Annotated in this window: 43 protein-coding genes, 4 pseudogenes and 1 riboswitch (1 of these 48 running past the window's edge); of the genes and pseudogenes, 37 read left to right on the top strand and 10 right to left on the bottom strand. The window is 35.7% G+C overall.

Features of this window, described 5'->3' with window-relative positions; all coding sequences use genetic code 11:
• The 5 genes and pseudogenes from DET63_RS03225 to ppsA all read left to right on the top strand — a co-directional run.
• Window positions 1-994 carry the 3' portion of an exosporium glycoprotein BclB-related protein gene (locus DET63_RS03225; protein ID WP_113936092.1) on the top strand. The gene continues 512 nt to the left of window position 1, outside the view, so only the last 994 of its 1,506 coding nucleotides appear in the window; the start codon falls outside the window, past its left edge; the stop codon is at window positions 992-994.
• Between the two features lie 537 nt (window positions 995-1,531).
• Window positions 1,532-1,816 (top strand): annotated as a pseudogene (locus DET63_RS03215) (DUF6262 family protein); the annotation flags it as partial.
• A 191-nt stretch (window positions 1,817-2,007) separates the two neighbouring features.
• Window positions 2,008-2,568, top strand: coding sequence for a GNAT family N-acetyltransferase (locus tag DET63_RS03210; RefSeq protein WP_113935828.1), 561 nt, complete (start codon window positions 2,008-2,010; stop codon window positions 2,566-2,568).
• Window positions 2,569-2,676: 108 nt separating this feature from the next.
• Window positions 2,677-2,975: pseudogene (locus DET63_RS03205) on the top strand (YolD-like family protein).
• Between the two features lie 120 nt (window positions 2,976-3,095).
• The gene (gene ppsA / locus DET63_RS03200; protein ID WP_113935827.1) at window positions 3,096-5,702 is read left to right on the top strand and encodes a phosphoenolpyruvate synthase; all 2,607 of its coding nucleotides are present in this window, start codon (window positions 3,096-3,098) and stop codon (window positions 5,700-5,702) included.
• Between the two features lie 55 nt (window positions 5,703-5,757).
• Here ppsA and DET63_RS03195 read toward each other — a convergent pair whose 3' ends face one another.
• Window positions 5,758-6,375: a TetR/AcrR family transcriptional regulator gene (locus tag DET63_RS03195; protein ID WP_002084688.1), complete on the bottom strand. Its 618-nt coding sequence runs from the start codon at window positions 6,373-6,375 to the stop codon at window positions 5,758-5,760.
• A 170-nt stretch (window positions 6,376-6,545) separates the two neighbouring features.
• Between DET63_RS03195 and DET63_RS03190 the strand changes: the two genes are divergently transcribed.
• The 5 genes from DET63_RS03190 to DET63_RS03170 all read left to right on the top strand — a co-directional run bounded on the left by DET63_RS03190 (window position 6,546) and on the right by DET63_RS03170 (window position 11,406).
• Window positions 6,546-7,727 (top strand): YhgE/Pip domain-containing protein, encoded by a 1,182-nt coding sequence (locus DET63_RS03190; protein WP_113935826.1) that lies wholly within the window; start codon window positions 6,546-6,548, stop codon window positions 7,725-7,727.
• 194 nt (window positions 7,728-7,921) lie between these two features.
• Window positions 7,922-8,356, top strand: a complete 435-nt coding sequence (locus DET63_RS03185) for a ferritin-like domain-containing protein (protein WP_002084692.1) — start codon at window positions 7,922-7,924, stop codon at window positions 8,354-8,356.
• Window positions 8,357-8,588: 232 nt separating this feature from the next.
• Window positions 8,589-9,050: a DUF2691 family protein gene (locus tag DET63_RS03180; protein WP_113935825.1), complete on the top strand. Its 462-nt coding sequence runs from the start codon at window positions 8,589-8,591 to the stop codon at window positions 9,048-9,050.
• Between the two features lie 23 nt (window positions 9,051-9,073).
• A complete protein-coding gene (locus DET63_RS03175) occupies window positions 9,074-9,952 on the top strand; it encodes an aminoglycoside phosphotransferase family protein (RefSeq protein WP_113935824.1) in 879 nt (292 codons plus the stop codon).
• 125 nt (window positions 9,953-10,077) lie between these two features.
• Entirely contained in the window at window positions 10,078-11,406 is a 1,329-nt protein-coding gene (locus DET63_RS03170) for a YjiH family protein (RefSeq protein ID WP_113935823.1), read from the top strand.
• Between the two features lie 185 nt (window positions 11,407-11,591).
• Here DET63_RS03170 and DET63_RS03165 read toward each other — a convergent pair whose 3' ends face one another.
• Window positions 11,592-12,467: a hypothetical protein gene (locus DET63_RS03165; RefSeq protein WP_113935822.1), complete on the bottom strand. Its 876-nt coding sequence runs from the start codon at window positions 12,465-12,467 to the stop codon at window positions 11,592-11,594.
• Between the two features lie 439 nt (window positions 12,468-12,906).
• On the opposite strand from DET63_RS03165, the gene DET63_RS03155 reads away from it, so the two are divergent.
• From DET63_RS03155 to DET63_RS03130, 6 genes are all read left to right on the top strand, one after another.
• Window positions 12,907-13,251 (top strand): ArsR/SmtB family transcription factor, encoded by a 345-nt coding sequence (locus DET63_RS03155; RefSeq protein ID WP_012261209.1) that lies wholly within the window; start codon window positions 12,907-12,909, stop codon window positions 13,249-13,251.
• Between the two features lie 29 nt (window positions 13,252-13,280).
• On the top strand, window positions 13,281-13,796 hold the full coding sequence (locus DET63_RS03150; protein ID WP_113935821.1) for an SRPBCC family protein: 516 nt from the start codon (window positions 13,281-13,283) through the stop codon (window positions 13,794-13,796).
• A gap of 90 nt (window positions 13,797-13,886) precedes the next feature.
• The gene (locus tag DET63_RS03145; RefSeq protein ID WP_002033018.1) at window positions 13,887-14,267 is read left to right on the top strand and encodes a VOC family protein; all 381 of its coding nucleotides are present in this window, start codon (window positions 13,887-13,889) and stop codon (window positions 14,265-14,267) included.
• A 158-nt stretch (window positions 14,268-14,425) separates the two neighbouring features.
• Window positions 14,426-15,013, top strand: coding sequence for a GNAT family N-acetyltransferase (locus DET63_RS03140; RefSeq protein WP_113935820.1), 588 nt, complete (start codon window positions 14,426-14,428; stop codon window positions 15,011-15,013).
• A gap of 332 nt (window positions 15,014-15,345) precedes the next feature.
• Window positions 15,346-15,978 carry a YdcF family protein gene (locus DET63_RS03135; RefSeq protein WP_113935819.1) on the top strand — a complete coding sequence of 211 codons (633 nt, stop codon included), beginning with the start codon at window positions 15,346-15,348 and terminating at the stop codon, window positions 15,976-15,978.
• 154 nt (window positions 15,979-16,132) lie between these two features.
• The gene (locus DET63_RS03130) at window positions 16,133-17,281 is read left to right on the top strand and encodes an acyl-CoA dehydrogenase family protein (RefSeq protein ID WP_113935818.1); all 1,149 of its coding nucleotides are present in this window, start codon (window positions 16,133-16,135) and stop codon (window positions 17,279-17,281) included.
• A gap of 182 nt (window positions 17,282-17,463) precedes the next feature.
• Here DET63_RS03130 and DET63_RS03125 read toward each other — a convergent pair whose 3' ends face one another.
• The gene (locus DET63_RS03125; RefSeq protein ID WP_113935817.1) at window positions 17,464-17,934 is read right to left on the bottom strand and encodes a hypothetical protein; all 471 of its coding nucleotides are present in this window, start codon (window positions 17,932-17,934) and stop codon (window positions 17,464-17,466) included.
• 187 nt (window positions 17,935-18,121) lie between these two features.
• On the opposite strand from DET63_RS03125, the gene DET63_RS03120 reads away from it, so the two are divergent.
• From DET63_RS03120 to pcp, 9 genes are all read left to right on the top strand, one after another.
• A complete protein-coding gene (locus DET63_RS03120) occupies window positions 18,122-18,799 on the top strand; it encodes a copper homeostasis protein CutC (protein ID WP_113935816.1) in 678 nt (225 codons plus the stop codon).
• 23 nt (window positions 18,800-18,822) lie between these two features.
• Window positions 18,823-19,374, top strand: coding sequence for a signal peptidase I (lepB, locus tag DET63_RS03115; RefSeq protein WP_002084707.1), 552 nt, complete (start codon window positions 18,823-18,825; stop codon window positions 19,372-19,374).
• Between the two features lie 157 nt (window positions 19,375-19,531).
• Window positions 19,532-20,284: an IclR family transcriptional regulator gene (locus tag DET63_RS03110; protein WP_113935815.1), complete on the top strand. Its 753-nt coding sequence runs from the start codon at window positions 19,532-19,534 to the stop codon at window positions 20,282-20,284.
• 14 nt (window positions 20,285-20,298) lie between these two features.
• Window positions 20,299-21,012 carry a 5-oxoprolinase subunit PxpB gene (pxpB, locus tag DET63_RS03105; RefSeq protein WP_113935814.1) on the top strand — a complete coding sequence of 238 codons (714 nt, stop codon included), beginning with the start codon at window positions 20,299-20,301 and terminating at the stop codon, window positions 21,010-21,012.
• Window positions 21,003-21,992, top strand: a complete 990-nt coding sequence (locus DET63_RS03100) for a 5-oxoprolinase subunit C family protein (protein WP_113935813.1) — start codon at window positions 21,003-21,005, stop codon at window positions 21,990-21,992. Before pxpB ends, DET63_RS03100 begins: the two co-directional genes overlap by 10 nt.
• A 17-nt stretch (window positions 21,993-22,009) precedes the next feature.
• Window positions 22,010-22,771, top strand: coding sequence for a 5-oxoprolinase subunit PxpA (gene pxpA / locus DET63_RS03095; protein ID WP_113935812.1), 762 nt, complete (start codon window positions 22,010-22,012; stop codon window positions 22,769-22,771).
• A 47-nt stretch (window positions 22,772-22,818) separates the two neighbouring features.
• Complete coding sequence (locus DET63_RS03090) at window positions 22,819-23,514, top strand: DUF969 domain-containing protein (RefSeq protein WP_113935811.1); 696 nt, start codon at window positions 22,819-22,821, stop codon at window positions 23,512-23,514.
• A gap of 1 nt (window position 23,515) precedes the next feature.
• Window positions 23,516-24,478 carry a DUF979 domain-containing protein gene (locus DET63_RS03085; RefSeq protein ID WP_113935810.1) on the top strand — a complete coding sequence of 321 codons (963 nt, stop codon included), beginning with the start codon at window positions 23,516-23,518 and terminating at the stop codon, window positions 24,476-24,478.
• Between the two features lie 16 nt (window positions 24,479-24,494).
• A complete protein-coding gene (gene pcp / locus DET63_RS03080; RefSeq protein ID WP_113935809.1) occupies window positions 24,495-25,142 on the top strand; it encodes a pyroglutamyl-peptidase I in 648 nt (215 codons plus the stop codon).
• A gap of 486 nt (window positions 25,143-25,628) precedes the next feature.
• Here the strand turns inward: pcp and DET63_RS03075 are convergent, their stop codons facing one another.
• Entirely contained in the window at window positions 25,629-27,116 is a 1,488-nt protein-coding gene (locus DET63_RS03075) for a peptide MFS transporter (protein WP_113935808.1), read from the bottom strand.
• A gap of 393 nt (window positions 27,117-27,509) precedes the next feature.
• Between DET63_RS03075 and DET63_RS03070 the strand changes: the two genes are divergently transcribed.
• From DET63_RS03070 to lepB (DET63_RS03060), 3 genes are all read left to right on the top strand, one after another.
• Window positions 27,510-28,235: an NAD-dependent protein deacylase gene (locus tag DET63_RS03070; protein WP_113935807.1), complete on the top strand. Its 726-nt coding sequence runs from the start codon at window positions 27,510-27,512 to the stop codon at window positions 28,233-28,235.
• A gap of 226 nt (window positions 28,236-28,461) precedes the next feature.
• On the top strand, window positions 28,462-30,618 hold the full coding sequence (locus DET63_RS03065) for a peptidoglycan D,D-transpeptidase FtsI family protein (RefSeq protein ID WP_181777886.1): 2,157 nt from the start codon (window positions 28,462-28,464) through the stop codon (window positions 30,616-30,618).
• A 110-nt stretch (window positions 30,619-30,728) separates the two neighbouring features.
• Window positions 30,729-31,250, top strand: a complete 522-nt coding sequence (gene lepB, locus DET63_RS03060; protein ID WP_113935805.1) for a signal peptidase I — start codon at window positions 30,729-30,731, stop codon at window positions 31,248-31,250.
• A 10-nt stretch (window positions 31,251-31,260) separates the two neighbouring features.
• Here lepB (DET63_RS03060) and DET63_RS03055 read toward each other — a convergent pair whose 3' ends face one another.
• Window positions 31,261-31,893 (bottom strand): CmcI family methyltransferase, encoded by a 633-nt coding sequence (locus DET63_RS03055; RefSeq protein ID WP_113935804.1) that lies wholly within the window; start codon window positions 31,891-31,893, stop codon window positions 31,261-31,263.
• A 185-nt stretch (window positions 31,894-32,078) separates the two neighbouring features.
• On the opposite strand from DET63_RS03055, the pseudogene DET63_RS03045 reads away from it, so the two are divergent.
• From DET63_RS03045 to DET63_RS31115, 3 genes and pseudogenes are all read left to right on the top strand, one after another.
• A pseudogene (locus DET63_RS03045) lies at window positions 32,079-32,174 on the top strand (NUDIX hydrolase); the annotation flags it as partial.
• A 334-nt stretch (window positions 32,175-32,508) separates the two neighbouring features.
• Window positions 32,509-32,967, top strand: coding sequence for a VOC family protein (locus DET63_RS03040; RefSeq protein ID WP_113935802.1), 459 nt, complete (start codon window positions 32,509-32,511; stop codon window positions 32,965-32,967).
• 11 nt (window positions 32,968-32,978) lie between these two features.
• Window positions 32,979-33,065, top strand: a pseudogene (locus DET63_RS31115) (NUDIX hydrolase); the annotation flags it as partial.
• 82 nt (window positions 33,066-33,147) lie between these two features.
• On the opposite strand, the gene DET63_RS03030 reads toward DET63_RS31115, so the two are convergent.
• Window positions 33,148-33,912 carry a class I SAM-dependent methyltransferase gene (locus DET63_RS03030; protein WP_113935801.1) on the bottom strand — a complete coding sequence of 255 codons (765 nt, stop codon included), beginning with the start codon at window positions 33,910-33,912 and terminating at the stop codon, window positions 33,148-33,150.
• 194 nt (window positions 33,913-34,106) lie between these two features.
• On the opposite strand from DET63_RS03030, the gene DET63_RS03025 reads away from it, so the two are divergent.
• Window positions 34,107-34,598, top strand: a complete 492-nt coding sequence (locus DET63_RS03025) for a DUF2716 domain-containing protein (protein WP_113935800.1) — start codon at window positions 34,107-34,109, stop codon at window positions 34,596-34,598.
• Window positions 34,599-34,662: 64 nt separating this feature from the next.
• Here the strand turns inward: DET63_RS03025 and DET63_RS03020 are convergent, their stop codons facing one another.
• The 3 genes from DET63_RS03020 to DET63_RS03010 all read right to left on the bottom strand — a co-directional run bounded on the left by DET63_RS03020 (window position 34,663) and on the right by DET63_RS03010 (window position 37,358).
• Window positions 34,663-35,433 carry a DNA alkylation repair protein gene (locus DET63_RS03020; protein WP_113935799.1) on the bottom strand — a complete coding sequence of 257 codons (771 nt, stop codon included), beginning with the start codon at window positions 35,431-35,433 and terminating at the stop codon, window positions 34,663-34,665.
• A 33-nt stretch (window positions 35,434-35,466) separates the two neighbouring features.
• A complete protein-coding gene (locus DET63_RS03015; RefSeq protein WP_113935798.1) occupies window positions 35,467-35,772 on the bottom strand; it encodes an iron-sulfur cluster biosynthesis family protein in 306 nt (101 codons plus the stop codon).
• Between the two features lie 119 nt (window positions 35,773-35,891).
• Window positions 35,892-37,358, bottom strand: coding sequence for an amino acid permease (locus DET63_RS03010; RefSeq protein ID WP_113935797.1), 1,467 nt, complete (start codon window positions 37,356-37,358; stop codon window positions 35,892-35,894).
• A 112-nt stretch (window positions 37,359-37,470) separates the two neighbouring features.
• Window positions 37,471-37,663, bottom strand: a riboswitch (Lysine riboswitch).
• A gap of 384 nt (window positions 37,664-38,047) precedes the next feature.
• Between DET63_RS03010 and DET63_RS03005 the strand changes: the two genes are divergently transcribed.
• Window positions 38,048-38,497, top strand: coding sequence for a GNAT family N-acetyltransferase (locus DET63_RS03005; protein WP_113935796.1), 450 nt, complete (start codon window positions 38,048-38,050; stop codon window positions 38,495-38,497).
• A 40-nt stretch (window positions 38,498-38,537) separates the two neighbouring features.
• Here the strand turns inward: DET63_RS03005 and DET63_RS03000 are convergent, their stop codons facing one another.
• The gene (locus DET63_RS03000) at window positions 38,538-39,431 is read right to left on the bottom strand and encodes a sulfite exporter TauE/SafE family protein (RefSeq protein WP_113935795.1); all 894 of its coding nucleotides are present in this window, start codon (window positions 39,429-39,431) and stop codon (window positions 38,538-38,540) included.
• Window positions 39,432-39,638: 207 nt separating this feature from the next.
• Here DET63_RS03000 and DET63_RS02995 point away from each other — a divergent pair, with 207 nt between their 5' ends.
• From DET63_RS02995 to DET63_RS02975, 4 genes are all read left to right on the top strand, one after another.
• On the top strand, window positions 39,639-40,436 hold the full coding sequence (locus DET63_RS02995) for a VOC family protein (protein ID WP_113935794.1): 798 nt from the start codon (window positions 39,639-39,641) through the stop codon (window positions 40,434-40,436).
• The gene (locus DET63_RS02990) at window positions 40,432-41,388 is read left to right on the top strand and encodes an aminoglycoside phosphotransferase family protein (protein WP_113935793.1); all 957 of its coding nucleotides are present in this window, start codon (window positions 40,432-40,434) and stop codon (window positions 41,386-41,388) included. The genes DET63_RS02995 and DET63_RS02990 overlap by 5 nt, the downstream gene beginning before the upstream one ends.
• A 13-nt stretch (window positions 41,389-41,401) precedes the next feature.
• Complete coding sequence (locus DET63_RS02985; protein WP_113935792.1) at window positions 41,402-42,145, top strand: metallophosphoesterase family protein; 744 nt, start codon at window positions 41,402-41,404, stop codon at window positions 42,143-42,145.
• 164 nt (window positions 42,146-42,309) lie between these two features.
• Window positions 42,310-42,981 carry a nucleoside/nucleotide kinase family protein gene (locus DET63_RS02975; RefSeq protein ID WP_113935791.1) on the top strand — a complete coding sequence of 224 codons (672 nt, stop codon included), beginning with the start codon at window positions 42,310-42,312 and terminating at the stop codon, window positions 42,979-42,981.
• Window positions 42,982-43,382 lie beyond the last annotated feature (401 nt).

The following is a 43,382-nucleotide window of genomic DNA, read 5'->3' as shown; positions in this document are numbered from 1 at the left end:
GGGAAGTACGGGAGCAACAGGAGATACGGGAGCAACGGGAAGTACGGGTCCAACAGGAGCGGGAGCAACGGGAAGTACGGGAGCAACAGGAGATACGGGAGCAACGGGAAGTACGGGTCCAACAGGAGCGGGAGCAACCGGAAATACAGGACCGACAGGAGATACGGGAGCAACCGGAAGTACAGGACCAACGGGAGCGGGAGCAACCGGAAATACAGGACCGACAGGAGATACGGGAGCAACCGGAAGTACAGGACCAACGGGAGATACGGGAAGTACGGGTTCAACAGGAGGAACGGGAGCAATCGGAAGTACGGGTTCAACAGGAGGAACGGGAGCAATCGGAAGTACGGGTTCAACAGGAGGAACGGGAACAACCGGAAGTACAGGACCAACGGGAGCAACGGGAACAACCGGAAGTACAGGACCAACGGGAGGAACGGGAGCAACCGGAAGTACCGGTTCAACAGGAAGCGGAGCGATTATACCATTTGCTTCTGGTGGTCCGGTAATTCTGACTACAATTGTGGGTGGACTGATAGGGACAACAAGTTTAGTTGGATTTGGGAATTCAGCAACAGGTATATCGCTTGTTGGTGGGAATATTGATTTGACTGGTACGGCATTAGGACCCATTATAAATTTTGCATTTTCAATGCCGCGTAGTGGTACCATTACTTCGTTAGCAGCATATTTTAGTATTACTGTCGCATTAAGCTTGGTTGGTACGACAGTGGCATTAACTGCGCAATTGTATCAGTCAACTACCCCAGATAATACTTTTAGCCCGATTCCAGGGGCAATAGTTACTTTAGCCCCCCCTTTAACGGGTGCATTATCTCTAGGAACTATATCATCTGGGATAATAACAGGATTGAATATTCCGGTAACCCCAGCAACAAGGCTTTTATTAGTTTTTTCTGCCACAGCTTCTGGTATTTCACTTGTTAATACTATTACGGGTTATGCAAGTGCAGGATTAGGCATTAATTAAATGCATTTTAGGTTACTATTTTGATCTTTATACAAGTCTCAAATGAGGTTTTAATATTTATAAATCAAATTAACCAATGTAATAACTCATTTAAAAGCGATAGAAATGAAAAAATACACCTTCATTTATTGAAGGTGTATTTTTATTTTAATACTGCATGGGTTTATATACCCATATCGTATATCAAATCTTTTTTATAAGTACATAACATAAATTGAATTTTGAATCATTCTTTTTTAGTAAGTAAAAAGAATATCGTTAATAGTTAGTCTACTTCCTAAAAATATCGACGTCAATCAGTTGTTATTACTCCGCTCTTTAAAGAGTTTAAGTGATCTGCACATAGAACGTGACATTTTTTGCAAAGTGTACGTAAATTTCGAATGCTATTACTGCTCTTTAAACACCGGACCTTTTAAAATGAAGTTATACTTAAAAATTCAAATAGTGTATTTAAGTGAGAAATAATATTGACAACGGAATAGATGAGTTTTTCATGGATATGACCGCAAGTATCCATTTGTTTGCGAGTAACCCGTGCGAGCTAATCAGAACATCAATTTTAATAGCGTAGCAAGTGAGGCAGGTGTTGCTAAAGCAACGTTCTACAAGAATACCGGAATGCGTGAACGGATTGAATCCTTACGTCAGCAACAAGCCCAAGTTTCTACCAAAAAGCAAATTAAACGGGAAACGGATGAAAACAATAAGGACGCCATTATTGCTTCATTAAAACGTAAAATTAAGAAATTAGATGAGGAAAATAAAGAACTACGTGAGCAGTTAAAATTTGCTTATGCAGAAGTCTATAAAAAAACCTGAGGGCAATCCGTTTCCTACTTGTTCAACAAACGGGTCATATAATGGAATAAAATCTTGTTAAAATTAAAAATATTTGAAATAATTGTTATTAAGTTAAAGGAGAGCAATTGCAGAAAAAGGTGACACGACTTTCCCTTACTTAAGAATTGTGGAATAGTTAAAAAATCCGATTAATTATATTCCGAAAGGGTGTGTGTAATATATTATCAACTAATGTTTTTACTTATAAATCTAAGGATGGAAAAACAGTAATAATTAGAGAAGCTAAAGAACAGGATGCAGAAAGAATGCTAAATTCTGCTTCAAAGGCTTTAACAAACGCTCCATACATGTTAAGTACGGTTGAGGATGTAAAAAAGATGAGTGTTGATGCTATTCAAAAAACGTTAAAAGCTTATCATAAAAATCCAAATTATGTACAGTTTATTGCTGAAGTTGATGGTAAGTTAGTCGGTACAATCGATTTTAAGAACGGAAACAAAGAAAAAATTAGTCATCAAGGGGCTTTTGCGATGACCATACTACCTGAATATCGAAATTATGGTATTGGAAGAGCTCTTCTAGAAACGTTAATCAATTGGGCTAAAAATAACAGTAAGATTGAAAAGGTTTGCCTTGAGGTAATGGAAGATAATTTAGGTGCAATCCAGTTATATAAGAATCTAGGATTTTTTGAAGAGGGTAGAAAAGCAAAGGGTGTAAAATTGGATGATGGCTATCAAGATTTAATATTAATGGCTTTATTCGTTTGAAATTGAACATGAAGTAAAAGGGCGATACATATTAGTCATGACTAATATGTATCGCCCTTTATTTTTTATGACTTTTTACAATGTAGGTCTTGATAACGAACGGCCAGTATGCCAGAACAGTTCGCAGTTATTAAAGAAATTATAAGTGAACAAACGAAAGTCCCACGTCCAATCGTAACGCAAGATGCAAAAGAAAAGATTGAAAATAAGCTGTTAATTTCATATTTAGGTGAAGAAGAGATTTTACTTACATATTATAAGGATTGCTATCTATATAAAAATTACATAACAGTAGTTGATATTAATCCAATAAATGAGACGATTACTTGTACGGATCGGATCGGATTACGGATGTTTTTCATAATAAAAGAATGTTTAAGCTTGGTGATGTAATTGAGGTGAATTAGAGGGGGAAATATCTCTTCCTAACTTAATTATATCATGTAAATCACGTTCGAAATAGACTGTTTATTCTCATTTACTACTGCTACAATCAAGAACACATGCACAGTAAGGAGAGATGTTAAATGAGTTTTTTCGTTCTCGATTTTCAGGAAATAGAAAAAACGCAGCTTTCGCTTGTCGGTGGAAAAGGATTGAATTTAGGAGAGTTATCCAACATTCAAGGGATACAAGTGCCAGAAGGTTTTTGTGTTACAACGGTAGGCTATGAAAAGGCTATCGAGCAAAATGAAGAGCTTCAAACTTTGTTGCAGCAGCTAACAAAGTTAAAAATGGAAGAGCGGGCTCAAATTGGTGAAATCAGTAAGAAGATTAGAGAAACGATTATGAAAGTAGAAATTCCTTCTGATGTAGTGGAAGCTGCGGCTTATTATCTCTCACGTTTTGGAAATGAACATGCGTATGCCGTGCGTTCTAGTGCTACTGCTGAAGATTTACCATATGCCTCGTTTGCTGGTCAACAAGATACGTATTTAAATATAATCGGAAAAGAAGCGATTTTGCAGCATGTAAGAAAGTGCTGGGCGTCTTTATTTACAGAGCGAGCAGTCATTTACCGGATGCAAAATGATTTTGAACATAATCAAGTTTCTATATGTGTTGTCGTTCAAAGAATGGTTTTCCCGCAGGCTTCAGGCATTTTATTTACTGCTGATCCAATTACTTCTAACCGAAAGGTGCTATCAATTGATGCCAGTTTTGGGCTTGGTGAGGCTTTAGTCTCTGGCTTAGTATGTGCTGATAATTATAAAGTAAAAGAAGGCGAAATCACCGGAAAGATGATTGCAACTAAAAAATTAGCTATTTATGCTTTAAAAGAGGGCGCAACAGAGACAGGGCAGATTGAGCCGGCTCAGCAAAAGATTCAAACACTTACGGAACAACAAATAATACAACTAGCACGCATCGGAAGGCAGATTGAAGCTTATTTTGGTTGTCCGCAAGATATTGAATGGTGTTTAGTGGATGATGCATTTTATATTGTCCAAAGCAGGCCGATTACGACTTTGTATCCAATTCCAGAAGCAAATGATCAGGGAAATCATGTGTATATATCGGTTGGTCATCAGCAAATGATGACCGATGCGATGAAACCACTAGGATTATCTTTTTTCCTGTTAACGACTAGTGCTCCTATGCGTAAAGCGGGAGGCAGGCTATTTGTTGATGCTACACAAAGATTAGCTTCACCTGCTAGCAGAGATTTCTTAATAAACACTTTAGGAAAATCTGATCCGCTCATACGAGATGCATTAACAACTGTAGTCGAGCGAGATGATTTTATTAAATTGTTACCAGATGATGAAAAAGAAAAGAGTGTTGGTAAAAGTGGACCACCTGCAAGCTCGCAACCACAAATCGAAAACGATCCGGCAATCGTTATGGATGTAATAAAGACTAGTCAAGCATCACTTGAAGAGTTAAAACGAAACATGCAAACAAAATCAGGGGTGGATGTATTTGATTTTATTTTGGAAGACATCCAGCAATTAAGAACAGTATTATTCAACCCACAAAGTATAGCCGTCATTATGGCAGGTATGGATGCTTCAACATGGATCAATGAAAAGATGGAGCAATGGCTAGGTGAAAAAAATGCAGCAGACACGCTTTCTCAATCCGTACAAAATAATATTACGTCAGAAATGGGTTTAGCATTACTGGACGTTGCAGATGCGATTAGGCCATATCCAAAAGTCATTGCGTATTTACAGCATGTAGAAGATGATGGCTTTTTAGATGAGCTAGTTAAGTTTGAAGGCGGGGATAAAGCACGAGATGCAATCTATGCTTTTCTAAATAAATACGGAATGAGATGTAGCGGAGAAATTGACATTACGAAAACGCGCTGGAGTGAAAAGCCAACTACAATTATCCCGATGATTTTAAATAATATAAGAGACTTTGAAGCGGGGGCGAGTAAGCGGAAGTTTGAAGAAGGACTGCAAGAAGCTTTGAAAAAAGAAGAGGAGTTAGTAGATCGATTGCAGCATTTGCCGGATGGTAAACAAAAAGTAGAAGAGACGAAGCGAATGATTCGTAACATCCGAAATTTTATCGGTTATCGTGAATATCCAAAATACGGTATGATTAATCGCTATTTCATATATAAGCAGGCAATATTGAAAGAAGCCGAGCAACTCGTGCAAAATAGCGTTATTCATGAAATAGAAGATATATACTATCTAACTTTTGAAGAACTTCACGAAGTTGTCCGCGCGAATAAACTGGATTACGAGGTTATTAATAAACGGAAAAATGAGTACAAATTATATGAAAAACTAACGCCTCCTCGTGTTATCACGTCTGATGGAGAAATCATTACAGGTAAGTACAAACGAGAAAATCTCCCGGCCGAAGCGATAGTAGGTCTGCCTGTTTCTTCTGGAGTGATTGAGGGGAGAGCGCGCGTTATTTTAAACATGGAAGATGCGAATTTAGAAGATGGAGATATATTAGTTACTGCTTTTACTGACCCTGGCTGGACACCATTGTTTGTGTCTATAAAAGGGTTAGTCACTGAAGTTGGTGGACTCATGACGCATGGAGCAGTTATTGCACGTGAATATGGATTACCAGCAGTCGTCGGAGTAGAGAATGCTACGAAATTAATAAAAGACGGACAACGAATCCGGGTACATGGAACAGAAGGGTATATTGAAGTGTTGTAATGAAATAAAAGATCATCCGCTATTATAGTGGATGATCTTTTATTATATAGCGGACTTATTTCTTTAAACCAGCCGCATAAAAAGGTCCATGAACTGCGATTGTTGATAAAATACGAGCAATCTCCTCAGGTGTTTCTTTTTGTCCATTATTTAACCATTGTTGGATGACACCTATATGAGCAGATGCCATATAAGAAGCTAAGTATTGGCTTGGGACAAGTAAATTCTCCTTATTAATGAGAGGACCATTCGTATCTTCAAATAGTGTTTTCCACATAAAGTCTTTCAGTTTCGTTTGGAAAGATAAATCTCCTTTTGGGCTTAGTACAGCTTTCATAAAATCACTATTTTCATTTAGAAATTCAAGAATAGAAGCGATAAGTATAAACGGCATTGTTGGGGAAGGGCTTGATCCAAGATCAGCAATAACTTCCGGTAATCTCTGTTTAGCAATGCTAGAAAATTCATACATAATTTCTTCTTGGCATTTTGTCATTAAATCAAATTTATCTTGGTAATGTGTATAAAATGTACCACGATTTATGTTTGCTTTCGTAGTAATATCTTTCACTGTAATGGCGTCAAAACCTTTTTCCTCAATTAATTCCACTAATGCATTTCGTATGGCAGTTTTCGTACGAATAACACGTAAATCTAAATTACTATCGCGCAAAGTATGTCCCTCCTTAATTTTAGCCAACACATTTCAAGGATGTGTCTTATAACCGACACATTCACGATTTTTGATTATTGTATAAGGTTCAACTCGAACATATAATTCAAATATAAATAAACAACACGTTGTTGGTTATTATAAATCAAATTAAAGGAGGAGAAAAGAAAATGTTTAAAAACAAACTTTTATTGTTATCTCCAGTTATTGCACTACTTGTTGTTTTTATTTTTTCATTAACATTATTTCCAACCGTTCAACCTAAGCCGAAAAACTTACCAATTGCAATTGTAAATGAGGATCAAGGAGTAGAAATTCCGAATCAACCGAAGATGAATATGGGGCAAACGATTGTTGATAATATGAAAAAGACATCAAAATCAGAGGAAGAACCTGCGGTAAAGTGGGTAGAAGTACAAAATAAAGAAGCAGTTCAAAAAGGCTTAAATAATCAAGAATATTATGCAGCATTGGTTATTCCGAAAGAATTTAGCACAAAACAAGCATCATTACGAACACCACAGCCATCTTCGCCAGAGGTAGAAATATTCATCAATCAAGGAATGAATACAGCAGCATCAACTATGGCAGGACAAATGTTAAATGCGATCGTTGATAATATGAACAATACTGTTCGTACACAACTATTAGAAGGATTAAAAGCAAAAGGAGCTACATTAACAGCAGACCAAGTTTCAAATGTAGTAACACCTATTACGAAGAAAGTGACAAATGTGAATGAAATCGGCAAAAATAGTGCGAACGGTAACTCGCCAATGTCTTTATTCCAGCCGTTATGGATTGCAAGTTTAGCGAGCGCAGCAATTATCTTTATTGCGATAAGTAAAATGCAAGTGGGTACAAGAAAAGAAAACTTTGTATTAAAACTAAAACAAATAGTAACAGGAGCAATTACTACACTTGTAATTGGATTTGGTCTTACATGGATTGCGGATGGAATGGTAGGATTAAATATCCCGAATTTCACGGATACGGCTTTGTTCTTATCCATTACTTCTTTTTGTTTCTTCTTAATGATTTCTGCGGTGCTTTCATTAGTTGGTTTAAAGGGAATCGGGTTATTTGCACTGTTACTTTTCTTTGGTGCACCGCTATTGGCGCTAGCGCCTGAAATGATGTCTCCATTTTATCAAGACTGGATTTACTCCTGGTTACCGATGCGATTTATGATAGAAGGTCTCAGGGAGATATTCTTCTTTGGGAAAGGGTTAACTTGGAATACTCCTACTACAGTGCTCGTTTGGATTGGAGTAGTAAGTATGTTTATCATACTAGGAAGTGCTTTAAAACGTAGTGCGGTAAAGGGGCATAAAACGGAATTAAATGCTTAAAAATAAAAACCGTTTCACTCGTAGTGAAACGGTTTTTTGTGATGAAATCGATAGGGAAATAATTCAATGATAGATAGGCTTTTTCGATGTTTTAAAGGTGAGTGAAGAACTAGTATTTGCTGTCCCTTTATGTATACATGCTCCTACTATTTCGAAATGCATAAAATGTTATGTGAAATAACGGAGGGGATACGATGTATAATTCGAATTATGATGATTGGTATAGACAGAATGATAAGCTAATTAGTGATATTGAAAAAGCTATAAACGGAGAGTATAGCGCTATAAGCTGCTATGCAAAATTAGCTAACATGGCTCCAAATCAAGTAGAACAAAAACAAATTCTTGAAATCCGTAATGATGAAATAAGGCATTTTCATCATTTTGTACAAATCTATACGAATTTAACTGGCAGACAGCCGAAACCACAGATTACGGAAAATTGCCCTAATACGTACTTACAGGGATTAGAGTTCGCTATACAAGATGAGCAAAAGACCGTAGATTTTTACTTAGAAATTTCAGATGAGGCAGCAGATGCATCTATGAAAGAGTTATTGCGCAGAATAGCTGCAGATGAACAAAATCATGCGGTGTGGTTTTTATATTATTTTGTGAAAACGAAGTGAGTGTTAAAAATGAATGGCTGATGTGCTGAACATATTAGAAATTATTTTAAAACGCAGTGCAATAATTGAATGGAAAACTTGAATATAAATAGAAAGAAACCGTTTCATAAGTAGTGGGACGGTTTTTTCGCGGTGAAATACAAGTTACATAGGTATCGACAAAATATAGTAGTTGAATTAGGTATATAATGTATGAAATGAAAACGAAAATAAATAAGCGAGGAGCAAACAAATGAAAAGAGGAATTACAGTAGATATTCCAAATGAATATGATAATTTACTTTGGAAAGTGTTAAAGTCGATTGATATTTCTTCATTTAATTGGTGGATGGGGAGTGAGGAGTCATACTTAGTAGCACGTGGTGGATTGGATGAGGCATTATTTCCAGAAGAACCAAGTATAGTGGAAGGATCAGATTTGAAAAGATTATTTAAAGACAATATATATTATGTTATTTTTGCAGATTTAAAAGCGTATCCAAAAGGAGAGGAAGTAGTAGATATTGAAACATATGAAGAATTTAAAGAGAGTAAGTGTGAATTAGTTTTACTAGTTGCGGATTGTACATACGTCACAGTTTACGCTAAAGACCAAGAAGCGATTGAATTGATGTATGAAAACGCAATTGATCAAGGGTTTTATGTTGAATATGTTACAGACGAAAATGACGGTAGAACGCGTTTATCCGTGTGATAGGTATATAAAGGGGGAAGGAAATGAATCATATTAATGCTGATTTAGTTAAAAGGTTAGTAGGGGCACAATTTCCAGAATGGGCCCATTTAGAAGTGAAGCCTGTAAAGTTTAGTGGGCATGATAATAGAACGTTTCATCTAGGGGATGAGATGAGTGTAAGATTGCCAAGTGACGCGGCATATGTACCACAAGTAGAGAAAGAAAATAAGTGGTTACCTCTATTAAGTAAGAATCTTTCTTTACCGATTTCTACACCAGTTGCGAAAGGAAATCCATCTGAAGAGTATCCGTGGCCTTGGTCTATTAATAAGTGGATAGAAGGAGATACTGTTACGAAACAAAATGTCCGTGACCTAAATGAATTTGCGGCGGACTTAGGAGCATTTTTAATAGAATTGCAATCCATTGATGCGAGTAACGGACCGATAGCTGGAGCACATAATTTTTACCGAGGTGGGCTTATATCTGTATATGATGAAGAGGCGAGAGGTGCTATCGAAAATAATAAGGATGTTTTTGATGAGACATTATTACAGCATCTTTGGGATTTAGCACTTAGGTCAACGTGGGAGCGTAAACCAGTTTGGGTTCATGGAGATGTTGCACCAGGAAATTTACTCGTTAAGGACGGAAAGCTTTGCGCCGTAATTGATTTTGGTATTTTAGGAGTAGGCGATCCGGCTTGTGATGCAGCGATGGCATGGACATTTTTGGATAAGAGTAGTAGAAAGGTATTTAAGGAAGTATTGCGCATGGATGAAGAAACGTGGAATAGAGCGAGAGGATGGGCGCTTTGGAAGGCGTTAATTACATATGATGCGAATAGGGATAGTAATGAGAAAGTAGCAGAAGAATCTTATCGTGTAATTCAAGTAATTGTGGATGATTATAAGAGGTAATAGAAAAAGCTTATTTTGATTGTATATTTCAAAATAGGCTTTTTTGCATGATTAAATATTCGGAATTAAAAGAAGGGATTTAATGTAATTATACAGAATATTTAGATAATAGGAGGTGTCGAATTTTGAGTGAAATTGAATTAAAAAGGAATGTAATTAAGACAGGGCGAGAGAAGGGGATTATACTTCGGTTTATACTTGCTAGTCTAGTTGGTGTGTTTATGTTTTTTGTTCCTGTTACGATAAACGGTGCTTCGTCTATTATGATTGATCATATCGTATCGTGGATAAGAGCTACGGTTCCTTCGGTAGTACCTTATTACGCACTACTTGTTATGGCAATGGGTGCGATTTATCCATTTTATACGAAGAAATGGAATGCATCTATTGTAGACATTTGTTTTTCTATTTTAAAAGTAGTAGGTGTTGTTTTTGGCGTATTATATTGTTTGAAAGTAGGACCAGCTTGGTTCTTTGCGCCAGATGTTGGACCGTTTTTGTATGAGAAGTTAGTTATATCAGTAAGTTTACTCGTTCCAATCGGCTCGGCTTTTTTAGCGTTATTAGTCGGGTACGGATTGCTTGAGTTTATTGGCACGTTTTGTCGTCCAATTATGAGACCGTTATGGAAAACACCTGGGCGATCAGCAATCGATGCGGTGGCTTCCTTTGTGGGAAGTTATTCGCTTGCACTTCTTATTACGAATCGAGTGTATAAAGAAGGAAAGTATACGACGAAAGAAGCAGCAATTATCGCTACAGGTTTTTCTACAGTATCCGCTACATTTATGATCATCATCGCAAAAACATTAGACATTATGCATTTATGGAATGTTTACTTTTGGACTACTCTTGTTGTAACATTCATCGTGACCGCTATCACCGTAAGAATCCCACCTCTTAGTAGAAAACCAGATACATATATTACGAAAGAAGGGTTCCCAGAGCCCGTTTATAAAGAGAAAATGTTAGAGCGAGCTTGGGAAGATGCATTAGAAGTATCGAAGTCTGCGCCAAGTATTATGAAAAATATCGCAGTGAATTTAAAAGACGGATTTATAATGACGATGGGGATTTTACCATCAATTATGTCAGTAGGATTAATTGGTATCGTCTTAGCAAAGTTTACGCCAATATTTGATTGGATTAGTTATATTTTTTATCCATTTACATGGGCTTTACAACTTCCAGAAGCAGACCTAGCTGCTAAAGCAGTATCAGTTGGTATTGCAGAAATGTTTTTACCTTCTCTTTTAGTTGTAAGTGCACCGCTTGTGACAAAGTTTGTTATTGCGGTTGTTTCGGTATCATCTATTTTGTTTTTCTCCGCTTCAATTCCTTGTATATTATCAACAGATATTCCGTTAAAAGTATCTGAGCTTATTATTCTATATGTGCAAAGAACGATTTTAACGTTGCTTATTATTACGCCGATTGCTTATTTGTTGCTTTAAAAAGGAAAGATATTATCAAAAGGGGAAAGTTGGAAACATATAAAAAGTAGATTTGAAAATCAATATTTGTGATAAAAATATTAGTAATATACATGTGTTATATAAATGCGGGAACAGTTATTTCTGAGTTTTAAAGAGATAAATCTATAATAAAGAAGGACCCTTCTATAAAGGGTCCTTCTTTATTATAAAGCGTTCGCTTGGATAAGTAACTTAGAAATGTTATTTACAGATCCTTGTTCAAATGCATTGATATGAGCATTGATAGCCCTTTTAAATTGTTCTATTTGACTATTACTACCTATATCAGATTCTAAATCTTGAACATGCTCAAGAACAAATTTCAAATCACTATTAATAGCTACTACATCATGTGTATTTAACTTTCCACCATTCATAGTTTTCCAAGAATTAATATTATCATTTAAACGATTAAGGGTGGTTTTAATCGCATCTTTCGAATAAGAGCCACCATTTACATCTGCTTTAGTGCCATTCGGAGTAGCTGGTGTTTTGGGTTGTTCTTTTTCTTTCTCTATTTGAGCAAGTTTTTGTTGTTCTTCAGCCTCTTTTTTAACTTTAGCCTCAGCTTCTTCTTGAGCTTTCTTCTCTTGTTGCTCTTGCTTTTTCTTTTCTAATTCAGCTTGTTTTTGTTGTTCTTCAGCCTCTTTTTTAACTTTAACCTCAGCTTCTTCTTGGGCCTTTTTTTCTTTAGCTTCCTTTTGTTTACGCTCATTTTCTTCTTTTTCTTTCTTTTCGTTTTCTTGCTGGATTTTTTTCTCTTCAGCTTTTTTCTTTTTTTCTTGCTCTTTAGCTATTTGTTGTTCTTCTCTTTTTTTATCCATAGCTAATTTTTCTTCCGGTGTAATAGATTTAGAAGCGAAATAACTAGCGAATATAAACGAAACAAGAATAGTAGGTACTGTAATTAATAATACCCGGCGGCGAGTACGAGTAGCACCCCAACGGATCACTCTTCCCGGCTTAATAAGACCTACCACTAAAGCTACTATCGCACTAATAGAAAGTAGCAAAAATAAAAACATAAATACAGTTAACAAATAAAAACAACTCCTTAAATATATTCCAATATTCAGTATAACAATTATACCGATATAATTTAAGGGATAATTTGCGAAAAGTAGAAAGAACATACCAATAAAAGACCTAAACTATCAAATAAAAAGATGACAAAAAATACTGTAGCGTTAAATAGTATTAAAAGTGTTAAAGCTTTCTTGGACCAAATAAAAACAAAGCCTTCGCGAAAATCGTTCCAAAACCCACTGACTAAAGCACCACTTTATCGTAAAACATAGGTTTGTGAAATGTTTTTAATCCATTCGTATTATTAAGTAACGATGTGGTATTACTTTAGTTTTAGAATATTCCTTGACGGGAATATTCCTCTTTGGTTATAATCGATTCAACAGGAAAATAATATTAGTGATGATATTGATGTGTTATAACCGGAGACCATCACTTAACGAGGTGAGTGATATGTCGGGGAAAATTCCGGGCGTGAATATGACGACGTTGAGCGCTTTATCTGAACCGAATCGTATGAATATCGTTGAACTCTTGCGTGACGGTCCCTTAACCGTTGGGGAAATCGCCGAACATTTGGGATTAAGGCAACCACAAACTTCGAAACATTTAAAAGTGTTAAGCGATACAGGGATTGTGGAAGTGCAGGCTGAAGCTAATCGCCGGATTTACAAGCTCCGACCTGAGCCTTTCCAAGCACTTGATTGTTGGGTGCAGTCATTTAAGCGTGTGATGGAAGAGAGATTCGATAATTTAGATGAGTATTTGAAGGAATTGCAAAAAAAGGAAAAGTTATAAAATCAGTTCATATTTAAGGAGGAATTAACATGTCAAACAATACAATGGTATCAAGAGTAGAGAACGATCGAGTATTAGTACTGGAGCGTGTTTTCGATGCACCACGTGATCTTGTATTCAGTATGTTTAAAGAAGCAGAGCATTTGAAACACTGGTGGGGACCAAGGGGCTGGGAAATTCCAGCATGCACTGTCGACTTCCGTCCGGGAGGCGTTTGGCATTACTGTATGAAGTGTGTCGATCAGAACCTGGGGCAATTTTTTGGTATGGAATCATGGGGGAAAGCAGTTTATAAAGAAATTATTGAGCCAGAGAAAATTGTCTACACCGATTACTTTTCGGATGCTGAAGGCAATGTAAATGATTCTATGCCGTCAACCGAGATGACATTGGAATTCATCGATTTAGGTGGAAAGACAAAGCTAATAAACCGTGCTGAATATGTTTCCGAAGCAGCCCTTAAGACCGTTATGGACATGGGCATGCTACAAGGTATCACCGAAACTTGGGATCGTTTGAACGAGCGATTGGAGTCGCTGAAATAGATTTTTGTACCGCAACTTTATTTTCGGTGATAATTAGGTGTAAGTGTATGGAGTTTAATAAAAATTGTTTATAAAGGAGCGTTAAAATAAATGATTAATAATGTTGGTCAAATCATGTTGTATGTAAATAACCAAGATGAAGTGAAGGAATTCTGGACAGAAAAAGTAGGATTTATTGTAATTTCAGAGGAAGATAACGGTCAAGGAATGCGATGGATTGAAATTGCTCCAACTAAAGAAGCTGAAACAAGTATTATTCTCCATAATAAGGAGCTAATTGCTAAAATGCAGCCGGAGTTAAATCTTGGTACACCTTCTTTAATGTTCTTCTCAAAAGAATTCGATCGTTTATATAGTGATTTAGTAAACAAAAACGTTACAGTTGGAGAAATTGTAAATATGCCTTCAGGTAGAATATTTAATTTTGCAGATAGCGAAAATAATTATTTTGCGGTAATGGAAAAGAAGTAAATTTCAATTCAATTTATGAGTGCGATGCTTGAATAAAGGCATCGCATTTTTTATTTTAAAGATATATTTTATTCCTCAATATAAAACATTTTTATGTTCTTATATAACAATATAACATTGATAGAGTATGATATAGTTACAACAAAGGGGGCTTACAAATGGAAATGATTCACGAAAGAGCAAAGTTACGGTTAATGGATAGCAATGATGTCGAAAAAATGTTTTCAATCGTGGAAGGAAATCGAGATATTTGGGCGTATTTAATCTCTAAAATGGATACTGTTCAAGATATGCAGCAATATGTTCAAAAGGCGATAAAAGCTTATGGGGCAGGGAAGGATTTGCCATTTGTTGTTGTGGATCAAAAGACAAATGAAATAGTAGGGAGTACACGCTTATATAACATTTCAGTTGAAGATAAGACAGTGGAATTAGGGCAAACGTGGTATGACCCGAGTGTACAGCGTACGAGTATGAATACAGAATGTAAGTATATGTTATTACAATATGCTTTTGAAAAATTGTATATGCGGAGAGTACAAATTAAGACGGATGCACGAAATGAAAAAGCACAAAGAGCAATTGAAAGACTCGGCGCAGTAAAAGAGGGTGTACTTAGAAACGAAAGGAAATTACCGAGTGGGCATGTTAGAGATGCAGTTGTATATAGTGTTATTGCAAATGAATGGCCAGCTGTAAAGGAAAGGTTATTAGAAAAATTAGATTCATATAAAGAAAAACGATAATTCATATTAAGAAAGGTGTATTGATCGTCTAGTTGAAAAATATACCTTTTTTCTTACAAAACAGTTACTTCTTTTATTTACTTTTGTTTCATCATTCCATTATGATAAAAAATTCGTTACAATGTAGTTGTATGGTAATAAACTTATAAATTACATAAATGTAATGAAAACCGCAAACGAAAAATGAATTGATAATCCTCAATTTTAAATGAAAACCCTTTAATGCATATATATGATAAGAAAAATTCCTTCTTTTAAACAAATTCAAACAAAATGATTTGATATATACGTTTTTATATAGAAGTATGGATGATGTACGGAGGCAGTTATAAATGAAAGAAAATAAGAAAAGTAAGAAAAGAAGAATCTTGCAAGTATTCTTGCTTATGATTTGTTCTATTATTTTATATGTAAGTTATGCAGCTTACGATATTTGGAGTTATCGCTTTAAAACAGATGATGGTGTGAAGACAGATGCTGGTATCGTGCTGGGAGCAGCTTCATGGAACGGAAAACCATCTCCTGTATTTAAAGAAAGAATTAATCATGCAATTTCATTATATAAGAACGGTAATATTAAAAAGATTATTTTCACAGGTGGTACAAAGTTTGAGGCAGAGCTTGAAGAAGCTCGTACTGCTAGAGTGTATGCAATGAAACATGGTGTAAAAGAAGAGGATATTTTAATTGAAACAAAATCCCTTTTCACAGAGGATAATTTAAAGAATGCAAAGCAAGTTGGAATAGAGAACGGAATACGCACATATACGATTGTAAGTGATCCACTTCATATGAAACGTGCGATGAGAATTGCAAAACATATTAAAATTGAAGCGTATGCATCACCAACTCCAACGTCAGCGTATAAAACGTTAGATACAGAGATTCCATTCTTTTTTAAAGAATTATGCTCGTATATTGGATATGTAACCTCTTTGCCATTAAAGGCATTGAAAGGGGATTAATATAAGAAAAGAACCTATCCTTTTTATAGGAACTTTTCTTATTGTTCAAAAGCATTGTATTTTTATCGGAATAGTGAAACAATAGAGAAGTAACTTCATATAATCATAATGACAAAATGAACGGTTTTTGAATCGGACATAAAGGAGATTATGTATGGCACTCTCATTTGTTGAAACAGAAGAACAATCTTTAGTTATTGAGAAAATAAATAAATTGATTCCGAAGTTCATGGAAAGGGAGCATCAACTAAGTGAATTAGGATCATTTCCGTATGAAAATATTAATAATTTGAAAGATATCGGATATACGAAATTAACGTTGCCAAAAGAATGGGGAGGCAATGCGATTTCTTTATATGACTTCGTTTTATTTCAAGAGAAAATAGCAGAAGGCTGCGGTGCTACCGCATTATCGATTGGATGGCACCTTGGCATTGTAAAGGAATTGGCTGAAAATCGTTCTTGGAATGAGGAAATGTTCACTTGGTTTTGTGAAGAAGTACGTAATGGTGCGCTTTTTAATCGAGCAGCGACAGAGCCGAATACAGGTAGTCCTACGCGCGGCGGGAAACCAGAGACGTTAGCTGTCAAAAAAGGTGAGAAGTGGATTATAAATGGAAGAAAAACGTTTACGACAATGGCACCAGTACTTGATTATTTTATCATTTCAGCAAGTATTGAAGGCCAGGAAGATATCGGAGAGTTTGTCATTCCAAAGAATACGCAAGGCGTGACAATTGAAGAAACGTGGGATAGCATCGCAATGCGAGGAACTGCGAGCCATGATCTCGTTTTACAAAATGTAGAGATACCAGATCGCTTTTTCACTGATATAAAGGGTTCAAAAGTTAAAGCTAAGGGTATTGGCTGGTTGCTACATATACCAGCATGTTATTTAGGAATTGCACAATCAGCAAGAAATTATGCAATTCAGTTTGCGGTATCATACAAGCCAAACAGTTTAAATCATTCTATAAGTTTATTACCGAATGTTAGAAGGTTAGTTGGAGAATTAGAACTTGAGCTTATGCAAGCTCGTGTCTTTTTATATCAAATTGCGAAAAAATACGATGAGGCAGAAGATAAATTATCATTGCAAGCCGAACTAGCAGCTGCAAAATATATTGTAACGAACGCGGCGATATCTATTGTAGATAAAGCAATGCGTATTGTCGGGGCGAAAAGTTTATCAGAAAAAAATCCGCTTCATCGTTATTATTTAAACGTAAGAGCAGGACTACACAATCCGCCGATGGATGATGTAACACTGTCTATGCTGGCGGATGCGGCGTTTCGGTCGTAATGAAGAAATATAAAGTCTGTTCCGTTCAGGAACAGGCTTTTCGTTGTCGGTGAATCGGTATTCTATGTTGAATCGCTTATATAATTCCATGTATTATGTCATTGTTCAAAGAAGAGGGAATTCTCGTTTTACAAAATAAAAAGGCTATTCTTTTGATAAGAGGATAGCCTTTTTATTTTGTTCTATTGTGGCTGTACTTCAAGATTCATACTACTTTCAGAACCGTCTTGATTATGTGCAAATAATGAATACTCACCTGGTAAAGGATTGGCGATGAGTGAACGTAAAGGAAAGGATTCACTTTCATTTGGCTGTAACGTGTGTTTGACTAAACGATCTTCTTTGAATTTAATTGAATAGGTAAAACTGTTTGTACTAGTATTTTTAATTGTAATATGTAAGTCACCTTGGCCACTAAAGTCAAAGCCTGTACCAGTATCGCCTCTGAATACAGTTGAGTTATTAAATGAAGATGAACGAAAGGTTTGAGTTTCTTCTTTATTGCTTGATGAAAGGGTAATCGTTTCTGTTTCTATACTTGAAAGTGAGGAATCTAGTTTTGTATTTTGCTTTGTTAATAAAGTAATCGCGCAAAGTGATGCAATTACAATAAATGAACTAGAGATAACGAACCGTTTTTTTGTAAGAAACATATATTTATCTCCTTTTATAAGAATATAAGAATGTGTAATTTTAAGAAAAACATAACATATATGATATTTATTATCAATTCAATAAATCTTTCTTTTCATTCTTCTTTTTGTAGTTTTATAGTGGAATACTATGCTTCTTATTTCACCTACTGTATAATAAGAAAAAAGCACGAAAAGAGGTTATCTCATGCTAGAGGTTATTGCAACTTGTTTAGAAGATGTGAAGCGAATTGAAAAGGCTGGTGGAAATCGAATTGAACTCATTTCATCATATACAGAAGGTGGTTTAACACCGAGCTATGCTTTTATAAAAAAAGCAGTAGATGCAGTGCAAATACCAGTTCATGTTATGATTCGTCCGCATGCAAAGTCTTTTACATATACGGAAGAAGAAATTGAAATGATGAAAGAAGATATTGTAGTTGCTCAAAATCTTGGAGCTGCTGGTGTTGTATTAGGTGTGTTAAATGAACAAAATGAAGTTGATGAAGAGAAATTAGTAGATTTATTATCTGTTGTAGATGGAATAAATGTAACGTATCACCGTGCGATAGATGATACAGAAAATCCAGTAGAAGCGATGAAAGTTTTGAAGAAATTCAATAAAGTTACTCACGTTTTAACTTCAGGCGGACAAGGAAATGTAGTAGATAATATTCCGGTTCTTGCAGCAATGCAAAAAGAAAGTGAAGGGAATATACAGCTTGTTGTCGGAAGCGGAGTAACGAAAAAGAATGTAAAACAATTGCTAGATGAAACTGGAATTACGCAGGCGCATGTAGGTACAGCGGTTAGAGAAGGTAAGTCATGTTTTTCTGAAATTGACCTAAATTTAGTACAAGAGTTAGTTGAAATAATAAAGTAAGTATGTAAGAAAGAGGAGAGACGATGAAGACAAATACGAAGAAAGAATTGATCTCATGGATTAAGACGATAGGTATTACACTTGCGATTGCCTTTATCGTTCGTGGGGTGCTATTTACGCCGTCATTAGTACAAGGTGAATCGATGATGCCAACTTTAGAAAATAATGAGCGAGTTCTCGTGAATAAGATTGGTTATAGTATAAGCGGGTTAGATCGTTTTGACGTTATCGTCTTCCACGGAAAAGAAGGGTACGATTTAGTAAAACGAGTAATTGGTTTACCAGGTGATACAGTTGAGTATAAAGATGATGTTTTATATGTAAACGGAAAAGCGATGGAAGAACCGTATTTAAAAGAATTTAAAGAAAAGGCGTCAGGTCGTGTATTAACTCCTGATTTTACGTTAGAACAAATCACAGGGAAAACGAAAGTGCCAGAGGGCCAAGTGTTTGTTTTAGGAGATAATCGTGAAGTATCTAAAGACGGTCGTATGTTTGGATTTATTTCAGAAGATGAAATTGTCGGAAAAGGACAAGCTGTTTTCTGGCCATTGAAACAAGTGAGAGCGTTATAAAGTAAAGCAAAAGTATGGGAGAAATATTCTTCCATACTTTTTTTGTTTGTGAAAAATATATTGATAGAATTGAAAGAATATTTTATAATTTTAAATTATATCTTTGTTTCGAAAAACGGAATTGAAGTTCCGAAATTCGGAACAAGAAGGAGATAGGATGAGTATAAATAAAACGGCAGTTAAGACAATGGATATTTTAGAGTTGTTTTATGAGCATGAGGAGCTAAGTTTAACAGAGATGGTTCAGCTTACGAGCATGCCGAAAACATCTGTTTATCGTTTAATTGGCTCGTTAGAAGAAATGGACTTTTTACAAAAAACAGAAAAGGGCAAGTATCGTCTCGGAGTCGTTTTTTTACGATTCGGTCAACTTGTTTCGCAACGATTATCCGTAAGAAATATTGCAATTCCTTATATGAAAGAGCTTAGAGATAGTTTAGGGCAAGCAGTAAATTTAATTATTCAAGATGGTAATGATGCAATTTATGTTGAGAAGATGGAAGGAGCTCAGCCAGTACGTGTTTATACGGCGGTTGGAAGAAGAGCACCGCTTTATGCGGGTGCATGTCCGAGAATTTTACTATCGTATTTTTCTGAGGAAGTGAAAAGAAAGTACGTAGAGGAAACTGATTTAAAGCAGTTTGCAGATGGAACGATTGTGAATAAGGAGCATTTACTAGAAGTGTTACATATGGCAAAACAAGCTGGATACACAATTAGCTATTCTGAATTAGAAAATCATACAGCGGCTATAGCAGCTCCGATTTTTGCGAATGATGGAACGGTTGTAGCAGGTATTAGTATTTCGGGATTGGCAATTGAGTATAGCGAAAGTAACATTTCATATTTTACTGCGAAAGTGAAAGAAACAGCGAATCGTATTTCGAAAGAACTTGGCTTTTTGGCATAGAAAGAGGGAGTGAGATGAAATTTTCTGCGTTAGGGGATCAAGCAATTATTGTTACATTTGGTGAAGAAATTGGGATGGATATATACGAAAAAGTGCAACGATTATTTCAAGCGCTAAGGCGGCATCCATTTGTAGGAATGGTTGAATGCGTTCCGTCGTTTACTTCATTAGCGGTTTACTACAATTTGTACGAGGTATGGAAGGAAAATGATAGAAATATAAGGCCATATGATTACGTTTGCCAGTATATAAGGGAGCTATGTGATTCATATAAAGAAGAAGTGAACCGAGATGTGAAATATATTTCTATACCAGTGTGTTACGGGGGAGAGTATGGACCTGATTTAGAAGAGGTTGCGCATTATCAAGGCTTACAAGTAGAGGATGTTATTCGAATACATAGTGAAACAAAATATTTCGTGTATATGTTAGGTTTTACGCCTGGCTTCCCTTATTTAGGGGGATTATCAAAAGAACTAGAAACACCTAGAAAAGAAACACCACGGTTACAAATCGCTCCTGGTTCAGTAGGGATTGGTGGAAATCAAACGGGTATTTATCCGCTTGAAACACCAGGAGGCTGGAATATTATCGGCCGAACACCTATTTCTCTATTTAATCCAAAAGAAGAAACACCAACATATATTCAAAGTGGTATGTATTTACGATTTATACCAATAACAAAAGGAGAGTACGTATCGCTTGAGGGGGCTAAAGAATGGATGTAGAGATTTTGCATGCAGGAATGTTTACAACAGTCCAAGATTTAGGGCGATCTCATTATCAACAATACGGTGTACCTGTTGGCGGGGCAATGGATAAAAATGCGCTCAGGATGATTAATATGTTAGTAGGTAATGAAGAGAATGAAGCTGGACTCGAAATTACAATAATGGGACCTAAAATGTTAATAAAGAAAACGACATTGCTTGCGATTGGCGGTGCGGATATGGAACCGTTATTAAATGGAGAACGTATTCCATTATGGCGTCCCATATTAGCTGAAGAAGGAAGCATGCTTTGTCTCGGAAAAGCAAAGAGTGGTTGCAGAGCATATGTGACTTTTGCGGGCGGTATAAATATTGATCATACGATGGGAAGTAAAAGTACTTACATACGTGCTGCTCTTGGCGGTATTGAAGGGAGAATGCTGAAAAAAGGAGATTATTTTCAAATTGGTACAGGGGCAGAAGTTGCAAGTCGTTTCATTCAAAATTTACAAGAAGAAAAGCGTATAAAAACGAAGTGGGAAATTTGTAACAATGCTTTACCAAAATATAAGAAGCATCCTATTCTTCGCGTCATAACAGACTTTGAATATGATCAATTTACAGAAGAAAGTATAAAGTCGTTTTTTTCGAAAGAATATAAAGTGTCCAATTATGCTGATCGCATGGGATATAGGCTTGACGGAGAGGTTTTAAATAGAGTTGAAGAGATAGAAATTTTATCGAGCCCCGTTACATTTGGAACAATTCAAGTACCGAATGGTGGACAACCTATTATATTAATGGCGGATAGACAAACGACAGGTGGTTATCCGAGAATTGGAAATGTAATTTCAGTAGATTTACCTCTTCTAGCGCAGCTGAAACCAGGAGACTATGTAACTTTTGAAAAAATAACTATGGAAGACGCTGCACAATTATATATAAAGCAGGAAACAAGTATGAGTCTATTAAAGAAATTTATCGCTTTACGAAGCTGAGATTAGGAGGAAACATCGTGACTACAATCGATTTAAACTGTGATTTAGGAGAAAGTTTTGGAGCTTATAAAATGGGGAATGATGATGAAATTCTTCCGTTCGTTTCCTCTATAAACGTTGCTTGTGGTTTTCATGCTGGTGATCCGGCCGTTATGCGGCAAACGGTTGAAAAAGCTCTGCAGCATAACGTAGCAATAGGGGCACATCCTGGATTTCCTGATTTAATTGGATTTGGGAGAAGGAACATGCACGTTTCAGCAAGTGAAGTATACGATTATGTTTTGTATCAAATTGGCGCATTAGACGGATTTGTTAAAGCTGCTGGAGGGAAAATGCAACATGTAAAACCGCACGGTGCCTTATATAATATGGCAGCAACGGATTCGGAAATTGCGGATGCAATCGCAAAGGCAATTTATCATATTAACCCTGGACTATTACTTTACGGATTAGCGAATAGTGAGGCATTTATAAAGGCAACAGAAAAATATAATATAACTCTCGTACAAGAAGCTTTTGCTGATCGCACGTATAAGCAGGATGGAACTTTAACGAGCCGTACAGAAGAAAATGCTCTTATAAAAAATGAAGATGAAGCAATAAAACAAGTACTTCAAATGGTGAAAGAAGGGTATGTAGAATCGGTCAATGGGGAGAAAGTAGCAGTTCAAGCGCAAACGATATGTTTACACGGGGACGGAGAGAAAGCAGTCCAATTTGCGGGTGTAATATACAGAACATTCGAACTTAACGGTATTTCTATTTGTGCACCGAAATAAAGTGAAACTTTAATTAGCGGGATTAAAAATGAGGGGAAGTGCTAAAATTGATAAAATTAATTGGGATTTTACTTGTTGCGGTTGGATTTTTATTTAGGCTAAATACACTGTTAGTAGTAATGGTTGCGGGTATTGTTACTGGTATGGTTTCAGGCTTAAGTTTTTATGATGTGATCAGCATGTTCGGTAAATTTTTCATAGAAAACAGATATATGTCTATGCCAATCATATTAACTTTACCGGTAATCGGAATTTTAGAGCGTTATGGCTTAAAAGAAAGAGCAGAAGCACTTATAACGAAATCAAAAGGAGCAACAACTGGAAAAGTATTAATGTCATATTTTACGATAAGAGAATCATCAGCAGCACTTGGACTGAATATTGGAGGTCATGCGCAAACAGTGAGACCGCTCGTTGCACCGATGGCAGAAGGGGCTGCGCAAGGTAAATATGGTAAACTCCCTGATAAATTAAGAGAAAAGATTAAAGCAAACGCAGCAGCTGCGGAAAACACAGCTTGGTTTTTCGGAGAAGATATTTTCATTGCAACTGGTGCCATTTTATTAATGAAAGGATTCTTCGATTCAGTAGGTATGCATGTCGGTGTATGGGATATGGCGCTTTGGGGCATTCCAACTGCGATATCGGCACTGATTGTGAGCTGGATTAGGTTTAGAAGGTTTGATAAGTATATAGAGAAAACAATGAAGGCAGAAGAAAACCAAGAGAAGGAGGCTATATAAGATGAACATCATAACAATGGATACAATTTATTATGTATTAGGTATCATCGTTGCATTTATCGCTGTTCGTATTGCATTTGATCGTGAACATCCAAACCGATTCGGTTCTAGTTTATTTTGGGCATTGTTTGCAGTTACATTTATATTCGGAAATGTAATCCCTTCGTTTTACGTTGGTTGTATTGTGCTCGCTATGGTCGTTTTAGCTTCATTAAATAAAGTAACAAAATCCAAGGAGAAAGAAGTACCAGTACAAGAACGTGTGAAACATGCAGAGAAATTAAAGAATAAAATTTTCATGCCTGCACTATTAATTCCTATTTTTACGATAATCGGTACGTTAACGTTAGGGAAAATTAAATGGGGAAATGTCGCACTTGTTGATCCTGATAAAGTAACATTAGTTGCATTAGCGTTAGGAGCATTACTCGCATTCGTTGCGGCGATGCGTATTACGAAATCCAAAATAACAACGCCTGTTCAAGAAGGAAGTAGGTTACTACAGGCTGTCGGTTGGGCAGTTATTTTACCACAAATGTTAGCTGCACTTGGTGGTATTTTCGCGAAGTCTGGCGTAGGGCAAGTCGTTTCGGAATTAGTCGGACAAGTGTTACCGACAGAGTATCCATTCGTTGCTGTTATGGCGTATTGTTTAGGAATGATGCTATTTACAGTCGTAATGGGGAATGCATTCGCAGCATTTGCCGTAATTACTGGAGGAATTGGCTTACCTTTAATTGTGCAAATGCACGGAGGAAACCCAGCAATTATGGCAGCACTAGGTATGTTTGCTGGATATTGCGGAACGCTGCTTACTCCAATGGCAGCAAACTTTAATATCGTACCTGCGATGCTTTTAGAATTGAAAGATAAAAATGCAGTCATTAAAGCACAAGTACCAATTGCTCTTTCCATTTTTATTATCAATATGTTTATTATGTACGGCCTTGTATATCGTTTCTAATTAGGAGAGTGAAACTATGAAAACAGTATTAGTAACAGGATTTGATCCGTTCGGGGGAGAAAGTATCAACCCAGCTTGGGAAGTCGCAAAAAGTTTGCATGAAAAAACAATCGGAGAGTACAAGATTATTAGTAAACAGGTTCCAACCGTATTTCATAAATCAATAAGAGTATTAAAAGAGTATATAGAAGAGTTGTCGCCTGAAATGATTATATGTATTGGACAAGCTGGGGGCAGACCAGATATTACGATAGAGCGTGTAGCAATTAATATTGATGATGCAAGAATTGCTGATAATGAAGGAAATCAGCCGGTGGATATGCCGGTTGTAGAAGAAGGACCTAATGCGTATTGGTCTACACTTCCGATGAAAGCAATCGTGAAAAAACTTCGTGAAGAAGGTATACCATCATCTGTTTCACAAACGGCAGGTACATTCGTTTGTAATCATTTATTCTATGGTCTCATGCACGAACTAGAGAAACATGATAAGAAAATAAAAGGTGGATTTATTCATATTCCGTTCTTACCAAAGCAAGCGAGCAATTATCCAGGTCAACCGAGTATGTCACTTTCTACTATTAGTAAAGGTATAGAATTGGCAATTGAGGTAGCGATGGAAGTTGAGGTGGATATTGTGGAAATTGGGGGTACGACGCATTAAATAATAGTAGATTAAAGAGGGCTGATGCAGCCCTCTTTTTGTTTTTGTATGAAGATGTAGTATAGAATACAAAGAGGGAGATTGTTGTAATAGGGCAGTCTAACATATACGGAATTGTTTCAAATAAAAGGAAACTTTTTAAATAGTTTCTTAATGATGTCGAATTTTCGTCTATATGAATGGATAAAAAGTTAAGTTCTGATAAACTCAAAGACATACAAAGTAATGATTTTAAAATGGTGTGATAAAAATATCACACCATTTTTATGTAAAACAAACAGAGTGAATTTTTTTCCATTAGTAAAGTATAACTGGGTAAGAGATAATCATCAGAATTGTTAATTGTACTATGATTTTTCAAAACTGATAAATTTAAATATAAGTACGGTAAGAATGCGATATTTATCTAACTTTTACAAAAAAGAGTAACCCATTTGGCTACTCTTCACATAGAAACTTGTATTTGTTCATTTCAATAAGAGACCGTTATTGAAGTCCCTTCATGAAATTTTGGATTTTTGATGATAATGTAAACAGCAGGATGCTAACTAAAATGGAGATAGCACCAATAATACCAAAGTAAATTGCTTCTGTTGCAGGATTATACAGTTTAACAACTTGGGCATTTATTGCTTGCGCAGACGCAGTTGATAAGAACCATAAGCTCATGGTTTGCGAAGAGAAAGCAGCTGGAGCCAGCTTCGTCGTTATTGATAACCCTGAAGGAGATAAACAAACTTCTCCAATTACAATTAAAAAGAAGCTAAGGACTAACCACATAGGATTCACTAAAGAGTGAGTACCGTTGATTAAAGCCGGAATAATCATAACTAAGAATGATAAACCTGCAAATAGCAATCCAATAGCGAATTTTTTTGCCGTTGAAGGCTGCTTCTTGCCTAACTTTATCCAAACCCATGCAAAAATCGGGGCAAGCGTTACGATAAAGATTGGACTTAATGATTGGAACCAAGCGGAATGCAATGTAATTCCATTGAACTGTAATTGAGTTCGTTGATCCGCGTATGTCGCTAAGATAATAGCACCTTGTTCTTGTATAGACCAAAATATTGTAGCTGCAATAAAGAGTGGTATATACGCAAGAAGACGAGATTGCTCTACTTTTGTTGTTTTAGGACTACGATACATATAAATGAAATAATAGGTTGGAATAACAATCCCTAAGATACTAATCAGGAATGTAAAACGATTTATAGTTAACAACCCAGTTGGAATTGTAACCACACCTAGCAATGTTAATACAACCAGACCAAAACTGAAATACTTAATAGTCTTTTTTCTTTCCGAATCTGATAATGGATTAGGTACTTGCGTACCGACTAGACCAAGGTTTTTCTGTTTTGTTCCAACAAATACCCCTAACCCAATTGCCATACCAATTGCCGCAACTCCAAAACCAAGGTGGAAATTATATTGCTGACCTAATGTTCCGACAACTAAAGGTGCAAGTAAGGCACCTAAGTTAATACCCATGTAGAATATACTGAACCCTGAGTCACGACGCGCATCTGTTTCACTGTATAAACTTCCTACGATATTCGATATGTTAGGCTTTAACAACCCTGTTCCTAGAACTAAGAAGACCATAGAGATAAATAATGCACTTTTACTACCCGGTAAAGCTAAAATAAGATGGCCAATCATAATTAAAACGCCACCAAAGAATACGGTTTTACTTGGACCAAATAAACGATCCGATATCCATCCACCGATAATACTAGACATGAACAGTAAGGAACCGTAAATTGCCATTATCGAGGTTGCGGTAGATTGTTCAATTCCTAATCCACCTTTTGCGACTGAATAGTACATATAATACAGTAAAATAGCTCTCATTCCGTAATGAGAAAACCTTTCCCAAAACTCAGTGAAGAATAAAGAGAATAATCCTTTTGGATGCCCAAAAAATCCTGTTTGAGGAATACTTTGAACAAGTTCGTTTTTTTCTTTCATAATGTTAATATTACCCCTTGTTAATTTTTTATATTATACAAGTATAACTTAAGGGGCTCCCAGTAGTCCATAACTATCTAAGCCCATCCATGAAGAAAAGCAGCCTTCTGGCTGCTTTCTAAATGAATTGAAAAATCGTCATTTGCTCATTAGACACACCTTTCACTGAATCTACCTCTAAACAATCCAGAATTGATTGTGAGAGTGCTTTAGCTACTAAGAATGCTACGTATATTGTTGACTTAATTGAACAGTAGTTATCTTTGAAACTTTAATTACACCCAAAAAAGTTGGGGGTTAATTCATGCAATGAAGTAAGTAAAATGAATTGTACAACACCTACTGTAAACAACTGGTATAATAAGTATAGGAATATACATAGAGGTGATTTTTGTGCAATATGAGGAAGTACGTTCGATATTAGAAAAAGCAAAGAAAATTACAGTGTTAACAGGTGCTGGTGCAAGCACAGAAAGTGGAATCCCTGATTTTCGTTCAGCAAATGGATTATATGCTGATGCGAATGTAGAGATGTATTTGTCGAGAGGCTATTATAATAGAAATCCGAAAGAGTTTTGGAAGCATTATAAAGAAATCTTTCAAATTAATACGTTTCATCAATATAAACCAAATCGCGGGCATCGCTTTTTAGCGGAGCTAGAAGAACAAGGGAAAGACATAACGATTTTAACGCAAAATATTGATGGTTTGCATCAAGTAGGTGGTAGTAAACATGTAATTGATTTACATGGAACACTTCAAACTGCGCATTGTCCGAAGTGTAAAACGGGATATGATTTACAATATATGATTGATCATGAAGTACCGCGTTGCGGGAAGTGTAATTTCATTCTAAACCCAGATGTTGTTTTATACGGAGATACGTTACCACAATATCAAAATGCGATAAAACGTTTATATGAAACAAATGTACTTCTCGTAATGGGAACGTCATTAAAAGTGCAACCTGTCGCTTCATTCCCAGAAATCGCAAAGAGAGAAGTAGGCGCAACAACAATTTTAGTAAATGAAGAGTTAACAGGGCAAGAATACAATTTTGATTTTGTTTTTCAAAATAAGATTGGTGAATTTGCCAAAGGGTTATCTTCGATTAAATAAGTTTTTGTTTTCGTAAAGAAACTGAGGTGAATGATGTCTACCTCAGTTTTTTTTGTATGAATTATATTCATGTTATTGCGTATAAGGGGAATGGTAATAAATAGGATGAGAAAATCAAAAACTGAAAATTAAATCTTTTATTTCTTTTGTAATTAATATAAAATTCTATATATAGCATATAAATAAATTTAATACATAATGATTTTTGCGCAGAAATGTTAATAGAATGAAGCGAGGGAGCAAAATGAGACAGAAAAAGGAGAAACAGAAACAGTCGAAAAAGAAAAAAACTCATATTCCTTTTCGGTTAAATGTACTATTTTTTATCGTTTTTCTTTTATTTTCAGCTATTATTATTCAATTAGGTAAAGTACAAATCATTGACGGAGAAACGTATCGAAATGAAGTGAATAAAAAGGAAGATGTAACGGTGAGTACTCCAGTTCCGAGAGGGAAGATGTTTGACCGGGAAGGGAAAGTTATTGTAAATAATAAACCGTTACGAACTGTTACATATACGAAGATGAAAGGAGTGGACTCAAAAGAGGTTTTAATAGTGGCAAGAAATTTAGCGCAGCTAATTGAAATGCCGCAAGAAGATATGGACAAGTTAACAGAGACAGATAAAAAAGACTTTTGGATGCAGTTAAACGAAAAACGTGCAGCAACAAAAGTAACGAAAGAAGATGAGAGTAAATTTAGGAAACAGGAAATAGAAGGGAAAGACTTAGATAAGAAAGTAGAAGAGTTGAGACGAGAAAGAATTACACAAGAAGAATTAAACGAGCTTTCGAAAGAGGATATAGAAGTACTAGCAATTAAAAGCAAAATGAATGCGGGATATAAAATGACGCCACAAATCGTCAAAAAAGATGTAAGTCAAAATGAATATGCAGTAGTGAGTGAAAGATTATCGAGCTTGCCAGGCGTAGATACGACTGTGGATTGGGAGCGCGAATATCCAAATGATAAAATACTACGTTCTGTACTTGGTAGTGTTTCTACTGAGAATGAGGGATTACCAAGGGAGCAATTAGACTATTATTTAGTACGAGATTATAACAGAAATGATCGTATTGGTAAGAGTTACATCGAAAAGCAATACGAAGATGTGTTACATGGAACGAAAGAACAGTCTAAAAATATTACTGATAAAGCTGGAAATATTATTCGGACTGAAAAAGTGACAAAAGGAAAAAGTGGAAATAATTTAATGTTAACAGTTGATATGGATTTACAGAAAAAGGTGGAGGAAAGTCTTGAAAGGAATTTAAGGGCATTTCATTCTTCTGAACCGATGATGGATCGTGCATTCGTCGTTATGATGAATCCGAAAAATGGTCAAATTCTATCATTAGCAGGAAAGAAAATTGTAAATAAAGATGGCGGGATGCAAATAGAAGACTACGCTTTAGGAACGATGATAAGTTCTTACGAGTTAGGATCAACGGTGAAAGGAGCTACGGTATTAGCAGGATATCAAACAGAAGCGATTAAGCCATATACGCATTTCTTTGATGCACCAATGTACTTTAAAGGAAGTTCGAAGCCGAAGAAATCGTGGAAAGACTTTGGAGATATTGATGATTTAAGAGCATTGCAAGTTTCATCCAATGTCTACATGTTTAATACGGCGTTAAAGATTGCGGGGATTGATTATGTACCAAATAATCCACTAGATATTAAACAAGAAGCGTTTAATAAAATGCGTTATTACTTTAGACAATTTGGTTTAGGTGTACCAACCGGTATTGACCTTCCAAATGAATCGATTGGTCAAATGGGTAGAACCGATAATATACCTGGTTTTTTACTTGACTATGCGATTGGGCAATATGATACATATACGCCGCTGCAGCTTGCGCAATATATGTCAACGATTGCAAATGGCGGTTACCGAATGAAACCACAAATTGTACAAGAAATTAGAGAGCAACCAAATAGACCAGAGGAAGTCGGGAAAGTTATGCAATCGATGGAACCAGTCGTGTTAAATCGAGTGGATATGGATCTTTCATATATAAATCATGTGAAAGAAGGGTTTAGAAGAGTTTTCCAAGAGGTAGATGGGACCGGTGCTGGAACTTTTAAAGGATTACCTTATAAACCGGCTGGGAAAACAGGGACAGCAGAAACAGTGTACGGTGGAGAAAGTGATATTGGAAGAGATGAAAACAACTATCGAAAAAAATGTTATAATTTAACTCTCGCCGGGTATGCGCCATATGATGCTGATCCGGAAGTTGCTTTTTCTGTTGTTGTGCCATGGGTAAATAATGATAAATCAGGTATTAATTCTGCAATTGGTAAAGAGGTTTTGGATGCATATTTTGATTTAAAAACGCAGAGATCGGGTGTAAGTCCAGTCCCAGTAACACAATAGCCGAGTAAGGCACAGTAAAAAATTCAAATTGTAGTATATCACTGCGCAAATGAACAGGTGCAGTGATATATTTTTGAGTTAAAAAGTGTTTTGATAAGGTGGGAATGGATATGAAAGAGGAGAATAAGAGAGGTTGGGGAAAGTACATACTATTTATATTTGTCCTAGTAGTAACGTACCAGTCTTTCATTTTATGTAAAGTGGAAGGAAAATCAATGCAGCCAACTTTACATGAAGAAGACTACGTATTTGTAAATAAAGCTGCGGTACATTTTTCTAGCTTACAGCACGGAGAAATCGTCATTATTAAGGAAGAGGATGAGTCGAAATATTATGTGAAACGCGTAATAGGACTTCCTGGTGACGTAATTAACATAACGAATGGAACTGTATACGTAAATGACAAAAAGCAAGAGGAACCTTATATAAATAAAGATTTATATAATAATACACAAGTGTTTTACAACTTTCAAAAGACAAAGATTCCGCCAAATAAGTTATTTGTAATGGGAGACAATCGTGAACAAAGTAAGGATAGTCGAAATGGCTTAGGGTATATTGAAGAAGATAATATAATAGGAAAAGTGGAATTTGTGTACTATCCTTTTTCGAAAATGAAAATACTAGACTAGTTTAGTCTAGTTATTTTATTTTCTTCAAAAAACCATTCGGATTAAATGGTATGAAAAATTTATGCCTTGTCTCATCTACTATGAAATTATTATTTTTTGTTAAAAATTCTTCCACAGCTTCCATCGGACCAGGGCCCCAATCAGGAAGAATAGGATTTCCGTTAATACATGTATCCTCGACAATCATGTAGCTACCAGTAGTTACAATTGATTTATATAATTGCAGTTCTTTTAATACATGTTCTTTACTATGATCGGAATCTAAAATAACTAAAATAACTAAAATAACATCGTCAGGTTTTCGCATACTTAAAATAGTTTGGACAGCACTTACAGAAACAGAAGAAGCTGTTAAATACGTAATCCGATTATGTGATGGGCGATTTGGTTGCGGCGTTATATCAATAGTAAGAACGTGACCTTTTCCTATTAAATCTAGAATAGAAGCTAAATAAAGTGCGCTACCACCATGGAAAGTCCCGCATTCAATAATTAAATCCGGTTGTAAGTCGTAAATAATTTCTTGATATAAGAAAAGGTCAGAGGGAAGTTTGCAAATGGGGACACCGAGCCAGTTTGTACCGTTTGGCCATACATTGCTATCATAAAAGCATTTTAAAAATTCATTTCCTATGTTATCGATGTTGAATTCTCCTTTCTCAAAAGGATTCTTTCGTTGGACGTAAAGTGTTTACGTATGAAAGTTGTACTGTATATTATGTGAGGAGCAATGACAAGGAGAGTGTTTTTACGTGGAAATGATAAGAATTCCTCATGTAGAAAATGAATTTCTTACAGAAGAGGATGTAAAAGAAAGGAAATGACGATATGTATAAGTACACAATTTGCTTCATTAGAAAAGGGGATAACATACTCCTTTTAAATAGAAACAAGAAGCCAACAATGGGAATGTGGAATGGCGTTGATGCTACTCCATGCTCATCAACTTAAAAATATTAACTATCCCAAGAGTAAAAAATGCTATCCCTTCTTTATATTCATACTAAAAGAATAGCGTTTTTTCATTATTTAAATATGATTTCATCTGAATTTAATGGAGATTTCTCCTACAAAAGTAGTAGAGTTTTTATTTGAATTTGCTACCTCAGTTAGATTTATTATATTCCAATTTCGATATAATAATAGTAACTAGGTATATCGGATATGGAGATACATTACAATGATTATACATACTTCAGATTTATAATTATAGTAACTACTCAACCCGTAGTTACCAATAAAGAAAGGAATAAGCAGAATGATACGGAACATATACGAAACTCATTTACATGTAAGAGATTTAGAAAAGGCTATAGATTTCTATCAAAATAAGTTGGGGTTAGCATTAGCAAGAAAACTCTCCAAAAGAAAAGTGGCTTTCTTTTGGGTAGGAGAAAGTAAAAAGCAAATGCTTGGACTATGGGAGGTACATAACAATGAAGCTTTTGAGATGAAACACTTTGCTTTTGGTGTAGATTTAGAATTTCTAAAGACTTCTAAAGTGTGGTTAGAGAATCGTGGAATAGAAGTGGTAGGGAGCCAAGGGAAGGGAAATCAAGAACCAATTGTCCAAAGATGGATGCCAGCTGCAAGTGTATACTTTCTGGATTGTGATGGAAATAAATTAGAGTTTATTTCTATGTTACATGATAATCCAGATGAATTAGAATATGCATCCTATTTAAGTGAATGGGATGCGGAACACCAAGAAAAATAAATGAGATTGTATCCCGGAATATTGTTGATTACACAAGGTCTATTCTGACAGAAGATGATACGGAGAAACGATATGAAAAACATCTCGTTTCACAATAGGAAAAGACACGTTAAAATACAAAGAAAAAGCCAAATTCCAATAAAGAATTTGGCTTTTTTGTAAGGAATGCTAATTCAAGTTTTACTCTACATAATTCGCTTTTATAATAAAACGATGTTGCTGCACATCAAAATATCCTTTTTGCAAGATGATTTCATGTATGCGATATAATTCCTCATAATACCTTTCTACTGTAAAATCAGGAATTTGCCACGGAATTGCTTTTAAGTAATAGGCAACAGCACCGACATCATAAAAACGCTGAAGAGGGAATTCTTCTTTCGCTTCTAAAATAGTAAATCCATTTTGTTCTAATTCACTACATGCCGTTTCGAGTGACCAACTTGAAAATTCGCTATTCAGCGGTGTGCCAAACTGCTCATTCAGTTCCGCACAATCAAGACCACCGACTTGTTGTGTAAGAAATGTTCCATTGATGGAAAGACTTCTTTTCACTTCAGAAGCAGAATAGGATTCATGTTGATTCACAATTAAATCAAACTGACCATCTTGAAATGGTAAAGCAGTATCATCAGTCACTTCTACGACTATAACTCCTAAAGGTTCTAATTTCTTTCGTGCAATTGGGACATTCGGAGCATAGCCCTCAGTCGCATAAATAGTTGACGGGAACGGTTGTAACATAGATAAAAACTCTCCGCCACCAGTCCCCATATCTAGCATTGATTTTGCACGTTGCATAAGCTGGAAAGCAGTGCTACCGTATGACCATGATAGGGGCTCGCTATTCATACGGCCAGTTTCTGAAATGAAAGAGAAATCCCAGCCACTAAAATTTGTATTAGCACTTTCTAAAAAAGTTAAAAATAATGGATCGCGTTTCATATTGTTGTCCTCCTATTTTTAAAAATGAGTGATATGATGAGAAAAAAGGGAGGACCTCTTATTAAAATGAAGCGGTTTTACGTTTCGTGTTCGAATAGATTCATATGAATTAGCTCCTTGCGAGAATGGTTATTTATATATTCGGGAGTATCGAGTGAAAATCCTTTGAAATTATAGGGGAAGGCAGTTGTTTAATGAAAAATTGGATGGAGTTTACAGACAAAGAGTACGACCAAATATGGGATAGGGTATATAGTGAACTTAAGTTTTCGCCAAGTGATTCTACATTCCCATCATTTAAGGTACCAAGTCCCTTTATAACATATGATATTTCTCATTGCTTTGGAGAATCGATAGATTTAAATGTATATGACGATCTGGAAGAAAAAGCATTACTAGTTTTTAAAGAGAATACAGTATCGAATGAATATATAATGGCAATTGATTGGCAACATGAATGTTACTGGGTAAATCCACGTTTAAAGTTCGATAGAAATGAATTTGATGAGTGGACAATCCCGATTTTTCCAAATGGAGATTACTATTTTTTTATTCAGAAGGACTTTAAGTGGGGCTATTTAGGGCATCCGTGGGAGGAGAGTATAACGATATTTGGAAAAGAATTAATAGAGAGCTTTGAACAACGTAAGCCAGAAATGTTTCAAAATATTTTAAGGCAGGGATAATGTTTTAAAGAGAAAAAACGCTTATACTTCATTTTTGAAGCATAAGCGTTTTTGTATAAAATACTTAAAAAGAAAAATCTTTTGGTAAAGTACCATTTTTTATCACCGTTCTTAATCCATGTTTCATAATCCAAGGATTAACAGGATGGTTTTTATCGAGTAATTGTTGCAACCATTGAAAAACGAGTTCGTTATCTTCTTTCGTAATATCATTAATGTGATTGGCTACAGATTTTTGAACATACTTAGAAGGGTCATTCATTAATGGCTCAAGAAGCTTTAAATTATTTCTGAAGTCACCTTTCAGAGCTCCTATTTTTTTTGCCCAAGGAAGTCTTGGTCTAGTACCTTCTGAAACTAATCTCCTGATGTGGCTGTTTTCATCACGTAACCATTGCTGCAATATGTCCAAGGTTCCTTCATGGTATTTTTCAAGATAAGGACGAATGGCATATTCAGCAGTATTTCTTTTTGTTATTTCATACATGGCATTGAATGAGGATTCAAAATCGTTAAGTCCATATTTTTCAACGTATTTTGCAATAGGCATGTACATGTATCCGTTTGTAAATGTGCCTACTTCTGTAGTATTTTCTGGTCCCAATGTTTTCAGTAATATATGTATTGCTTCATTAAAATCTTTTTGTAATGTATTGTGTAATTCATCTGCTATTACTTCTATACGTTGCTTTAACTCTAAATTTTCAACTTTACATGTCACGGTAGATACAAAGTTTCTTTTAGAGAAATTAGGATCGTGTTTACAAATAGAATCAGCTATTTTTTCTGCTAATTCTTCGCTGAATAAAAATTTTAATGGAACATATTTGCCCATTTTTTCACCCCATTGGTCGGATAAAAACAATGTTTATTTTTTAATCGACAATCCATACACCAAAGTCTCATTAGGAGTCGTAATACTAAAACCTGTCGTCTTATAATCAAGTTTTAATGTACCACCAGTGTAGTCTTTCGTGAATGAGTCCATTTGTACAATAAGCATTTCATCTTCATATACAACATCATCCGCATTATATGTATCCCAAATTAAATCAACATCAACGAAAATGCTACAAGAGTTTGTCATTGTCCCTCTAATGCGAATAATCTTTTTGTCTTCACGTTCTAATCTATGTATAGCAGCTTTTGCTTCATCAGTAATACGAATGTTCATGTGATCCCAACCTTTAAGTGTATTTACTTTATTATTGCAAAAAGATAAGAAATAGGGAAGTAAATGGAATTGTAATAAAAAAACGAGCAAACAATTTTGTTTGCTCGTTTTGCTATACTCTATTTCAGTTCACATTTATCAAGTGGAATGACTTTCGTTTTCTTAGTAAATTTATAGCCCAACCATAGTACTAAGAAGAGTGGTAAACCGATGTAAGAAACGAGTACACCGTTCCAGTCGATAGATGCTCCTGTAAATGCTCCGTAGTTTTGGCCTAAAATAACGATAACACAAAGTGCAAATGCAAAGATTGGACCGAACGGGAACCATTTCGCTTGATATGGTAAATCTTTCAAATCTTTCCCTTGTGCAATATAGGCTTTTCGGAAACGGTAATGACTAATAGCAATTCCTACCCAAGCAATAAATCCTGACATTCCAGAAGCATTTAATAACCAAATGTATACAACACCGTCACCGAATAAAGAAGCGATGAAAGCGACGCTACCAACTACTGATGTTGCGATTAATGCGTTAACAGGTACACCGCGGCTATCTAATTTTCCTAAGAATTTTGGTGCTTTTCCTTGGCGAGCTAAATCCCAAAGCATACGAGTTGATGCATACATTCCAGAGTTACCAGCAGAAAGTACTGCAGTTAAAATAACAGCGTTCATAACAGAAGCAGCGAAGGCAACGCCCGCTTTTTCAAATACAAGTGTAAATGGACTTACTGTAACATCACTTGCTGCAAGGCTTTCAGTCGTATAAGGAATTAATAAACCGATAACGAGAATTGCTAAAATGTAGAATAATATAATACGCCAAAAGATAGAACGAATTGCTTTTGGAATATTGCGTTCTGGATCAGCAGTTTCACCAGCAGCTACTCCTAATAATTCAGTTCCTTGGAATGAGAAACCAGCAGCCATAAATACACCGATAATTGCCATGATGCCGCCATTAAATGGTGCATCTGCAACAGTGAAGTTTTTAAAGCCGACAGCTTCGCCGCCCATAATTCCAAAAATCATCATAAAACCGACAATTAAAAAGATAATAATAGTAACTACTTTAATAAGTGCGAACCAATATTCAGATTCACCAAAACCTTTAACAGATAAATAGTTTAAGAGAAAAATAATAGCTAAACAAAGTCCACTCCAAATAAGAGAAGGGGTATCTGGGAACCAAAATTTCATAATTAATGTTACGGCTGCTAGTTCAGCAGCGATCGTAATTGCCCAGTTATACCAATAGTTCCATCCAAGTGCAAAGCCAAGTGATGGATCAACAAATTTTGTTGCATAAGTGCTAAAAGATCCAGTAACAGGCATGTAAGCTGCGAGTTCTGCTAAGCTTGTCATTAAAAAATAAACCATAATTCCAATTGCGGCATATGCGACTAATGCACCGCCAGGACCAGCTGAATGGATAACACCACCACTGGCAAGAAATAATCCGGTACCGATTGTACCACCGAGAGAAATCATCGTAAGGTGACGAGATTTTAATCCGCGTTTTAATTCACCTTGTCCTTGTGTAGTTTGCGTTTTAGAGGTAGATTGATTTGTTGCGCTATTCATGTTCAACACTCCTTTTCTTGTAGGTTAGGAAGGAGCGGGGGAGAAAAATACAAAAAACCGCCAAAGGAATTAGGCGGAACGTTTCACAAATAACCACCCCATCATACCCTTCCGTTAAGATAGCACACCACGTTTACACGGTAATTTTGTAAACGTGACAGTTCTGTTCCTTTCGGAGACAGCCCCAGCTCATATTTCCAGAGAAGAAATATAAACTTCGGCAACTTTTCCTTTCAAACGGAGTCAGTGACATTCGCTGTGTCTCGTCCATTTTACTTTTAAAAGTCGCAACCTCTACCTCATCGGATTGATGAGGATTTATATATTGCTAAGATATTTAATATATGGCAATTGTAATGACTTTCTGAATATATTGCAAGGAATTTTGTTAGGAAAAGTCAAAAAATATCGGTTATTGTATAGGAAACGCTTGCATAACTCCACCCGAACCTACTTTTATGTAACAATAAGCAAAGAAAAAATTGTTATACAAATGTTTCGCAAAAAATATTGAAAAACCCTTTAAAATTAAAAGAAAATTCAGAAAATATAATTCGACATAACTATTAAAAGGGGATTATTCCTTAAATTCGTTTCAAAGAATAAGTATAAATCCAATAAATAGAATGAATATTCTTTTTATTTCTGATAAAATTGAGGTATTGTTTAATTGAAAAGGGGATATCATTATGAAATTAGAAACGGAAAGATTACATATAGTACCGTGTACAGAAGAATGGATTCAAATTGCGAATAATCAAGGATACAATAGTGGCCCACATATTGTAGGGCATATAGAAAATGTGAAACGAGATGTGGCTTCATTACCGTGGGGACCGTGGTATGTTATTCGGAAAGAGGATGATGTTGTTCTAGGTGATATAGGATTTAAAGGGAAACCGAATGAGCAACATACAGTAGAAATTGGTTATGGATTTATTGAGAAATATTGGAATAAAGGGTATGCAACAGAAGCAGTTAGTGAATTAATGAAATGGGCTTTTCAAACAGGGGAAGTGGAAATGATTATAGCGGAGACACTCCTTGATAACTATAGCTCCATTCGTGTATTAGAGAAATTACATATGAAAAGAGTAAATAGTACTGAAACGATGGTCAATTGGAAAATAGAAAAATAAAAAATACCGCTCGAAGTAAATCGGGCGGTATTTTTTATGATTATGGCAACATTTGTTTTTGATCTGCCGGGTATCCAATTGTTGAATGTTTCGAATGGTTACGAACAGCAATAAAAATAGAGATAATAACGATAAGGCCAACTGCAACGTAAGAAAGTGTAATAATAGTTGGATCAACTTTAAATGATGTAAGTAATGTACGTATATTCGTAAAGATAATAAGTCCGCCAACGAGTACGCCAAGTAAATGAGAAGGAACGATGCGTACTAACCATGCGGCGATTGGTGCGGCAACAATACCACCAAGCATGAGGGCAAATACCCAAACCCAGCTTATTTGTTCCCAACCAAGTGAGATGAAAAAGCCGATTGTTGCAGCGAGTGAAACGGGAAATTCGCTCGTATCTACAGATCCAATAACTTTTCTAGCATCATTTCCTTTTGCAAGTAGAACAGGTGTCGTAATAGGTCCCCAGCCACCACCGCCAGTTGAATCAACGAATCCTGCGAACAGACCGAGTGGTACAAGTTGTTTAGCAGACATACGCTTATTTGAAGAAACAATTTGTTTTTGAATGATGAATCGTAATAAAATATAAACCCCTAAAGTAAATAAAAATAAGGAAATGTACGGTTTAATTACATCGCCAGGTAAATTACTTAAAAAACATGCCCCAATAAATGCGCCAATTGCCCCTGGTAATGTAAGTCTGGAAGCTGTATATTTATCAACGTTTCCAAATTTGATATGAGATGCACCAGAAGCGGCGGTTGTAACGACTTCAGCTAAATGAACTGATGCGGAAGCTACAGCTGGTGCGATACCAAACATTAATAATAGTGAGGTAGACGTTACCCCGTACGCCATACCAAGTGCACCATCGATCAATTGAGCGAAAAATCCAATAATAGCAAAGACAATTAATTTCTGCATAAATAATCCCCCTGTAATAATAAATGAAAAAGACACTTTTCCCGTATGAGAAAAGTGCCTTTGGTTTTTCCAATCAGCAATAATTAAATTTGTTTCATTATAATACATATTAATCGTATAAATCAACTTGGTTTTAAAGTTTTTTGAATTGAACGAAAGAAAAATAAAATATACAATAAAAGGATGGAGAGAAAGGGGAGAAAGACTATGTTAGCATTTGATCATCTCGTTCACGCAGTACATTGTACACCGGAGGAAGCGGCAAAACAAATGCAGGAGCATGAATTTCATACTGCATTAGGCGGAGAGCATACGACTTGGGGTACTTGGAATAGTTTATGTTATTTTGATTTATCATATATAGAATTTTTAGCAGTTCAGCATGAAGAAAAAGCGAAAGAAGCGGAAAATCCATTAGTACAAGAAACAGTGGTGAAATTAAAAAATGGAGAAGGGATGCTACAAATCGCAATTCGAACAGATGCAATTGAAGAACTAGCAGTTAAATTTAATAAGCACGGCTTACATACGATAGGACCATTTGAAGGGAAACGGATGAGAAAAGATGGTCGGCTTTTAGAATGGAAAATGTTATTTGTAAAGCAAGAAGAGAATAGACCGAAATTACCATTCTTTATACAGTGGAATGAAACGGATGAAGAAAGAAGAAACGATTTACGTAAAATAGGGACGATTACTGAACATAAAAATAAAGTACAACAAATTGAAACGATTCATTACGCGGTGAAAAATGTTCGAGAAACAGTGCGGAAATGGAAAGAAGTAATGGGGCTAACTGCAAATTCAATCATACAAAATGAAGAATGGAATGCTGAGTGTCAAAGTATATCGTTTGGTGATGTTCATGTGCAGTTTTGTGAACCAGTTGGAGAAGGACTAGTACTAGAACGTTTGAAGCATCATGGCGAATATCCATTTGCAGTGGAGTTTAAAGGGGAAAATAAACGAGAGTATGAAGTGTTAGGTAGTTTGTTCGTATATTGATAGAGGTGAGTGTGTAGAAGAGATATTAAGAGAGATAGAAAGAAAACTAGAGTGGTCACGTATTGTAAAATGTACAGCAATTACAAAAGGTTTTTCACACGAAGAGAAGTATAAAATTGACCTAGAGAATCGAGAAACTTATTTTGTAAAAGTGTGTGATTCTTCTAATTATGAACGAAAACAAGAAGAATATATGTATATGAAAAAATTGGAGTTATTACATATTCCAACGCCGAAGTTAATTCATTTCATAAAACTTGAGGAATTAAATAAATGTGTTCAAGTATTTGAATGGGTCCAAGGTGTAAATGGAGAAGAGAGCTTAAGCAAGCTATCGGTGGAAGAACAGTATAATGCAGGAAGAAAAGCAGGGGAAATATTAAAGAGAATTCACTCGATAGAAAGAGAAAGTGCAAGTAATAAATGGGAAATATTTAGGTGGAATAAGTATGAAAGGTACATAGAGGCATTAGCAGATTATGAGGTGAATTTTCTCGATATGAAGCCAGTATTAACCTTTGTAGAAAATCATAAAGACTTATTGAAAAATCGGCCTATCACATTTTTACACGATGACTTCCATCCAGCAAATAGTATGATTCATAATAATGAATTTATCGTTATCGATTTTGGTGGATATGATTTTGGCGATCCAATACACGATTTTTATAACGTAGCGATTTTTACTACAAGAATAAGCAAACCATTTGCGGTTGGACAAGTTTACGGTTATTGCGGAGGTGAACCGTCAATCCATTTTTGGAAACTGTATTCATTATATGCAGCGATGACATTCCCAGCGGATATCGTATGGACAAACCGAAGCACGCCACACTTAGTAGATGATATGAAAGAGAGATTGAACCGAATTATAGAAGATCATAATCATTTTTCATCTTATATTCCAAAATGGTATCAATCACAACATGCGGATATAATAAACAATAAATAACGGAGGGATTCATTTGGATAAAATTGCGGTAATTTCAGACATACATGGTAATATTCCGGCATTAGAATCTGTACTAAAAGATATTAAATTAAGAGGAATTGAACGTATTATTTGTCTTGGAGATTTAGTAGGAAAAGGTCCTCATTCTAGCGAAGTAATTGAAATCGTTCGTAAAGAATGTGAAGGAACCGTAATGGGAAATTGGGATGATTTCATTACAAAACCGACTGAATTTGAAGCGTTAAAATGGCATCAAAAACAACTGTCAGAAGAACAAAATGAGTATTTAAGAAGCTTACCATTTTCAATTGAATTTTTTATGAGCGGCAAACTCATTCGTATGTTCCACGCTTCACCGAGAAGTTTGTATGAAAGAATTCAACCACACGCTTCAAGAGAAGAGCGTGTTAGTATGTTCGAAAATAGTGAGTTGACAGAGAATATAGAAGGGGAAAGAAAACCAGATGTCGTTTGCTACGGTGACGTTCATCAAGCATACGTTCAAAATTTCAGAGGGAAAACGTTATGTAATGCTGGTAGTGTAGGAAATCCTCTTGAAATTACACAAGCTTCCTATTTAATTTTTGAAGGAACTTACAATGAAAAAGAAGCAGCGAGCTTTTCCATTCAACTCGTACGAGTACCATATGATATTGAATTAGCCATCCGACTAGCTGAGGAGCTTGATATGCCAGAAATTGAAGAATACAAGCAAGAATTACGGACTGCTTTATATCGAGGTTTTAAGGGGAAATAAGGAAAATATAAATCAATAAAAATATATCTATCATAACTTAAAATATATCAACGATTTTTTCGATATATCGACGATTCGACAAAGGATATCGATTTACCGACAAATAGTGACATAAATTCTTACTCATAATAATGTTATGTAAACTAATTGTAGGAGGAAATATCATGAACCGAAAACAACGAATCAAAGAAATTGCAGATCACATTTTCAAATTAAACTTGACCCATCCAACAAGAGTTGGTGTAAGCGGTATTACAGCGTCGGGAAAAACAACATTTGCAAACGAATTAGCAGAGGAAATGAAAAAGCTCGGAGTTCCAGTAACACGCGCCAGCATCGACGATTTTCATAATCCGAGAGCAATTCGATACGTGCAAGGAAAAGAATCGGCAAGAGGGTATTACGAAGATGCACACGATTATACAGCTTTCAAAGAAAGGTTATTAAAGCCTTTAGGACCAGACGGGAATTTACAATATGAAACAATTTCTCATAATTTAAAAACGGATATGCCTGTACATAATGAGCCGTTAAGGGCCCAGCACAATATGGTACTAATAGTAGATGGAACGTTTCTATTGAAAAAAGACGTTGCACATTTATTTGACTATAAAATTTTCGTAGATACAGATTTTGAGACTGCGAGAAAACGTGGTGCAAAGCGCGAGACTGAGGCTTTTGGAAGTTATGAAAAAGCTGAGAAAATGTTTTTAAACAGATATCATGCGGCCTGTAAAATGTATATAGATGAGCATAATCCCAAAAGTTATGCGGATGTTGTATTTCGGAATAGTGATTTAGCAAATCCAGAAGTTGTATTTCATGAAAGAACGTAATACATAGTCAGAAATATATGTATAACCTTATATTTGTTGTTATAATTCTTGTATAATGAAATTAATTTTATGAAGTGAACAACAGGGGATAAGGTAATTAAAAAACGTAAAAAGGGTAACTAACTGTTACGATTTATTTAACCAATTATAACCAAAGTTAATTAAATATATCAGTAAGCCCTGCTAGTCAAGTGATTGGTTAGTAGTGAGGGTTAACTGCGGGCAATCCCTAAAGCTGATTGAACTACAGCGTGGCTAGAAATGGCGAGCGTGAATGTCGCGAAAGCAGAAAAAATCAATCAGATGGTGCAAGGTTAAATCCTAAACACTAGAACAATGGGTCTTCCGCCTCGAATCATCTAAGTCAAAATGGATAAGATGAACGTTCAACGACTATCTCG

It is taken from the genome of Bacillus sp. DB-2, assembly GCF_003315125.1.
GTDB classification, from domain to species: domain Bacteria; phylum Bacillota; class Bacilli; order Bacillales; family Bacillaceae_G; genus Bacillus_A; species Bacillus_A mycoides.
Note: the sequence above shows the minus strand (reverse complement) of the source record. Positions and strands in the feature narration are given on the sequence as shown.

What these genes read in the sequence shown, in the direction of transcription:
- lepB (WP_113935805.1), top strand. Translation starts at nt 30,729, where the DNA reads ATGAAAGAGGAGAATAAGAGAGGTTGGGGAAAGTACATACTATTTATA.
- DET63_RS03190 (WP_113935826.1), top strand. Translation starts at nt 6,546, where the DNA reads ATGTTTAAAAACAAACTTTTATTGTTATCTCCAGTTATTGCACTACTT.
- DET63_RS03120 (WP_113935816.1), top strand. Translation starts at nt 18,122, where the DNA reads ATGCTAGAGGTTATTGCAACTTGTTTAGAAGATGTGAAGCGAATTGAA.
- pxpB (WP_113935814.1), top strand. Translation starts at nt 20,299, where the DNA reads ATGAAATTTTCTGCGTTAGGGGATCAAGCAATTATTGTTACATTTGGT.
- DET63_RS02995 (WP_113935794.1), top strand. Translation starts at nt 39,639, where the DNA reads ATGTTAGCATTTGATCATCTCGTTCACGCAGTACATTGTACACCGGAG.
- DET63_RS03040 (WP_113935802.1), top strand. Translation starts at nt 32,509, where the DNA reads ATGATACGGAACATATACGAAACTCATTTACATGTAAGAGATTTAGAA.
- DET63_RS03155 (WP_012261209.1), top strand. Translation starts at nt 12,907, where the DNA reads ATGTCGGGGAAAATTCCGGGCGTGAATATGACGACGTTGAGCGCTTTA.
- DET63_RS03185 (WP_002084692.1), top strand. Translation starts at nt 7,922, where the DNA reads ATGTATAATTCGAATTATGATGATTGGTATAGACAGAATGATAAGCTA.
- DET63_RS03025 (WP_113935800.1), top strand. Translation starts at nt 34,107, where the DNA reads ATGAAAAATTGGATGGAGTTTACAGACAAAGAGTACGACCAAATATGG.
- DET63_RS03030 (WP_113935801.1), bottom strand. Translation starts at nt 33,912, where the DNA reads ATGAAACGCGATCCATTATTTTTAACTTTTTTAGAAAGTGCTAATACA.
- DET63_RS03175 (WP_113935824.1), top strand. Translation starts at nt 9,074, where the DNA reads ATGAATCATATTAATGCTGATTTAGTTAAAAGGTTAGTAGGGGCACAA.
- DET63_RS03125 (WP_113935817.1), bottom strand. Translation starts at nt 17,934, where the DNA reads ATGTTTCTTACAAAAAAACGGTTCGTTATCTCTAGTTCATTTATTGTA.
- DET63_RS03130 (WP_113935818.1), top strand. Translation starts at nt 16,133, where the DNA reads ATGGCACTCTCATTTGTTGAAACAGAAGAACAATCTTTAGTTATTGAG.
- DET63_RS03145 (WP_002033018.1), top strand. Translation starts at nt 13,887, where the DNA reads ATGATTAATAATGTTGGTCAAATCATGTTGTATGTAAATAACCAAGAT.
- DET63_RS03005 (WP_113935796.1), top strand. Translation starts at nt 38,048, where the DNA reads ATGAAATTAGAAACGGAAAGATTACATATAGTACCGTGTACAGAAGAA.
- DET63_RS02975 (WP_113935791.1), top strand. Translation starts at nt 42,310, where the DNA reads ATGAACCGAAAACAACGAATCAAAGAAATTGCAGATCACATTTTCAAA.
- DET63_RS03140 (WP_113935820.1), top strand. Translation starts at nt 14,426, where the DNA reads ATGGAAATGATTCACGAAAGAGCAAAGTTACGGTTAATGGATAGCAAT.
- DET63_RS03150 (WP_113935821.1), top strand. Translation starts at nt 13,281, where the DNA reads ATGTCAAACAATACAATGGTATCAAGAGTAGAGAACGATCGAGTATTA.
- ppsA (WP_113935827.1), top strand. Translation starts at nt 3,096, where the DNA reads ATGAGTTTTTTCGTTCTCGATTTTCAGGAAATAGAAAAAACGCAGCTT.
- DET63_RS03135 (WP_113935819.1), top strand. Translation starts at nt 15,346, where the DNA reads ATGAAAGAAAATAAGAAAAGTAAGAAAAGAAGAATCTTGCAAGTATTC.
- DET63_RS03015 (WP_113935798.1), bottom strand. Translation starts at nt 35,772, where the DNA reads ATGAACATTCGTATTACTGATGAAGCAAAAGCTGCTATACATAGATTA.
- DET63_RS03180 (WP_113935825.1), top strand. Translation starts at nt 8,589, where the DNA reads ATGAAAAGAGGAATTACAGTAGATATTCCAAATGAATATGATAATTTA.
- pcp (WP_113935809.1), top strand. Translation starts at nt 24,495, where the DNA reads ATGAAAACAGTATTAGTAACAGGATTTGATCCGTTCGGGGGAGAAAGT.
- DET63_RS03100 (WP_113935813.1), top strand. Translation starts at nt 21,003, where the DNA reads ATGGATGTAGAGATTTTGCATGCAGGAATGTTTACAACAGTCCAAGAT.
- DET63_RS03020 (WP_113935799.1), bottom strand. Translation starts at nt 35,433, where the DNA reads ATGGGCAAATATGTTCCATTAAAATTTTTATTCAGCGAAGAATTAGCA.
- lepB (WP_002084707.1), top strand. Translation starts at nt 18,823, where the DNA reads ATGAAGACAAATACGAAGAAAGAATTGATCTCATGGATTAAGACGATA.
- DET63_RS03010 (WP_113935797.1), bottom strand. Translation starts at nt 37,358, where the DNA reads ATGAATAGCGCAACAAATCAATCTACCTCTAAAACGCAAACTACACAA.
- DET63_RS03085 (WP_113935810.1), top strand. Translation starts at nt 23,516, where the DNA reads ATGAACATCATAACAATGGATACAATTTATTATGTATTAGGTATCATC.
- DET63_RS03065 (WP_181777886.1), top strand. Translation starts at nt 28,462, where the DNA reads ATGAAGCGAGGGAGCAAAATGAGACAGAAAAAGGAGAAACAGAAACAG.
- DET63_RS03000 (WP_113935795.1), bottom strand. Translation starts at nt 39,431, where the DNA reads ATGCAGAAATTAATTGTCTTTGCTATTATTGGATTTTTCGCTCAATTG.
- DET63_RS03075 (WP_113935808.1), bottom strand. Translation starts at nt 27,116, where the DNA reads ATGAAAGAAAAAAACGAACTTGTTCAAAGTATTCCTCAAACAGGATTT.
- DET63_RS03110 (WP_113935815.1), top strand. Translation starts at nt 19,532, where the DNA reads ATGAGTATAAATAAAACGGCAGTTAAGACAATGGATATTTTAGAGTTG.